Here is a 57,014-nt window from a genome sequence, read left to right on the forward strand (position 1 = left end):
GTGTACCCCGAAGGGCCTTACCGTTCGACTTGCATGTGTTAAGCACGCCGCCAGCGTTCGTCCTGAGCCAGGATCAAACTCTCCGTTGAAGACTCTTATCAACCCCACCCCAGAAAGAGCAGAGTCAATGAAAACTAGAGAGCCATATCCAGCAATAAAACTCACGCCAGCACAAAAAAATGTACTGACAAAACCGATCCTCCCCCGACGGGAAGAAGGAGAAGAACCGGCACCAAAAAAAATTTGGCACTGACATTCATCGACACACTGTTGAGTTCTCAAAGAACACACGCACACCATCACCAACCCACCACAGGTGAACCGGATCCGGGGCAACCGTTCCAGACTAACCACCACCCGACACCGCAGTCAAACCACACCGCCGGGAAGGCTTCGAACCAAAAGTTCTGGACTGTACGCTCAGCCTACACCACGTGCAGACGAACCTTTTCTGTCCGAATCAGGCGACCCCGTACTGCCTCGTTCACCCCAGCCCTTCGGCTCCGGGTCGGCGTCCGTGTCGCTCTGACTCGACAAAAGCTACGCACCCGAACCCCACAACGCAAATCGCCTGGTGCGGACGGTGCCGGGATGGCGTTCTCGCAGGTCGACCGCACTCGACGTGGCCTCCGGCGACCCGGCACGGCAGTGTTCGAAACTATGACGCCGGTCACCGAGGCGCGTGCACCGCCCCGGCCGCGTCCAGATCTGCGGCCGGCACCGGGGATCCGATGCGCTCCGTCACGGGGAGCACTCCGGCCCACACCCCCGGCCGCGACGTCCTCGTCGTCGTCGACGGGTCCGCCGGTGCGGGTCTTCATCGAGGCCTCGTACAGCGCAACCGCCAGAACTCTGGTCGCGGCCAACTCCTTTCGAGTGTTGGGTCGAAGCAGTGCCGCCCGGCCGGCAACAACCTTGTCCACGATGAGAGCCAACGCAGCATCCCGCGTCGAGCCGTGGAGGTACAGCGTGCCCTCCCGGTCGGGTCCGTCGAGGTCGTAGGCGAACGCCGTGGGTAACGACCAGCGGGGTGCCGTGGACCATCACCCCGAGGTGGCAGATCCGAGCCGCGTCGAGAACGTCGACCAGTGCGGACCTGTCTCGCTCGGACCGGGTTCGGTTCCGGCGCAGGGTGGTTCGCGCTGTCGGGGACAGGGGCGTCCCAGACGACTCCATGACGCCACCGACGCCTACGACTATCCGGACCCGGCCGGCCCCCTCGCGCTTCGACGCAGCATCTGCGCGCTGCTCGCCCGAGCACGGGGTATGACCGTCGGGCCGGAACGGGTCGTCGTCACCACGGGCGCCGTCCACGGCCTGACCCTGGCTCTGGCAGCGTTGCGTCGGTCCGGACCCGACCCGAAACCTGTTCTGGCCGTCGAGGATCCGGGCTATCGCGTGGCCGTGTCGGCGGCGCTGGCCGTCGGATGGGAGGTCCACGACATTCCTGTGGACCAGGGCGGCGTGGTGGTCGACGCACTGCGTGCCGCTCCCGACTCCACCCGCGCCGTCTACGTGACGCCGTCCCACCAGTACCCGACCGGCGGGATGCTGGACGTCGGACGCCGCGCCGCCCTCGTCGCCTACGCCCGTGACACCGACACCGTCGTGATCGAGGACGACTACGACTCCGAGTACCGGTACGACGTCGCGCCCCTGCCTGCCCTGGCACAGCTCGACGCCGACCGAGTCGTTCTTCTCGGCACCATCGCGAAGACTCTCGGCGCGGGTGTCCGGCTCGGCTGGATGGTGCTACCCGCACATCTGGTCGAGCCGGTTCTGTGCCACCGGTCGGCCGTCGGCGACTTCCCGTCGACACCCCTCTGCACGGCGACGGCGTCGTTGCTCGACGACGGCGAGTGGGACCGCCTGGTGCGCGCGGCCCGTCGTCGCTGTCGGGATCGTGCTGCGACAGTGCGGGATTCGTTGTCTAGGTTCGGAGAACTCCGCACTCGAAGTCCTGGCCGACGAACTTCGCCGTGGTGGCACCCGACGCGCGGCGCGGAAGCTACTGCACGCGCTCGATGTCTCCGCCGAGGGCCTGCAGCTGTTCGACGAATCGCGGATACCCGCGGTCGATGTGGTAGACGTCGTGCACCTCCGTGGTGCCGTCGGCGACCAACCCTGCGAGCACCAGACCGGCGCCGGCGCGAATGTCCGAGGACCACACCGGGGCACTCGACAACCGGGGCACCCCGCGGACCACGGCGTGGTGACCATCGGTGCGCGCGTCGGCCCCCAGCCTGATCATTTCCTCCACGAACCGGAACCGAGCCTCGAAGACGTTCTCGGTGATCATGGAGGTCCCGTTGGCGACGGAGGCGAGCCCGATGGCCATGGGCTGCAGATCCGTCGGGAAGCCGGGGAACGGCAACGTCGCGAAGTTCACGGCGGTCGGTCGTTCCGCCTGCGTCACCCGGAAGCCGTCCGGCAGCAGGTCCACCTCGGCACCGGCCGCGCCGAGCTTGGTGAGCACCAAGGACAGGTGCTTGGGATTCACCCCACGCACGGTCACGTCACCGCGTGTCATGGACGCCGCGATACCCCAGGTGGCGGCGACGATACGGTCACCGATCACCCGATGGTCGGTGGGGTGCAGCCGCTCGACACCGCGGATGGTCAGCGTCGAGGACCCCGCGCCCGACACCTTCGCGCCCATCTTGTTGAGCATCGCGCACAGGTCCGCGATGTCGGGTTCGCGAGCAGCGTTGTCGATGACCGTCTCGCCCTCCGCGAGGACCGCCGCCATGAGGATGTTCTCGGTGGCGCCGACCGACGGGAAGGCCAGCCGGATCGTGGCACCGTGCAGCTTCTCGGCCGTGGCGACGACGCAGCCGTGTTCGATCTCGCTGTGAGCACCGAGCAGACGCAGACCGGACTGGTGCATGTCGAGCGGTCGCGAGCCGATGGCGTCGCCGCCGGGCAGCGCCACCACCGCACGGCGACACCGCGCGACGAGAGGCCCGAGCACGCACACCGACGCGCGGAACTGACGGACGGCCGCGAAATCGGCGTGGTATTTCGGCTCGGCCGGCGTGGTGATGCGGACCGTGTCCTCGACCAGCTCCACCTCGCACCCGAGTCCCCGCAGCACGTCGGCCATGAGCGGAACGTCGAGAATGTCGGGGCAGTTCGCGATGGTGGTCGTTCCCTCAGCGAGCAACGCAGCGGCCATCAACTTCAGCACGCTGTTCTTCGCGCCACCGACGGAGACATCACCGGAAAGGCGACTACCGCCGGTCACCAGAAAACGTTCGCTCACGACCGCCAAGACTAGAGGCACCACAGTAGGGTCGAGAAATGGCGGTTCATCTGACCTCGATCTACACCCGGACGGGTGACGACGGCACCACCGGGCTCAGCAACTTCGAGCGAGTGAGCAAGAACGACCCGCGCGTCGTGGCCTACGCGGACTGCGACGAACTCAACGCCGCTCTGGGGCTGGTGCTCGCCCTCGGGTCGCCGCCCGAGCACCTGAGGCCCGTGCTCGGGCGCATCCAGAACGATCTCTTCGACGTCGGCGCGGACCTGGCGACGCCGGTCGAGGACAATCCGAAGCATCCGCCGCTGCGAGTGACGCAGGCCTACGTCGACCGGCTCGAGGCATGGTGCGACGAGTACAACGCCACGCTGGCGCCGCTGCGATCGTTCGTGCTCCCGGGCGGGACGGCGGGGTCCGCTCTCCTGCACCATGCTCGCACCGTGGCCCGACGGGCCGAGCGGGCCGCCTGGGCTGCCGTGGACGCTTTTCCGGACGTCACCAACAGGTTGCCCGCGCTCTATCTGAACCGGTTGTCGGACCTGTTGTTCGTCCTCGGGCGCATCACCAACCCCGACGGCGACGTCCTGTGGCGACCGGGCGGCGACGATCAGCCCTGAGCGATCACCCGGCAGGTCACCGCGCGCCCCCCGCGCCGGGACGGGGACGCCGGGATCGGCCCGACGGTCGTGATTCGACCCACGAGGTGAAGGCCGTGAACGCGCCTCGGTCGAACGCCACCTCGTAGCGCCGGTCGGCGTCGTAGAGCTCCACGATCGCGATGTCCTCGGTCATGATGTCGAACTCCGACTTCTCGGGTCGACGACGCTCGCCGAGATCGAGCGTCTGCCGCACCATGCGCCGGTCGGGGCCGGGGCGCAGGCTGGACAGTTTGTAGAACACGAGCACGTTCTCGCCGTAGCGGAAGATGCCGTGGCGCCATCCGGCGCCCGGCGCAGCGGGCAGCGACCGCAGAATGACGGCCGTCCCGCCTCGGCGCAGCGTGATCAGGCGATACAGAAAAGCCGCGGCGAGCCCGGCGAGAACGACCACCAGAACGACAAGAACTGTCATCCAGATCGTCATCATCACCGGGCCCGCCGCGGCTTCCGTGCGGTCTAGGCCCGCTCGACGGCGCGGACGCGCCCGCGTGCGATCGCGAGCGCCTCCTCGTCCTCGGAGCCCTCGGCCAGCAGCGACTTGGCTGCCTCCACGTCGATGTCCTCGGCGAACTCCGCGGACTCGGCGAGGATGGTCACCGTCTTGCCCGTCACGGAGAGGAATCCGCCGTGGACGGCCGCGACACGACGCTCACCGTCGGTCGTCGTGATGGCCACGGTGCCGCCCTCGATCAACTGACCGAGAACCGGCTCGTGGCCGGCCATGATGCCGATCTCACCCTCGGTGGTCTGAGCGCTGACGAGCGTAGCCGTACCCGACCACAGTCGCTCCTCGACCGCGACGAGTTCGACGTCCATCTCTGCCATGGCGGACTACTTTCCGGCGATCTTCTTGGCTGCGGCCTCGACGTCGTCGAGTCCACCGCAGCTGTTGAACGCCTGCTCGGGCAGGTGGTCGTACTCGCCCTTGGTGACCTTGTCGAACGCCTCGATGGTGTCGGACAGGGGCACGACGGAACCCTCTTCGCCGGTGAACTTCTCGGCGACGATGAAGTTCTGGCCGAGGAACTTCTCGAGACGACGGGCACGGGACACCGTGACCTTGTCCTCCTCGGAGAGCTCGTCCATACCGAGAATGGCGATGATGTCCTGCAGCTCCTTGTACTTCTGCAGGATGCGCTTGACCTCGTTGGCGACGCGGAAGTGCTCGTCACCGACGATCGACGCCTCCAGGATGCGCGAGGTCGACGTCAGCGGGTCCACAGCCGGGTAGATGCCCTTCTGCGAAATCGGACGCGAGAGCTCGGTGGTGGCATCGAGGTGCGCGAAGGTGGTGGCCGGCGCCGGGTCGGTGTAGTCGTCGGCGGGCACGTAGATCGCCTGCAGCGAGGTGATCGAGCGGCCACGGGTCGAGGTGATGCGCTCCTGGAGCTCACCCATCTCGTCGGCCAGCGTGGGCTGGTAGCCCACCGCGGACGGCATACGGCCGAGGAGCGTCGAGACCTCCGAGCCGGCCTGCGTGAACCGGAAGATGTTGTCGATGAAGAGCAACACGTCCTGGTTCTGCACATCGCGGAAATACTCGGCCATGGTGAGGGCCGAGAGGGCGACGCGCATGCGCGTGCCCGGCGGCTCGTCCATCTGACCGAACACCAGGGCGGTGTCCTGCAGAACGCCCATCTCCTCCATCTCGAGGTGGAGGTCGGTGCCCTCACGGGTGCGCTCGCCGACGCCGGCGAACACGGACGTACCGGAGAACTCACGGGCGATACGCGTGATCATCTCCTGGATGAGCACGGTCTTGCCCACGCCGGCGCCACCGAACAGGCCGATCTTGCCGCCCTTCACGTACGGGGTCAGCAGGTCGATGACCTTGATGCCGGTCTCGAGGATCTCGGTCTTGCCCTCGAGCTGATCGAAGGCCGGGGGCTTGCGGTGGATGCCCCACTGCTCGCCGTCGCGGCCGAGGCCGGGCGAATCGAGGCAGTCGCCGAGAGCGTTGAACACATGGCCCTTGACCACGTCACCCACCGGCACGGAGATCGGCTTGCCGGTGTCGCTCACCGGGGTGCCGCGGACCAGGCCGTCGGTCGGCTGCATGGAGATGGTGCGCACCAGGTTGTCACCGAGGTGCTGGGCGACCTCGAGCGTCAGCGTCTTGGCGACGGCCGACAGCTCGATTTCCGCGTGCAGAGCGTTGAACAGCTCGGGGATGGAGCCACGGGGGAACTCGATGTCGACGACGGGACCGATGACGCGCACGACGCGCCCGTTCTCGGACTTCGCGGCGCCGGTACCCGTGTTATCGGTTACTGCTGCGGTCATGTTCAGTCTCTTCCTGAGCTCGCTGCAAGCGCGTCGACGCCGCCGACGATCTCGCTGATTTCCTGGGTGATCTGGGCCTGACGCGCCTGGTTGGCCTGGCGGGACAGGGCGTTGACCAGATCGTTGGCGTTGTCCGTGGCGGCCTTCATCGCGGTACGACGGGCGGCCGACTCGGAGGCTGCCGCGTCGAGCAGTGCGGCGTAGATGCGGGTGCTGACGTACTTGGGCAGCAGCGCGGACAACAGCGTGTCCGCCTCCGGCTCGAAGTCGTACTGCGCGGTGACCTCGGTGGACGGCTTCGAGTCGGTGAGCATGTCGGCGCCGAGCTCGATCTCCTCGTCGTCGTAGTCCACCTCCAACGGGGCCATCCGTCGCACGGTCGGCTTGAGCGAGAGCATCGAGACGAACGTGGTGAACACGATGTGCAGCTCGTCGACACCCTCGACGGTGCCCTCACCGTTGGGGGCCTCGATCTCGTTGCCGGACCCGGCCATGAACAACTCGACGAGGTGCTTCGCCGCCTTGGCGGCGTCGGCGTACGTCGGCTGCTGCGAGAACCCGGTCCAGGCGCCCTTCACGTCCCGATCCCGGAACGTGTAGTACGTCAGGCCCTTGCGTCCGAGGACGTAGATGACCGGTTCCTTGCCCTCGGACTTCAGCAGCTGCTGAAGTTCCTCGGCCTCGCGCAGGATGTTCGAGTTGTAGCCGCCGCACTGACCCGAGTCACTGGTGACCACCAGCACCGCGGCCCGTTTGGGCTCGGGGCGCTCGGTGAGCAGCGGGTGATCGAGCGAGCCGGACGCGCTCGCCAACGCCGAGAGCACCTTGGTGATCTCGGTGGCGTACGGCTTGGACGCCTCGACCCGGGCCTGCGCCTTGGTGATGCGCGAGGTCGCGATCAGTTCCTGCGCCTTGGTGATCTTCTTGATCGAGTTCGTCGACCTGATCCGGGAGCGGAGCTCACGAATGCTGGGCACGGTTCACCTCACTCCCTGCTCGTCGCGGACCGATCATCACTTGCCGACGGTCTTGCGCGTGACGGTGACCTTCTCCTGGTCGACCTCGTCCTTGTCGAGCGCCTCGGCCTCGGCCTCGTTGACGATGCGCTCGCCCGAGGAGGTGAGGAAGCCCTGCTTGAAGTCGTCGGTCGCCTTCTTGATCGACTCGGCGGCGTCGTCCTTCAGGACCCCGCCACCGGCGATGGACTCGAACGCGTCCGAAGCGTTGCGATGCAGGTCTTCGAGCAACTCACGGTTGAAGCGACGGACGTCGTCGACCGGGACACTGTCGTAATAGCCGGCGTCGACGAGGTAGATCGAGACGATCTGGTCCTCGACGGAGACCGGGGTGTACTGGTCCTGCTTGAGCAGCTCCACCCAGCGGGCGCCGCGCTCGAGCTGCGCCTTGGACGCGGCGTCGAGGTCGGAGGCGAAGGCCGAGAACGCTTCGAGCTCGCGGAACTGCGCCATCTCGAGACGCAGCGAACCGGCGACCTTCTTCAGGCCCTTGGTCTGCGCGGCACCACCCACGCGGGACACCGAGGTACCGACGTTGATGGCGGGACGGACACCCTTGTTGAAGAGGTCCGACTCGAGGAACACCTGACCGTCGGTGATGGAGATGACGTTGGTCGGGATGAACGCCGAGATGTCGTTGGCCTTGGTCTCGATGAGGGGCAGGCCCGTCATCGAACCGCCGCCGAGCTCGTCGGACAGCTTCGCGCACCGCTCGAGCAGACGAGAGTGCAGGTAGAAGACGTCACCCGGGTACGCCTCGCGGCCCGGCGGACGACGCAGCAGCAGCGAGATGGTGCGGTAGGCCTCGGCCTGCTTGGTGAGGTCGTCGAACACGATGAGGACGTGCTTGCCCTGGTACATCCAGTGCTGGCCGAGGGCCGAGCCGGTGTAGGGGGCGAGCCACTTGAAGCCGGCGGAGTCCGACGCGGGAGCCGCGACGATGGTGGTGTACTCCATGGCGCCGTGCTCGTCCAGCGCGGACTTCACACCGGCGATGGTGGAGCCCTTCTGACCGATCGCGACGTAGATGCAGCGCACCTGCTTGTCGGGATCGCCGGTCTCCCAGTTCTTCTTCTGGTTGATGATCGCGTCGACGCAGACGGCGGTCTTGCCCGTCTTGCGGTCGCCGATCACCAGCTGGCGCTGACCGCGCCCGATGGCGGTGAGGGCGTCGATGGCGGTGATGCCGGTGGCGAGGGGCTCCTCGACGGGCTGGCGCTCGAGCACCGTGGCTGCCTGGAGCTCGAGGACACGCTGCTCGTCGGACTCGATGTCGCCGAGGCCGTCGATGGCCTTGCCCAGCGGGTCGATGACGCGGCCGAGGAAGTTGTCGCCGACCGGAACGGACAGGACCTCTCCGGTGCGCTTGACCTCCTGGCCTTCCTCGATGTTCTCGTAGTCACCGAGGATGACGGCGCCGATCTCGCGATCGTCGAGGTTCAGCGCGACGCCCAGGACGCCGCCGGGGAACTCGAGCAGCTCGTTCGCCATCGCGGACGGGAGCCCGGTCACGTGGGCGATGCCGTCGGACGTGTCCGACACCAGACCGACCTCTTCACGAGAGGACTCCGGTGCGTAGTTCGCGGTGTAGCTCTCGATTGCGCTACGGATCTCGTCGGAGGAGATCGTCAACTCCGCCATGTTTTCCTGCTCTCACTGTCTGTGGCCTCGGTGCGCCGGCCGCTCTGGGCCGAGTCACCGAAACGTGGGTGGGGACAAACTCTGGTCGTGCCTGCCGGTCGGGTGGGTGAACCGGTCACTTGAGCGACTTGCGCAGCTGCGCGAGACGCCCCGCACCACTGCCGTCGATCACCTCGTCACCGACGCGAACGACGAGACCGCTCAGCAGGTCGCGATCGACTTCCACGTGAACGGTCACGGACTTGCCGTAGATACCTTCCAGCGTAGACGTGAGGCGGTCGACCTGATCGGTGCTCAACTCGGTACTGCTGCGGACGTACGCGACTTCCTTGTTCCGCCGGGTCGCCGCCAGCGCGGAGAGCTCGCCGAACACCTCGGCCGGAGCCTCGGTCAGTCGTCCGACGGCCTGGACGGCGAGAGCCTCGGTGATGGCCGTGACCTTGCCGTACAGCAGCGTCTTCAGCAGCTGTCCGGACGCCTCGGCCGGCTTGGTCCGGTCCGAGAGCGCCTGCTCGAGAGCGGAGTCGCCCGCGATGATGCGACCGAGCCGGAACAGCTCGTCCTCGACCGTGCCCAGTTGGTCCTGGTCCTCCGCGGCGCGCAGCAGCGCTTCGCGGCCCAGCAGTACGAGCGAGTCGGTGAGGTCACGCGCCGAGGACCAGTTCTGCGCGACCGCGGCCTTCACCGTCTCCACCGCTTCCGACCCGACCTTGCCGTCGAACAGCCGCTCGGCGAGCTGACGACGGGAGTCGGCGGACGCGGACGCGTCGGCCAGGGCCGACCGGAGCGGACGCTGGGCGTCGAGCACCCGGACGACCGCGAACAGGTCGGAGCCGGCACCGGCCGCGGCGGACGTGGAGTCCGATGCGGCGTCGAGCGCGCCGGTCAGTGCGGTGCGGGCCTCGGCGAGAGCCTCACGACTCGCTGCGTACATGGTGTTCACTTCCCGCTGGTGGACTTTGCGCCGACAGAATCGAGTTCGTCGAGGAACCGATCGATCGTTCCGGCGCGCTTGACGTCGTCGGACAGCTGCTCACCGATGACCTTCTCGGCGAGCTCGACGGCGGTGCGGCCGAGTTCCGAGCGCAGTTCGGTGACGATCTGCTGACGCTGCGCGGCGAGCTGCTGGTGACCCGAGGCCACGATGCGATCGCTCTCCGCCTGCGCACTGGTCTTCATCTCCGCGAGGATCTGCTGACCCTGGGTGCGGGCGTCTTCGCGAATCTTGGCGGCCTCCTGGCGTGCGTCGGCCAGCTGGGCGCGATACTGCTCGAGCGCCTGCTTCGCCTCGGCCTGTGCCTCTTCGGCGCGCTTGATCCCGCCTTCGATCTGCTCGGACCGCTCCGACAGCACCTTCTGAAATCGCGGAAGCACGTACTTCCAGAAGAAGAAGCCGATGACGGCGATGCAGACCGCAGACCAGACGATGTCGTACGTCGCGGGAAGGAGAGGATTGACGTCCTCGCCCCCTTCCGCGGCTGCGAGGACTGCGATTGGCGTCGTCATGCCGGTGTCAGGCGAAGACGAAGCCGGCGACGAGGCCGATCAGCGCGAGAGCCTCGGTGAACGCGATACCGAGGAACATGTTGGTCCGGATCTGGCCGGCCAGCTCGGGCTGACGAGCGATGCCCTCGATGGCCTTACCGACCACGATGCCCACGCCGATGCCGGGGCCGATCGCCGCGAGGCCGTAGCCGATGGCGCCGTAGCCGGCACCGGTGATTTCCTGAGCTTCCTGCGCCAGGTAGGTGAGGCTCATGATGTTTGGTTCCCTTTCTGTTGCCCACGACCGGACGGCAGCGGGTCAGGTTTGTTACCGGTGGCTCGTCGAGCCGGGGTGGGTCAGTGCGAGTCGGCGTGCAACGCGAGGTCGATGTAGACCGCGGTGAGCAGGGCGAACACGTAGGCCTGCAGGAAGATGACCAGCATCTCGAACAGGGTGAAGCCGAAGCCCGCGGCCAGGGAGAAGATGCCGAACACCTTCATGCCGGCTGCGGCCTCGAAGAAGAAGAACTGCGTGGCGCTGAAGAACAGCACCAGCATGATGTGACCGGCAAGCATGTTGGCCATGAGACGCACGGTCAGCGTGAACGGCCGCAGGACGAAGGTCGAGATGAACTCGATCGGAATCAGCAGGAAGTGCATCGCGAGCGGCACACCCGGCACGACGATGCTGCTCTTCACGTACTTGAAGAAGCCGTACTTCTTGATGCCCACGTAGTTGAAGACGATGTACGCCAACGCGGCCAGCACGATCGGCATACCGACACGAGCGTTCGACGAGATGTTGATGAACGGGATGATGCCGGAGACGTTCAGGAACAGGACCGCGAAGAAGATCGTCGCGATGACCGGCAGGAACCGGCGACCCTGCTCCTTGCCCAGAACCTCGGTCGCGATCTGATCCTTGACGAACCCGAGTGCGATCTCCCCGACGTTCTGGATGCCGCGCGGCACGATCTTGGGGCTGCGCATGGCGAGGAAGAAGAACGCGAGCAGGACGACCGTCATGATGATGCGCACGAGCATCAGACGGTCGAGCTCGAACGGTGTGCCCTCGAACAGGATGGCCGGTGGGAAAAAGTCGGACAGTGACGGCGGATGGAACTCCGCGGCCAAGTTGGTGACGCTCAGCGGTCTCTCCCGTGGTCGGCCGCGTGCGTGGTACCCACGCGGTTCGATCGGACAAAGGGGCGGTCGGGCGGTTCGGTCGAGCGGTGCTGCGGCATGCCGGTCCACATTCTCACACGAGGTGTGGGCCGCGACACGTCGGCAGTGATGTCGATCACCGCGGAGGCGATCCCGCCGCGACGATTGTCCGTTACGCCGGGTAAGCCCACGCTTGCCGGGAACTTTATCAACACAACCGACCACACCGCGCCGGGGGTTCGTCCCCGCACCCGGACACTACTACAGAAAGTCGTACTACTTCCCGTCCGAGGGTGGGGTATCGACGTACGGCGCGCGCTGGCGCAGCACCCCGACGGTCTCCGCGCCCAGGACGATCAGCAGCGACGCCAGCAGAACGAGACCGAGCGCCGGACGCGAGTAGAAGTCCATCCCGCGCAGGATGCCGAGCACGACGATGGCCACCAGCATCTTCGCGAGCCATCCGCCGAGCAGCACGGCCCCGACCGTCGTCGGCGGGAGATTCGCCGACCACAGCACGGACGCGGCCGTCGCGAGGATGAACACGCCTCCGACGGCCGAGCCGATCAGCGCACCCCACAAGCCCGGCGTCCCGGCCACCAGGTAGGCGACGACGGCCGACACCACCGCGAGCACGATCAGCGCGATCACCCCGTAGCGGACGGCGGAGCGCAGCGGCGCGGTCGAGGAGGGCACGGGCGGGGGCGTGAACGTCACGCCTGGCAGGTTACCGGCCGCGAGAGACGCGACCCGACCGTCGCCACCGGCCCGACCCGGCCGGCCGTCGCGGGTCCCGCACGGACGGGACCGCGGTCACCACGAGAGCGAAGACGAGCCCGCCGGCGAACAGCAGGATCACGATTCGCCTGTCCACCAGGGCGGCACCGACCGCCCCGAAGGCGAGAACGCCGACCCACAGGTAGATCAACAGGACGACGCGGCGGTGCGAGTGACCGATCTGGAGCAACCGATGATGCAGGTGCATCTTGTCGGGGCTGAACGGACTGCGTCCGGCGCGGGTGCGGCGCACGATCGCGAGCAGGAGGTCGAGTATGGGGATGAACATGACGGCGCCGACCAGCAGCAGAGGCGACAACAGACCGAGTAGATCGCGCGTCCCGTAGAGGCTCGGACTGATCCGGCCGGAGGCGCTGGTGGCGACCGCGGCCAACATCAAGCCGATGACCATCGAGCCCGAATCGCCCATGAAGATGCGAGCCGGTTGGAAGTTGTGCGGCAGGAACCCGAGACACGCGCCCGCCAACGCGGCCGCGATCATCGCCGGCGGGTACGCACTCACGTCGCCGCCCTGTTCGTGCAGCAGGCCCACCGAGAAGAGACAGATGGCGACGGCGGCGATGGCCCCGACACCGGCCGCCAATCCGTCGAGCCCGTCGACGAAGTTCAGGGCGTTGATCATCACGACCGCGATCAGCACCGTCACCAGGCCGGCCTGCAGTTGATCGAGCACCAGCGTGGAACCTTCGCCCCACGGCAGATACAGGACTTGCCAGCTGACCCCCATGAGGACGAGCACGCCGGCCGCGGTGACCTGACCGGCGAACTTGGTGAGCGCGTCGAGACCCCACCGGTCGTCGACCATGCCGACGACCAGGAGAATGACCCCGGACACCAGCGAAGCCTGCACGTCCGAGGTGAACTCGAAGCCACGGGTCAACGCGGGCAGCGTCTGCGCGAACGACAGGGCGACCAGCAGACCCAGGTAGATCCCGATCCCGCCCCACCGCGGGGTGGGTCGCACGTGGACGTCGCGCTCCCGCGGGACGGCAACCGCCCCGACGCGCAGCGCGATCAGCCGGACCGCTCCGGTGACGAGGAACGTCACGACGGCGGCGGTCAGCAGGACGAGGAGCAGCTCGCGAATCGGGACGCCGGCTCCCCCACTGCCGCTCTGCGCGAGAACCCCCACGGTTCCCGGCAGGGCCGCATGATCGAGAGCCGTCACCGGTCAGGCGCTTCCGGCGACCAGCGACTCCGGAGCGACACCGAGCACCTCGGCGATGTCGGAGGTCGCCACCGCACCGACACGCAGGATGCGCGGGGCGTCCCCGGTGAGGTCGACGATGGTGGACGCCAGCGCGTGCTCCGCCGGGCCCCCGTCGAGATAGACCGCAGCGGAATCGCCGAGCTGCAGCTGCGCGTCGGCGGCCGTGACGGCCGGCGGCCGCCCGGAGACGTTGGCACTGGAGACCGCGAGCGGGCCGACCTCGCGCAGAAGTTCGATGGCGACCGGATGCAGGGGCATCCGCAGCATGACCGTGCCGCGCGCGTCACCGAGATCCCACGCCAGCGACGGCGCCTGATGGACGACGAGGCTGAGCGCACCCGGCCAGAAGGCACGAATGAGATCCCGAGCCGCCTGTGGAACGCCGAGCACCAGTCCATCGATCGTGTGCCAGGAGCCCACCAGCACGGGAACCGGCATGTCCCGGCCGCGCCCCTTGGCGCGCAGCAGTTCCGCGACGGCAGAACTGTCGAACGCGTCGGCGGCGATGCCGTAGACCGTGTCGGTGGGCATCACGACCAGGCGACCGGAAGACAGGGCGCGCCGTGCGGCGTCGAGTCCGGCCGCGCGAGACGCGGTGTCGGAGCAGTCGTAGACGGTGGGCACCCGGCCATCTTGCCACTCGGGGGTCGCTGCACCGCAGGGGTCACCGGGCCGCGCGGGTCACCCGTGTCGCGGAGACGTAGCGCGGCCGACCGGCGAGGTCGCGATGGGCGACGACGTCACCGAACACCGACCGACGACGGACGAGCGCCACGACGCCGTCGGCATGGGAGTCGTCGTGCTCGATCGCGAGGTGCCCGCCGACGCGCACCCACCGCGCGATCGACCCGAGCATCGGCTCGATGACGGCCAGTCCGTCGGGCCCGCCGAACAGCGCAGCGTGCGGATCGTGGTCGCGCACTTCGGGTTCGAGCTCGGCGTCGTCCGGAACGTACGGCGGATTGGCGAGGACGAGGTCGACGGAGCCGTCGAGAAACGGCAGCAGCGCGCGGTCGGTGACGTCGCCGTGATGCAGTCGTACCGGGGTGTCCCCCAGCTCCGCGCGCCGGTCGACGTTGCGACGCGCCCAGGCGAGCGCCGCGGGGTCCCGCTCGACGGCGTGCACCACGGCGTCCGGCCGTTCGGCGGCGACGGCGAGCGCGAGCGCACCGCTGCCGGTGCACAGATCCAGCACGACCGGGCGCGGGCGGGACTGCAGAACGCGCAGCGCGTACTCGAGCAGATGTTCGGTCTCGGGCCGCGGGGTGAACACTCCGGGGCCGACCAGCACGTCGATCGGACCGAACGCCGCGCTACCGACGATGTGCTGCAACGGAATTCGCTCGGCACGGCGGGCCACCAACGCTCGGAACCGCTCGGCCACCGCGGGGTCGACCAGCGGGGTCAACCCGAGGCGTCCGCGCGGGGTGTCCAGCACGTGGGCGGCGAGAAGCTCGGCGTCGACCGCGGGACTCGCCACGCCGGCCTCGGCGAGAACGCGGGTGGCCTCGACGATCTCGAGCCGCAGGGGAACGCGCTCCACGTCACTCCGCCTGCAGGCGGGCGGCGCGGTCCGCGGCGCCGAGAGCGTCGAGCAGAGCGTCCAGGTCACCGTCGAGCACCGCGTCGAGGTTGTGGGCCTTGAACCCGATGCGGTGGTCGGTGATGCGGTTCTCGGGGAAGTTGTAGGTGCGGATGCGTTCCGACCGGTCGACGGTGCGCACCTGACTGGCACGCCCGGCGGCGGCTTCCTTGTCCGCCGCTTCCTCGGCCGCCGCTTGCAGCCGCGCGGCCAGCACCTGCATCGCGCGAGCCTTGTTCTGCAACTGGGAACGTTCGTTCTGGCAGGTGACGACGATGCCCGTCGGCAGGTGCGTGATCCGGACGGCCGAGTCGGTGGTGTTCACGCCCTGCCCGCCCTTGCCGGACGACCGGTAGACGTCGATACGCAGGTCGCCCTCGTCGATGGCGACCTCCTCGACCTCGTCCGGCTCGGGGTAGATCAGCACGCCCGCGGCGGAGGTGTGCACGCGCCCCTGGGACTCGGTGACGGGCACGCGTTGGACACGGTGCACCCCGCCCTCGAACTTGAACCGCGACCAGACCCCGTCCGCGGAATCCGAGCGAGCCTTGATCGACAGCGTGGCGTCCTTGTAGCCGCCGAGGTCCGAGACCGTGACGTCGAGAATCTCCACCCGCCAGCCGCGCCGTTCGGCATACCGCACGTACATCCGGGCGAGATCGGCGGCGAACAGGGCGGATTCCTCGCCGCCCTCCCCCGACTTCACCTCGAGGACGACGTCGTCCGCGTCGTGCGGATCGCGGGGGGCCAGCAGGTCGGTGAGGGTGGCGTCGAGTTCCTCCACCGTGGCCTCGAGGGCCGGGATCTCGGCGGCGAACGACGGATCGTCGGCCGCGAGTTCGCGGGCGGCCTCGAGATCGTCCCGCGCGGCGACCAATCGGCCGTGCACGCTCATGATCGGCGCCAACTGCGCGAACCGCTTGCCGGCCCGTCTCGCCGCGGCAGGATCGTCGTGCAACGACGGATCGGAGAGCTCACGTTCGAGCCCGGCGTGCTCGGCGAGCACGTCGTCGATGGCGGACGGCGTCGCGCGCGGTGTCGGGGTGGACACGTCGAAGGCCCCTTTCGGGAGACACACGGTTCTGCTGGACCGCGGGGTGGTACACGAACCAGGCTGCAGAAACGACCGACGCCCGTTCCGAGAAAGATCTCGGAACGGGCGTCGGTGGACGAGCTAGCTGTCGGCGTCGGCCTTCTTGCCCGCGCGCTTGCCGTAGCGAGCCTCGAAGCGAGCGACGCGGCCGCCGGTGTCGAGGATCTTCTGCTTGCCCGTGTAGAACGGGTGGCACTGCGAGCAGACCTCGACGTTGATGCGCTCGGCGCTGTTGGTGCTCCGCGTCTCGAACGTGTGGCCGCAACCGCACACGACGGTGGTCGCCGTGTAGTCGGGGTGGATTCCTGCCTTCATGGTGTCCCTTTCGTGGTCGCCGGGTCGCCCTCGACTGTCGTGGGCGTGAACCGGAACCGGACTCGGCCGATCAGTATGCCAGAGCAGCTGTCCGCGCTGGTAATCGTCTCAACCCGGCCGGCGTCCGGATTGTTCCCGGCACGCACGACCCGGGTGTTTCGTCACGGGCGACGTCAGTCGTCCATGCCGCCCGGTGCCGTCTTGGAGACCGACATCAGGAACTCGATGTTGTTCTTGCTCTTCTTCAGACGGTCGATGAGCAGGTCGATGGCCTGGTGCGAGTCCAGGCCCGACAGCACCCGACGGAGCTTGTGCAGCACCGCGGCCTCGTCCGGACTCATGAGCAGCTCGTCCTTGCGGGTGCCGGACGGGTTGACGTCCACCGCCGGGAACACCCGACGCTCCGCGATCTTGCGATCGAGCTTGAGCTCGGCATTGCCCGTGCCCTTGAACTCCTCGAAGATGACCGTGTCGCCGGTCGAGCCGGTCTCGACCATCGCCGTGGCGATGATGGTCAGCGAGCCGCCGTTCTCGATGTTGCGGGCGGCACCGAGGAACCGCTTCGGCGGGTACAGGGCCGTCGAATCCACACCGCCGGAGAGGATGCGGCCCGACGCGGGCGAGCTGTTGTTGTACGCCCGGCCCAGACGGGTGATCGAGTCCAGCAGCACGACGACGTCGCGGCCGTCCTCCACCAGTCGCTTCGCGCGCTCGATGGCGAGCTCGGCGACCGAGGTGTGATCGCTCGGCGGCCGGTCGAAGGTGGAGGCGATGACCTCGCCCTTCACGGACCGCTGCATGTCCGTGACTTCCTCGGGACGCTCGTCCACCAGGACGACCATGAGGTAGCACTCGGGGTTGTTCGTCGCGATCGCGTTGGCGATCGACTGCAGCACCGACGTCTTGCCTGCCTTCGGCGGGCTCACGATCAGGGCGCGCTGCCCCTTGCCGATCGGCATCACCAGGTCGATGACGCGCGTGGTGAGGATGTTCGGCGTGGTCTCGAGACGCAGGCGCTGGTTCGGGTAGAGCGGCGTGAGCTTGTTGAACTCCGGGCGCTTGCGGTTGCCGTCCGGCGGAGCACCGTTGACGGTGTCCAGGCGGACCAGCGGGTTGAACTTCTGCCGCGAGTTGTTCTGCTCGCCCTCCCGCGCCACCCGGACGGCGCCGGTGAGCGCGTCGCCACGGCGCAGACCGTTGCGGCGCACCATGTTCATCGACACGTAGACGTCGTTGGGCCCGGCCAGGTAGCCCGAGGTCCGCACGAAGGCGTAGTTGTCGAGCACGTCGAGAATGCCCGCGACGGGCTGCAGGACGTCGTCGTCACGCAATTCGGGTTCGCGCTGGTCGTTCGACGAGCCGTCACGGTCACGTCCGCGGCGGCGCTCGCGGAAGCGACGCCCGCGCCGTCCCCGACCGTCGTTGTCGTCGTCCGAGGAGTCGTCGCGCGGGCCGTTGTTCCGGTTGTCGTTGCCCCGGTTGCCGCCGTCGTTGCGGTCGTTGCGGTTGCCGCCGTCGTTGCGGTCGCTGCGGTTGCCGCCCTCGTTGCGGTCGTTGCGGTTGCCGCCCTCGTTGCGGTTCTGGCGATCCCGGCGTGACCGGTCACCGCGGGAGCGCGGGGGGCGACCCTCGTCGCCCGCATCGCCGTCGGCGGCGTCCGCCTGTCCGTTCCGGCTCGGGGCGGCCTGCTCGGCGCCATCGCGACCGGCGGCCTGCTCGGCCCCGTCCCGACCGGCGGTCTGCGGCTCGGTGCCGTCCTGGCCGGCTGCGGTGGGCGCGGCATCGGCGGACGGGGCGGCGGCGTCACCGTCGGTGGCCGACTCGGCAGCACCGGCGCGACGGGAGGCACCGCGACGGTTGCGCGTGCGGCGCGGACCGCCGTCGGACGCGTTCTCGTCCGACCCGGACCCGTCGGAGACGGGCGAGACACCCGAGGACGTCGCGGCGGGTTCGGTGGAGGTCGCTGCGGGAGCGGCAGGTTCGGCGGCGGGGCGCTCGGCGCGGTCGGAGCCGCCGGTCGGCGCGGGGACGCGCTTCGACTCGATGGCCGCGACCAGGTCGCCCTTGCGCATCCCGGACACCCCCTTGATGCCCAGCTCGGCGGCGAGGCCGCGGAGTTCGGTGAGCACCATCCCGGAGAGGCCGTCGCCGCGACGCGCCGCACGGGCGCGGGCGGGGCGCTCCGGGGCGCCGGTGGCGGCGTCGTCGGCGATGGCGACCGGAGCAGCGGTCATGTCCGTATCGGTCACGGAGGTCCTTTCCTTCCCTCGCGCGCCTGGTGCGCAGATCGAGGGTTCGTGTCCGACGTTCGGAACTCGTACCGAACGCGGATGCCACGTACGTCGCGTCGAGAAGAGGGCTACCGGACGAGGGTCACGTCCGCGGCGGACTCCGGCGGCTCGATCGGAATCCGAGGTGACGGACCGAGGGACCGAGGAGCGGGGGTGCGACCGTGGAGAGACCAGAAGTCGGCGCGACTGCGCACGATGTACGGACGAGCCCCACAATAGCCAACACGCACGACACGAGCAACAACGCCCCGGTCGGCGCGTCGCACTGTCGCGCGGTCAGTCGACGACGAGCGACGATTCAACGGCGTCGGCGATGTCCAGTTCGAGCACGGTCATGCCGTCGTCCTCCGCCTGCGTGCGCAGGTCCGCCGACAGCGACTCCGTGCCGAGAACGAGCACCGTGGGTCCGGCGCCGGAGACGGTCGCGGCGTGTCCGTGGTCCCGGAGCGTGCGAACCCAGCGGGTGGTGGTCGGCAGGGCCTCGGCGCGATAGGGCTGGTGGAGACGGTCCTCGGTGGCGAGGTGCAGCAGGTCCGGCCGAGAGGTGAGCGCGACCACGGCCAACGCGGACCGACTGGCGGTGAACGCGGCGTCGCGATGGGGCACGAGGTCCGGCAACAGTCCGCGGGTGTGAGCCGTGGACGACTTCTCCCCCGGGATCAGCACGGTCGCTCCGAGATCGGGATGGACGTCCAGGCGGACGGCAGCGAAGTGCCGCGGCCCCTCGGGCGGGCCGACCTCGCGACTCCACGAGACGACGGCGCCGCCGAGGACGCTCGCCGACGCGTTGTCCGGATGACCTTCGAACTCGGACGCCAACTGCACGAGCGTGTCGGGGGCGAGGGTCAGCGACGGATCGACCGCCGCGACGAGAGCGTTGGCCGCCGAGAGACCACCCACGGCCGCGGAGGCCGACGAGCCGAGTCCACGGGAGTGCGGAATCCTGTTGTGGCACACGACCTCCAGGCCGTTCGCCCAGACTCCCGCCGCTTCGAGGCCGCGTTCGATGGCGCGGACCACCAGATGCGAAGGCCCCCAGGGGACCTCGCTCGCACCCTCGCCGTCGACCCGCACCGCGAGCCCCGACCGCACCGCGGTGACGGTGATCTCGTCGTACAACCCGAGGGCCAATCCTAGGGTGTCGAAGCCCGGTCCGAGATTGGCGCTGGACGCCGGCACGACGGCGCGCACGGTCGTACCCGTGATCAGCGCGGCGGTCACGGCGCCATCACTCCGACGTTCCCTCGAGCCGCAGCACACTGGTCACGGCGACGACGATGTCGAGGTTCGACAGGGCCGCGACGGTGGCGGCGAGCGCGGACTCCTTCGCCCGGTGGGTCACGACGACCAGGCGAGCGCCGTCGGCTGCCCCTTCCTGGCGCACCGTCGAGATGCTGACGTCGTTCTTGGCGAACTCCGCGGCGACGGCGGACAGGACGCCCGTGCGGTCGGCCACCTGCATGTTGACGTGGTACCGGGTGGGGGTGTCGCCCATCGGCGCGATGGGGAGCTCGGCGTACGTCGACTCGCCCGGGCCGCGTCCGCCGAAGAACTTGTTGCGCGCGGCCATCACCAGGTCGCCCATGACCGCCGACGCGGTGGGGCCGCCGCCGGCGCCCTGGCCGTAGAACATGAGCTGCCCGGCGGCCTCGGCCTCCACCACGACGGCGTTGAACGCGCCGGACACGCGGGCGAGGGGATGCGACAGCGGCAGCAGCGCCGGGTAGACCCGAACCGAGATGCGTTCGGTCCCGTCCTCCACCACCCGCTCGCAGAGGGCGAGCAGCTTGACGGTGCAGTCGAACGCCTTGGCCGTGGCCAGATCGTCGGCCGTGATCGACGAGATGCCTTCGCGGTGCACGTCGGCCGACGTCACCCGGGTGTGAAAAGCCAGCGACGCCAGGATGGCGGCCTTCGCGGCGGCGTCGTAGCCCTCGACGTCCGCGGTCGGGTCGGCCTCGGCGTACCCGAGACGGCCCGCCTCGGCGAGCGTCTCCGCGTAGTCCGCGCCGGTCTCGTCCATGGCGGACAGGATGAAGTTGGTGGTGCCGTTGACGATGCCGATCACGCGATCGACCCGGTCACCGGCGAGGGACTGCATGAGCGGACGCACCACGGGAATGGCTCCCGCGACGGCGGCCTCGAAGTAGAGGTCCGCACGGTGCCGCTCGGCGGACGCCGCCAACTCCCCGGTGTACTCGGCCAGCAGGGCCTTGTTGGCGGTGACGACCGACTTGCCGGCGTTCAGCGCCGACAGGATCAGCTCCCGTGCGGGCTCGATACCGCCGAGCACCTCGACCACCAGATCGACGTCGTCCCGCGCGACGAGACCGTGCACGTCGGTGGTGAGCAGGTCGGCGTCGATACCGCGGTCCTTCGACAGGTCGCGCACCGCGACCCCGCGCAGCACCAACGGCGCCCCGACCCGCGCGGCCAGATCGGCGGCGTGGTCCTGCAGGATGCGCACGACTTCGCTGCCGACGTTGCCCATCCCGAGCACCGCGACGCCGAGCGGCTTGTCGACGGGGCTGACGAACGCGGCCGGACGATCCTCGTCGCGGACGGTCTGAGCGGTCACCGGTCTACCTCCAAGCTGAGCAGGTCGTCGAACGTTTCACGGCGGAGCACCGTTCGGGCTTCGCCCCCGCGCACGGCGACGACGGCCGGTCGGGGCAAGAGGTTGTAGCGGGACGACATCGAATAGCAGTACGCGCCCGTCGCGGCCACGGCGAACAGGTCGCCGTCGTCCAGGTCGTTCGGCTGCCACGTATCGCGAATGACGATGTCGCCGCTCTCGCAATGCTTTCCGACGATGCGAGCCAGGACCGGATCGCCGTCGGACTCGCGCGAGACGAGGCGACCCACGTACTCCGCCTGGTAGAGCGAGGTCCGGATGTTGTCGCTCATACCGCCGTCGACGCTGATGTAGCGGCGCGTGCGGCCGGGCTCGACGGTGACGTCCTTGACCGTGCCCACCTCGTACAGCGTCACGGTGCCGGGGCCGGCGATGGCGCGACCGGGCTCCACGGCGAGCGTCGGCGGTTCGATGCCGATCGCCGCCGACTCCGACCGCACGATCTCGGTCAGCTTGGCGGCCAGATCGTCCACGGGGGGCGGGTTGTCCCCCGGCAGGTACCGGATTCCCATGCCGCCGCCGAGATCGACGACGTCGATCTGCGAGGTCTTCTCCACCCCGAACTCGGCGCGGATCTGCCCGAGCAGCCCGATGACCCGGTGGGCCGCGAGCTCGAAGCCGTCGACCTCGAAGATCTGCGACCCGATGTGCGAATGCAGGCCCACCAGACGGAGATTCGCGGCGTCGAACACTCGACGAACCGCCTGCATCGCACTGCCGTCGGACAGCGAGAAGCCGAACTTCTGGTCCTCGTGCGCGGTGGCGATGAACTCGTGCGTGTGCGCCTCGACGCCCACGGTGATGCGAATCAACACGTCCTGCACCGTGTTCGCGGCCGCGGCGATCTCGTCGAGTCGACCGATCTCCGCCATGGAATCCAGGACCACGTGCTCGACGCCGGCGCGCACACCGGCGGCCAGCTCCTCGCGGGACTTGTTGTTGCCGTGCATGGCGATCCGGTTCGCCGGGAAGCCCGCGTTCAAGGCCACGGCCAGCTCGCCGCCGGAGCAGACGTCGAGCGACAGGCCCTCGTCGGCGACCCAGCGCGCGATCTCACCGCACAGGAAAGCCTTGGAGGCGTAGTGAACTCGGGCCGGCGCCCCGAAGGCGGCCGCCATCTCGCGGCAGCGCGACCGGAAGTCGTCCTCGTCGATCACGAAGAGCGGTGTGCCGAACTCCCGAGCGAGGTCGGTGACCGGCACCCCGGCGAGGGTGACCACACCGTCCTCTCGCCGACGGGCGTTGCGCGGGAACACGGTCGGGTCGAGATCGGTCACCTCGGCGGCGGCCGTCGGACGATCGGGCATCGCGGGACCGGGCGACGCGGCATGCCGCGGGCCGGCAGGATGCGCGCTCACATCTTCTCCGGAGCGGAGACGCCCAGCAGGTCGAGGCCGTTGGCCAGGACCCGCCTCGTGGCGTTGCCGAGCGCGAGCCGAGCGGTGTGGACCGGCTCTGCTTCCTCGTCCCCTCGGGGAAGGACGCGGCAGGCGCCGTAGAAGCGGTGGTACGCGCCGGCCAGGTCCTCCAGGTAGCGAGCGATGCGGTGCGGCTCACGCAGACTCGCGGCGCTCTCGACGACGCGCGGGAAGTCGCCGAGAGTGCGGATCAGGTCACCCTCGTTCTCGTGCACCAGCAGGGAGAAGTCCGGTGACTCCGCCGAGACGCCCAGCTCTGCCGCACCGCGCGCGAGCGAGCACAGCCGCGCGTGCGCGTACTGCACGTAGTAGACGGGGTTGTCGTTGCTCTTGCTCGCCCACAGGGCGAGGTCGATGTCGATGGACTGATCGACCGAGCTACGGACCATCACGTACCGCGCGGCGTCGATGCCGATGGCCTCCACCAGGTCGTCGAGGCTGATGACGGTGCCGGCGCGCTTGCTCATCTTCACGGCGACGCCGTCGCGGACGAGGTTCACCATCTGCCCGATGAGGACCTCGACGGTCGCGGGATCGTCGCCGAAGGCCGCGGCCGCGGCCTTGAGCCGACCGATGTATCCGTGGTGATCGGCACCGAGCATGTAGATGCACAGGTCGAAGCCGCGGGCGCGCTTGTCCTGGAAGTAGGCGATGTCACCGGCGATGTAGGCCGCGTTGCCGTCGCTCTTGACCACGACGCGGTCCTTGTCGTCTCCGTACTCGGTGCTCCGGAGCCACCAGGCCCCGTCCTTCTCGTAGAGGTTGCCGGACGTCTTCAGGGTCTCCACGGCCCGCTCCACGGCACCGGACTCGAACAGCGAGTTCTCGTGGAAGTACACGTCGAAATCGGTTCCGAACTCGTGCAGGTCGGCCTTGATCTTGGTGAACATCGCGTCCACGCCGATCGACCGGAACGCTTCCTGACGCTCGTCCTCGGGCAGATCCAGCGCATCCGGCCGCTTCTCGAGCACGTGCGCGGCGATCTCGGCGATGTACTCGCCGGCGTAGCCGTCCTCGGGAGCCGGGAGGCCCTGCGCCGCTGCGACGAGCGAGCGGGCGAACCGATCGATCTGCGCGCCGTGATCGTTGAAGTAGTACTCGCGCGTCACCGCGGCGCCGCGCGAGGTGAGGATGCGCCCGAGCGCGTCACCGACGGCGGCCCACCGCGTCCCGCCCAGGTGCACGGGTCCGGTGGGGTTGGCCGAGACGAACTCCAGGTTGATCGACGTGCCGGCGAGCGAGTCCGATCGTCCATAGGCCTCGCCCTCGGTCAGCACCCTCTCGACGATGGCGCCCTGCGCCGACTTGGCCAGGCGAATGTTGAGGAAGCCGGGCCCGGCCACGTCGACCTCGTCGACGGCGGATTGCCCGGCGAGCGCCTCGGCGAGCCAGGTCGCGAGGTCACGCGGTGCGACACCGGCCTTCTTGGCGACCTGCATGGCGACGTTGGTCGCGTAGTCGCCGTGCTCGGGATTGCGCGGCCGGTCCACCGTCACGGCGGCCGGCAACACCGCGGCGTCGAGGCCGCGCTCGGTCAGGACGGTCGCAGCGGTGGCACGCAACAGTTCGGCGAGGTCGGCGGGAGTCACGAGGCCCTATCATATGGCCAGGACGCACACGCCCCGAACCGTGGTCGGTCCCGCCGCCCGGTCGGGGGCATGCAGCCATCAGCGCAGTCTCAGACTCGCTCCGTACAGTAGGGATGCCTCGCCGCCCGCGCCGGCAGCCTCGACACGCCCCGCCGACTCCGTCGGCCGCGCCTCGGCTGCCCGACGACGAGCGTCCGCGGCGACATGACCCACGACCGAAAGAGCACACCGACGATGCCCAGCGGTTCCGACAAGTCCGGATCGAAATCGGCCAAGGCCATCAAGGCGGCCGGCAAGAAGAGCAAGACCAAGGGCGGTGTCCCCGCCCGGAGCGGTGGCGCCCGCGGTCGTAACGTGCCGTGGCTGACCATCGGTGCCGCCGTGGTCGTGATCGGCCTCATCGCGGCCCTGGCGATCAACCTGATCCCGAAGTACCAGGATCGGGCCGAGGCGCAGCGCTTCGCGCCCAGCGAGTCCAACCAGGACCCGTCGACGGCCATCGAGGGCGTGCAGATCCAGCAGTACCCGGCTGCGCTCCACGTCACCGGGACGCAGCGCGTGGCGTACGACCAGTCGCCTCCGTTCGGCGGACCGCACGATCAGATCTGGGCCAACTGCATGGGCACCGTGTACCCGGACGGTCTGCGCACCGAGAACGCCGTGCACTCCCTCGAGCACGGTGCCGTGTGGATCGCGTACGACCCCGACGCGCTGTCCGAGGATCAGATCGCCACGCTCGCATCCAAGGTCGAGGGCCAGCAGTACATGCTCATGTCCGCCTACCCCGGACTGGACTCGCCCGTGTCGCTGCAGTCGTGGGGCCACCAGCTGAAGCTGGACAGCGTCGACGATCCGCGCATCGACCAGTTCATCACGGCGCTGCGCCTGAACCGGTTCCAGTACCCGGAGGTCGGAGCCAGCTGCTCGACCACGCCGCAGACCTTCGACCCGGACAACCCGCCGCCCTTCGACCCGACGCCGCCGGGAGCGGACGCCGTGCCGATGTCCGGTGAGGGCATCACGCCCGACAGCACCGAGCTGACCGATCCGATGCAGCTGCCGGCCGATCCGGCCCAGCCCGTCGTTCCGACGCCGTGAGCGGGGACGCTGCCGACGCCCGGACCGAGGGGCTCGAGTCCGCACCGCGACGTAGTCAGCGCGGCCCGCTGCTCGCGCTCGGCGTCGTGGCGCTCCTGCTCGTCGGGTTCGCGGTCGGCTTCCTCGCCCAGCTCCCGCTGCGCGACGACGCTCCGGCCCACCCGGCGCTGGACTCGGTGGACGTCGGCTTCGCGCAGGACATGACGGTGCACCACAACCAGGCCATCGAGATGGCCACGGTCGCACTGGGTTCGGCCACGGATCCGCTCGTGCGCAACCTCGCGTACGACATCCTCACCACCCAGCAGAACCAGGTCGGCCAGATGCAGGGGTGGCTCGCGCTGTGGGACGCTCCCCCGCTCCCGACCGGGGGGTACATGGGGTGGATGTCCGACGGCTCCGGTCATGGCGGTCACGGGATGGCCGACATGTCCACGAACGCCGGGTCCGGCGACGGCACCGTCGCGGCGATGCCCGGCATGGCCACGGCACAGGACATGACGAACCTGCGGGCCGCCACCGGCCCGGCGGCGGACGTGCTGTTCCTGCAGCTGATGCTGCGCCACCACCAGGGTGGACTGCCGATGATGGAGTACGGCGCGATGCACGCGAGCTCCGCCGTCGTACGTCAGCTCGCGCAGACGATGGTCGACACGCAGCAGTCGGAGTCGCAGCTGATGACCCAGATGCTGACCGAGAAGGGGGCTGCGCCGATCTGACGTTCGGCATGCGCTAGTCTGTGACAGCCCGATCGGCACACCGGTTCTCCGGTGCGCCCCCGTAGCTCAGGGGATAGAGCGTCCGCCTCCGGAGCGGAAGGCCGCAGGTTCGAATCCTGCCGGGGGCACTCCTTTTCACCCGTCTCGTCGCACCCACTCCCTCTCCACCGCGTCTGCAGTGAGGGCCGCCGTGGGCTTGCGGGTCGGGGCCAGATCGTGTCCCGCCCCCTCCACCGTGACCACGTGAACCGCGGCCGGAATCGTGCGCACCGCACCGGCCAGTACCTCGCTCGTCGCGAACGTGTCCTTGCAGCCGTGCACGAACACCGTCGGCACCGTGATCGCCGGGAAATGGTCGACCCGCAGCACGTCCGGCTTGCGAGGCGGGTGCAGCGGATAGCTCAGCAGAAGGAGCCCGTCGGCCACGGCCGGGTTCTCGGCCACCAGCATCGAGGCCTGCCGTCCACCGTAGGAGTGACCGCCGACGATCACCGGGGGACGACGGCGTTCCCGCGCCACCGCCCATGCGGCGACGGCGGCGATGCCGGCGCGATCCGCGGCTGCGCCCGCGCGGTTCGGCGGCCCCTTCGGACGCTCCTGCCGGAACGGCAGCGTCATCCGCACCACCCGCAGGCCGCGCTCCGCCAGAGCCGTCGCCACGGCGACGAGCACCGGCGCGTTCCTGTCGCTGCCTGCGCCGTGCGCGAGGATCACCAGAGCGGCCGGGTCCCCGTCCGGGTCGTGGACCGCGACGTCGATCCCCTGTCCCGCCCACTCCCCCGTCCACTCCGCTGCCTCACCCGCTGTCATGACACGGAGGGTAGGCCGCGAGGAGACCACAGCAGAACGGGCCCCGGCGTGATCACCGGGGCCCGTTCGCTCGAGGCGAGTGCGGTCAGGGGACCTGCGTCAGGCCCACCGTGGGGAAGAATGCGCAGGTCTTGCCGTCGTGCGTCACCTGGCCGAAGACCGCGGCGAGCACGGTGCCGGACCCGGTGGCCACGGGCGCGAGGCGCACGCCGGCGCTGGGGAAGGCACCGAGGTTGCGCTGCACCAGGTCACGGGCCGGACCCTGGAGCAACGGGGGCAGGCCGTCGATGACCTCGGCGGAGATGACGTCGGTGAGCCCGCCCATGTCGGCGAAGCCGCCCTTCAGCGTGTTGACGTTGAACCACGCGACCTGCATGCCGGACTTGTTCGCGGCGTCGTTCACGATGCCGCCGGGGGCGGGCACGAAGGCGTAGAGCGTCTCGCCGGGGTCGGCGATGCTGGTGTCGACATTGGGCAGGGTGGGCAGAGCGCCGACGCCGGGGACCTTCGGCGTATAGGGGCCGGGAGCCGCACCCGCGACCGCCGGCACGACGCCGAACGGCACGCCGGGGAGCGCCGAACAGTTCAACGCCGCGGTCGGGTAGAGGAACGGCGTGAGCCCGAAGCCCTGGAGCAGGCCGTTCGCGGCGTCCACGAGGGCGAGAGGGTTGCCGTTCGGCTCCGCTACGTCGACGGTGGGTGCGGCGCCCAGGACGGCGCGGGCGGCGTCCAGGGCGGTGTCGGTGGGGTCGGTGGGGTCGGTGCCCTCGGCCGATCCGGTGCCGTCACCGGATCCGGTGCCCTCGAGCAACGCGATGGCGTCGAGCAGGGGGTTCGACTCGGGGACCGACGGCACGGTCGGCGCGGCGGTGGCCACCGCGGGGACGGCGAGCGCTCCGGCGCACGCGAGGGCGAGGCCGGCGACGGTGCGCCGGAGTCGTCGGGATGTACGCATGGTCTCTCCTGGATGCGGGTCGGGCCGGTACGGAGTCCACGTGCGCGGCGTCGAGCCGACGACGCGGACTGCTCGGTACGAGTTCACCACGCGCCGCGCCGCATCACGGCTGCCGAGACCTCATTGATACCGAAGTGTCGCATGATGCTGATGTGACTGCTGTGAATCAAGGCGGTTCACACGCATCACACTGACCACGGGGCATCGTCGTGGAAGGATCGACCCATGCCCTCCGCACCGAAGCTCCCGCTCGACCCGATCGCCGAGGCCCATCGGCAATGGGTTCGGCACGGATGGACCGACGCCGCGGACGGCATGGCAGCGGTGACGTCGATCATGCGGGTGCAGCAGATCATGATGGCCCGCGTCGACGAGGTGCTCAAACCCACCGGACTCACGTTCGCCCGCTACGAACTGCTGACCCTGCTCACCTTCACCCGCACCGGGGCACTCCCCATGGCGAAAGCCAGTGCGCGCCTGCAGGTTCACCCGACGTCGGTGACCAATGCCGTCGACCGACTCGAAAAGGCCGGCCTGGTCACCCGAGTCCCCCACCCCACCGACCGACGGACGACCCTGGTCGAGATCACCGACAGCGGACGACGATTGGCCGTCTCCGCCACCGAGCAATTGAACGACCGTGTGTTCGGAGACCCCGGCGTGGCCGGCCGCGAACTCGACTCCCTGGTCGCGATTCTCGCCGGCGTCCGCCGTCGGGCCGGCGATTTCGACGACGAGGACGACTCCGGCTGGTGACCGACGCGGGGCCTCGGTCACCAGCCGGGCGCTCAGCGGTGGCGGAAATTCGGCGTGCGCTTCTCCACGAACGCCGACATGCCCTCGGCCCGATCCTCCGTCGCGAACGTAGCGTGGAAGACGCGGCGCTCGAAACGAACTCCCTCGGCGAGGGTGGACTCGAACGCCCGATTCACTGCTTCCTTGGCGAGCATCGCCACCGGCAACGACTGCGACGCGATGGTCTGCGCCGTCGTCATCGCCTCGGTCTCGAGGTCGGCCGCCGGGACGATGCGGGAGACGAGCCCGGCACGCTCGGCCTCCTCGGCGCCCATCCGACGACCCGTCAGACACATCTCCATGGCCTTGGCCTTACCGACTGCCCGCGTGAGCCGTTGCGAGCCCCCGATGCCGGGGATGGTGCCGAGCGTGATCTCCGGCTGACCGAACTGCGCCGTGTCCGCCGCGAGCAGGACGTCGCACATCATGGCCACCTCGCAGCCGCCGCCGAGGGCGTATCCGGCGACCGCGGCGAGGGTGGGCGTCCGCACCGCGGCGAACCGGTCCCACTCGGTGAAGAGGTCGCCGCCGTGGACGTCGGCGTACGTCTTCGATTGCATCTCCTTGATATCCGCGCCGGCGGCGAACGCCCGCTCGGACCCGAGAAGCACGATGCACCCGATCTCCGGGTCGGCGTCGAATCGCTCCGCCGCAGCGACCACCTCGTGCATGAGGGTGGAGTTCAACGCGTTCAGCGCCTTCGGCCGGTGCAGTCGGATCACGGCGACCCGACCCGTCACCGAGGTCTCGATGGTCTCGTGGCGGTCGGTCCCCGATGCCCCCGGTTCCGTGCTCACGCCGTCTCACCCGATCGCTCGCGGATGTCCTGGACGATGCCGGAGAAGTCGGTGCCTCCGTGCTCGCGGGCGTAGTCCTCGTACAGCTCGGCGGCGAGCAGGCCCATACGCGCCGGGACTCCCGTGGCGCGCACCGCATCCGCGGCCAGGCCCAGGTCCTTCCGCATGAGGGCGGCGGCGAAGCCGGGCGTGTAGTCGTTGTTGGCCGGTGACGTCGGAACCGGGCCCGGCACCGGACAATTGGTGGTCAGCGCCCAGCACTGGCCGGACGCGGTGGAGGCCACGTCGAACAGCGCCTGGTTGGTCAGCCCGAGCTTCTCGCCCAGCACGAACGCCTCGCTCACCGCGACCATGGAGATGCCCAGGATCATGTTGTTGCAGAGCTTCGCCGCCTGACCGTTGCCGCCCTGACCGCAGTGAACCACCTTGCGGCCCATGATCTCGAGGTACGGCGTGGCCGCGGCGACGTCCGCGTCGGGCCCGCCGACCATGAAGGTGAGCGTGCCGGCGGTGGCACCACCGACCCCGCCGGACACGGGGGCGTCGACGGCGCGATGTCCGGCCCCGGTGGCGGTCTCGGCGGCGGCGCGGGCGTCGGCAACGTCGATGGTGGACGAGTCCACGAACAGCGTGTCCGGCTCGGCCGCCGGCACGATCTCGGCGTAGCAGTCCAGGACGTGGCGGCCGCTCGGCAGCATCGTGACGACGACGGACGCTCCGGCCACCGCCAGGGCGGCGGAGGCGACGACCGTGACTCCGTTCGCGCGGGCGGCGTCCTGTGACGCGGGGACCGGATCGAAGCCTCGGACGTCGTGACCGGCGGCCACGAGGTTGGCGGCCATGGGTCCACCCATGTGGCCGAGGCCGAGGAAGGCGACAGTGCTCATGCGCGGGAACTTTCTGAGGAGAGGGGTTCGGTTCGGGTGGCGAGGCCGAGTTCGGCGTCCCCGAGCGGGGCGAAGAAGCGGTCGACGTCCGCGGCGGTCACCTCGCCGAGTGTCGCCGGCCGCCACGACGGCGAGCGGTCCTTGTCGACGACCTGCGCCCGGATGCCTTCGACCAGATCGGGCGAGTCGAGCGAGGCGATCGACACGCGGTATTCCTCGTCGAGCACCTCGTCGAGGGACGACGCGGCGGCAGCGCGGCGCAGCGACCGCAGCGTGACGACGACGGAGGTGGGCGATTTCGACTCGATGGCGTCCGCCGCGGCGACGGCCTCGTCGACCCCGGAACGTCGGAGTCGGGCGACGATCTCGGCGGCGTCGTCGCCGGCGTAGGCCTCGTCGATCCACGATCGCCGGTCCGCGAGCGGAGAGTCGGGCGCCGGGGAGGCGAGGGAGAGCGCGGTGTCGACTGTCCCCGTGTGCAGGGCCTCCACGAAGGCGTCGAGGTCGGCCGTCGGCACGTAGTGGTCGGCGAATCCGGCGGCGATGGCGTCGCCGGCCGACATCCGCGCCGTGGTGAGGGCGAGGTGCGTCCCGAGTTCGCCCGGCGTGCGCGCCAGCAGGTAGGTGCCGCCCACGTCGGGAACGAAACCGATGCCGACCTCCGGCATCGCTACCTTGGCGGTGTCGGTGACCACGCGCACCGATGCGTGCGCCGAGATGCCGACACCGCCGCCCATCACCGCGCCCGCCATGACGGCGACGACCGGCTTGGGGTAGCGATGGATGCGGGCGTTCATCGTGTACTCGTCGCGCCAGAACTGCGCCGTCGCCGAGCCGGTGGGCCAATTCTCGCCCGCCTTGGCCTTGGCGTCGTCGTGGATGGCGACGATGTCGCCGCCCGCGCACAGCCCGCGCTCGCCGTTGCCGGTGATCAGCACGACGCGCACCGCCGGGTCCGCCGCCCAGTCGATCAGGGCGGCGTCGATGGTGCGCACCATCGCGTGACTGAGCGCGTTGATCGCGCGCGGCCGGTTCAGGGTGATCGTCGCGACGCCCCGATCGACGCCGAGGAGGACCTCCGGTTCGGCGGTGCCGGTGTCGGTCATGCGGCGCCCACCACGGACCGCGCGATGACGAGTCGCATCACTTCGTTGGTTCCTTCCAGGATCTGGTGCACTCGGAGATCGCGCACGATCTTCTCGAGTCCGTACTCGCTGAGATAGCCGTAGCCGCCGAGCAACTGCAGCGCGTCGTTGGCGACGGCGAATCCGGTGTCCGTGGTGAACTTCTTCGCCATCGCGCAGAGGGAAACCTTGTCCGGGGCATCGGCGTCGAGGGCGGCCGCGGCCCGCAGCAGCAGGACGCGGGCGGCCTCGAGGTCGGTCCGCATGTCGGCGAGCCGGAACTGCAGGGCCTGGGCGTCGAGCAGACGGGCACCGAACGCACGGCGATCGGCGAGATACCGCACCGCCGTGTCGAACGCCGCGGCGGCACCGCCGAGCGAGCACGCCGCGATGTTGATGCGGCCGCCGTTGAGTCCGTTCATCGCGATGCGGAACCCGTTGCCCTCGCCGCCCAGGAGGTGATCGGCCGGAACGCGAACGCCGTCGAGAATCACCTGCCGGGTCGGTTGGGCGTTCCACCCCATCTTGATCTCGTTGGGGCCGAACGACAGTCCCGCCCTGTCCTTCTCGACGACGAACGCCGAGATGCCCGACGGCCCGGGGCCACCGGTCCGGGCCATGACGACGTAGACGCCCGACGTCCCGGCCCCGGAGATGAACTGCTTGACCCCGGTCAGCAGCCAGTCGTCACCGTCACGGACGGCCTTGGTGGTGAGGGCCGCCGCGTCCGAGCCGGCCCCGGGTTCGGTCAGGCAGTAGCTGCCGAGCTCGTCCATCGCACACAGGGACGGCAACCACCGGCGGCGCTGCTCGTCGTTGCCGTACGTGTCGATCATCCAGGCGACCATGTTGTGGATGGACAGGTAGGCCGCGACCGACGGGTCCCCACCGGCCAACTTCTCGAAGATGCGGACGGCGTCGACACGGCGCAGACCCGAGCCGCCGACGTCCTCGGCGACGTAGATCCCACCCATGCCGAGCGCCGCCGCCTTGCGGAGGACGTCGACCGGGAAGTGCTTCTCCCGGTCCCACTCCACCGCGTGCGGGGCGAGGAACTCCGCGGCGAACTCCGCGGCGGTGTCGGCGATCGCGCGCTCGTCCTCGTCGAGCGCGAACAGATCCGAGGTCACTCGCTCAGTCCATCGTCGGGATGACGAAGTGGTTCTGCGTGACGGCTTCCTTGCGACCGCTCGGCCACCGCTGCGTCACCGTCTTGGTCTTGGTGTAGAAGCGCACCGAATCCGGCCCGTGCTGATTGAGGTCGCCGAAACCGGACCGCTTCCACCCGCCGAACGTGTGGTACGCGATCGGCACCGGGATCGGCACGTTGACGCCGACCATGCCGACGTTCACCCGCGCCGTGAAGTCGCGGGCGGTGTCGCCGTCGCGAGTGAAGATGGCGACGCCGTTGCCGTACTCGTGAGCCGACGGCAAGCGCAACGCCTCCTCGTAGTCCGCCGCCCGCACGATCTGCAGGACCGGTCCGAAGATCTCCTCGCGGTAGATGCGCATCTCCGGCGTCACGTGGTCGAAGAGGGTTGCGCCGGTGAAGAACCCGTCCTCGTGACCGGCCAGCGAGAAGCCCCGACCGTCGACCACGAGGTCGGCGCCTTCCTCGACACCGATCCCGACGTAGCTGTTCACGCGCTCGACAGCGTCGGCCGACACCAGCGGCCCGAAGTCGCTGGCGGCGTCGTCGCTGCGTCCGACGCTGAGCTTCTCGACGCGCTCGACGAGCTTGGCGCGCAACGCCTCCGCCGTCTCCTCACCGACGGGCACGGCGACCGAGATGGCCATGCAGCGCTCGCCCGCGCTGCCGTAGCCGGCGCCGATGAGGGCGTCCGCCACCTCGTCCAGATCCGCGTCGGGCATCACGATGGCGTGGTTCTTGGCTCCGCCGAAGCACTGGGCCCGCTTGCCGTGGGCCGCGGCGGTCTCGTAGATGTACTGCGCGATCGGGGTGGACCCGACGAAGCCGACGGCACGAATGCGCTCGTCCGTCAGCAGCGCGTCGACCGCCTCCTTGTCGCCGTTGACGACCTGGAAGATTCCGGGCGGGCCGCCGGCCTCGAGGAACAGCTCGGCCAGACGCAGCGGCACCGACGGGTCACGCTCGGACGGCTTGAGCACGAAGGCGTTGCCGCACGCGATGGCGGGCGCGGCCTTCCAGAGGGGGATCATCGCGGGGAAGTTGAAGGGCGTGATTCCGGCGACCACGCCGAGCGGCTGACGCATCGAGTACACGTCGATGCCGGTTCCGGCGCTCTCGGTGAACTCGCCCTTGAGCAGGTGCGGAATGCCGGTCGCGAACTCGACGACCTCGAGGCCGCGCTGGATGTCGCCCTTGGCGTCCGCCACCGTCTTGCCGTGCTCGGAGGACAACAGATGCGCCAGCGAGTCCATCTCGGCCTGCACCAACGCGAGGAACCGCATGAGGACGCGGGCACGCTTCTGCGGATTCTGCAGCGCCCAGTCACGCTGCGCCGCTTCGGAATCAGCGATAGCCTCCGACACCTCGTCGACCGACGCCAGAGGAACGCGGGCCTGCACCGCACCGGTGTTCGGGTCGAAGACGTCGGCGAATCGCCCCGAGCGGCCGGGGACGTGCTTGCCGCCGACGAAATGCGTCAATTCGCGGGGTGCGGCGTCGGACGGGGACTGATCGAGAGCCATGGAACCACCTTCGTCGTAGATACGGGTCATCCTATGGTTGGACGTCCACGTATGTCTACGCCTCTACCGGAATCCGCCCAGACGCCGGTACAGGCCCCGCAGCTCCTCGGCGCCGGCACGCACCGCCGCCTCCCCCACCGCAGCCCCTCCCACCTCGGCGGTCCGCAGTGCGGTGAGCAAGTGGCCGTCCTCGAGGTCGTCGGGTGCCGCCACGAACGGCACCTCCGGCAGGGCGGGCAACACGGTGGCGTCCCCGAAGTGATCCGTCGGATCGACGAGGGACACGCCGTCGTCCTCGGTGTCACCGACCAGGGCGTCGACCGACAGCCCCCGCAGCACCAGCAGCCGTGTCGGATCGGCATCGATCCGCTCCGCGGTCAGGTAGGTCAGCGCCGCCGCATGCTTGCAGGGCGAGCCGTGATCCGGACACGAGCAGTCGTAGCGCAGGTCGGACGCGCTCGACGGGAGCAGCCACCGGCCCAATTCCTGCGGCAACGCACCCGAGGCGAGCGCCGTCAGCATGCCCGGCGACCGGCGCACGGTCTCGACGACCTCGTCGGTGTCGAACGGATCGAGGGTGGCCACGGTGACGGTGGCCGAGAAGGGCTCGACCTGACTGCCCTGGACGTCGCCCTCGATGCGGCCGGGCAGGACCGCGAGCGAGATCACCTGTCCGTCCCGCGCGTACGTCCGGCCGCGAGCGAGTCGGCCGTCCTCGGCCAACCCTTCCATGGTCTCGACGAATCGTCGCCCCCACCACGTGGATCCGAACTTGCCGCGCGCGGTGGTCGCCCGCACCCCGTCCTTCACCTTCCGCCGCGGCCCGTACCCGTCCGGCCACGCCATCACTCGCCCACCGCCTCGTCCGACAGGGACAGCAGGGACCGGAGCTCCCCGGTCGACATCTCGGTGAGCCAGTTCTCCCCGGCGCCCACGGCCAGATCGGCGAGTCCGGCCTTGTTCGTGAGGATCTCGTCGATCCGCTCCTCGAGCGTGCCGACGCAGACGAGCTTGCGCACCTGGACGTCTCGGCGTTGACCGATGCGGAACGCCCGGTCGGTGGCCTGGTTCTCCACGGCCGGGTTCCACCACCGATCGAGGTGGACGACGTGGTTCGCCGCCGTGAGCGTCAGCCCGGTGCCGCCCGCCTTCACGGTGGCCAGCAGGATCGGCGGCCCGTCGCTCGACTGGAACCGTGCGACCATCTCGTCCCGGCCGCGCTTGCTCACCCCGCCGTGCAGGAACGGCACCTCGACGTCGAACCGCTCCGCCAGGTACGGCGCAACCATCCGGCCGAAGGCGGCGAACTGCGTGAACACCAACGCCTTCTCCCCGTCGCCGAGTACGGAATCGAGAATGTCCTCGACCAGTGCCACCTTCCCGGATCGATGCCGGCCCCGTCGCAGCACCGTCGACCCGTCCGCCAGGAAATGCGCCGGGTGGTTGCACACCTGCTTGAGCCGGGTCAGCGCCGCCAGGACGGCACCCTTGCGTTCCATGCCCTCCGCCTCGTCGATCTGGCGCATCGTCTCGTCCACCACGGCCTGGTAGAGACTCGCCTGCTCGGCCGTGAGGTTGGTGCGCACGGTCATCTCGAACTTGTCCGGCAGATCCGCGATGACCGCCTTGTCCGTCTTCACCCGCCGCAGCACGAACGGCGCGGTGAGAGAACGCAATCGAGCCAAGGCATGCTGATCGCCCTCGCGCTCGATCGGCACCGCGAACCGAGCCCGGAACACCGCCGCGCCGCCCAGCAACCCCGGATTGCAGAAGTCGACGATCGACCGCAACTCCTCGAGCCGGTTCTCCACCGGTGTTCCGGTCAGCGCGATGCGGTGCTCGGCCGGAACGGCGCGCGCCGCGCGCGCCTGAGCCGTCCCGCTGTTCTTGACGTGCTGCGCCTCGTCGAGCACCACACGCCGCCACCGCGCCGCCGACAACGCGGCGACGTCGCGGGCGAGCAGCGCGTAGGTGGTGACCACCAGGTCGGACGCGACGATCACCGCCTGCAGATCGTCCCCGGTGACGCGTCCCGCGCCGTGGTGGACGTGGACGGCGAGGTCCGGCACGAACGTCGCCGCTTCGCGAGCCCAGTTGCCCACCACCGACATCGGGGCCACCACGAGCGTCGGCCGACGGTCCTCCGGCGGCGTGGCCTCGCGTTCCGAGGCCAGCAGCACCAGGATCTGCACGGTCTTCCCCAGCCCCATGTCGTCGGCGAGGATCGCCCCCAGTCCGAGCGAACTCATGAACGCGAGCCACTGCACGCCCCGCTCCTGGTACGGCCGCAGCGTCGCCCGCACGGACGGCGGGACGACGACCGGCTCGGGACGGCGATCACCGTCGAGCAGAGCGGCGACCCAACCGGTCGCGGCGACGTCCGTGACCGGCGCCGGCGGCGGTTCGGCGGCGGCGAGCTGTCCGAGCGCCGACGCCAGCGGCACCGATCCCGGCGCACGATGCCGCTCGACGTAGTCGATGGCCCGAGCCAGCACGGCGCCGTCGGCGTGCACCCACTTGCCGCGCACCCGCACCAGATCGGCCTTCGACGACGCGAGGCGGGACATCTCCTGCGGCGTCAACACCATGTCGCCGACGGCCACCTGCCAGTCGTACTCGACCAACCGGTCGAGACCCACCGCCGAGTCCTTCGTGGTGGGCGACGGCGGGGCGTCGATGGCCAGACGCATCGAGGTGTCGACGCGCGCCCATTCCCGCGGCAGCAGAACGTCGACACCGACGCTCTGCACGGCGCGAACACCGGACACGACGAAATCCAGCACCTTCTCGGTGGGCAGCAGCAGATCCAGCGAGCCCGGCGCGGTGACGACCGACGCGAGCGGCGGGTAGGCACCCACCGCCTCGGCCAGCGCCCGCACCGCACCGCGGAACCGGGTGGCGTCGGCGACACCGGCGCCCGGCCGGAGCGAGACCGGTTGCGGCGCTTCACCGTCGGGCCGGACGAGGACCTCGAGCCGCCACAGGGCGGACGCACCGTCCCCGATGTCGAGATCGGCGTCCTGATCGAGATCGTCCGGTTCCACGAGCCGCAGGACCAGAGCGGCATCCTCGCCCTGCAGACTCTCCCGCCACCGGTCGAGAGCCTGCTCGGATCGCGTCGACCCGTCGTCGTACGGCTCCTCCTCGACGAGCGCCACGAGCAGCGGATGCGCCGCGTCCGGCCGGCCGAGGACGTGGCGCACCACCGGATCGGTGAGTTCGCCGATCAGATCGTCGAGCACCGCGGCAGGATCACCTTCGGCTCGTTGAACCGGCGGCATGGCCGAGAGCAGTTCGGCCCGCCAGCCCCGCTGGTGCTCGTCGCCGAGCAGCCGCCAGCGCAGCCACCATCGGTTCTCGAGTCGCACCTGGTGCGGCACCACCCGACCCGCACGCGTCCACCGTTCGAGGCCGCGGGTGACCGCGGCCAGATACCGCAGGTCGCCGGACAGCGCGGGATGCACGAGCGGTACCCGGCGCAGCAGATCGGCCGCTTCCATCGGAGCGAGGGCGGCCGCCGGCATCGACTCCACCCGATCCGCCGCGCCGCCGTCCGGCGGCATGGTCACCGAGGCGGTGTGGCGCAGGCGGCGCGCCATGACGCGGGCGAGGAACGGGGGCAGATCCTCGTGCCCCTCACCCCCGTCGGTGCCGTCCCCGTCGGTGCCGTTTTCTGGTGAGCCCGAAACGTCCTGCCACAGCAGCAGCCCCGAGCCGGGGGTCCAGAGTCCGTGGAGCACGAGTCCATGAAAGCACCGAGGTCCGACACCGGCACCGGCCACACCGCGACCGACGAGCCTGTCGGTGGCGGCGGGCATACTGCGCACCGTGTTCACGCCGCCCCGCCGCCCGTTCTCCGGCCCGTCGTTCGCAGCGGTGGCGGTACTCGCGGTACTCGTGTCCGTTCTGGCGGGGTGCTCGCTGATCGCGCCGGTGGAGCCGGCGCCCGGCAGTCCGCCCGCGTCCGCGCTCGACGACCTGTTGGCCCGCGTCGCGGTGGTGCCCGAGCGCCCGGACGTGCCGGGGTACCAACGCAGTTGCAAGCAGGGCGACGGGTGCGTGTTCGGGCCGGCGTGGACCGACGATCACGACGGCCCCGGCGGTCACGACGGGTGCGGCACTCGGGACAACGTCCTGGCGCTCTCGCTGACGGACGTGCAGTTCCGCCCGGGCACCAACGACTGCGTGGTGGTCGCGGGCACGCTGGCCGATCCCTACAGCGGGGAGGTGCTGCCCTTCACCAAGCAGAACGCGAACGAGGTGCAGATCGACCACGTCTACCCGCTCGCGGCGGCGTGGGACATGGGCGCGGCCGCGTGGCCGCTCGAGACCAGGATCCGCTTCGCGAACGATCTCGACGTCAACCTCATGGCCGTGTCCGGAGCGGAGAACCAGGCCAAGAGCGACAAGACGCCGGCGGACTGGCTGCCGCCCGATCCCGCGTACCACTGCTTCTACGTGGGGCGGTACCTGACGGCGGCGGTGTCCTACGGGCTGCCCGTCACGGCGGCGGATCGGGACGCGATGGCGGCGGTGTCGGAGGGGTGCCCCTGAGCGTTAGGGTTGCCGACCATGTCGCGGATGCTCACCAAGGACACTCGGCTCTGCATGTCCCTGTCCGGTCGCCCGAGCAACATCGGTACCCGGTTCCACAACTACCTCTACGACGAGCTCGATCTCGACTACGTCTACAAGGCGTTCACCACCGACGATCTGCCGGCCGCCATCGCGGGGATCCGCGCGCTCGGGATCCGCGGCTGCGGCGTGTCCATGCCGTTCAAGGAGGCGTGCATCGACCACGTCGACGTCATGCACCGGTCGGCGTCCGCCATCGACTCCGTGAACACCATCGTCAACGAGGACGGAGTCCTGCACGCCCACAACACCGACTACTCGGCGGTGGCCGACCTGGTCGGCGCGGCGAACGTGGACCGGGCCAGGCCGGTGACCGTCACCGGGAGCGGCGGAATGGCGAAAGCCGTCGTCGCCGCCCTTCGCGACAGCGGGTACACCGACGGGATCGTGGCCGCGCGCAACGAGCGCACGGGCTCGGCGCTGGCCGACGCCTACGGGTACCGGTGGCAGCCCGTTCCCGATCCCGCGCCCGGGTCGTTCCTGGTGAACGTCACGCCGGTCGGGATGGCCGGGGGTCCCGACGCCGACGCCCTGCCCTTCGGGTCCGAGGCCGTCGCCGCGGCGACGGCGGTGATGGACGTTGTGGCGATGCCCAGCGAGACGCCCCTGATCCGGGCCGCACGGGCGGCCGGCACGCCGGTGATCACCGGCGCGGAGGTCATCGCGCTGCAGGCCGCGTCGCAGTTCACGCTCTACACCGGCGTGACCCTGCGGCCGGAGCAGATCCAGCGGGCGTCGGAGTTCTCGCGGCGCTGACGGCTCACCAGCCCTGCCACGACGGCTTGTGCGCTGCGGCGTAGCGGTAGTAGTCGGCCAACTGCAGCCCCGCCGCGGCGGCCTCGTCGATCACCACCGTGACCCGCGGGTGCAGTTGGATCACCGAGGCCGGGCAGAAGGCCGAGACCGGTCCCTCCACGGCGGCGGCCACCGCGTCGGCCTTGCCGTCGCCGAGCGCCAGGAGCACCAGATGCCGGGCCTCGCCGATGGTTCCGAGCCCTTGCGTCATCACGTGGTGCGGCACGTCCTCGGCGGAGTCGAAGAATCGAGCATTGTCCCGACGGGTCTGCTCGGTCAGGGTCTTCACCCGCGTGCGGGACACCAGCGACGACCCGGGCTCGTTGAACCCGATGTGCCCGTCGGTGCCGATACCGAGCAACTGCACGTCGATGCCGCCGGCGTCGGCGATCGCCCGGTCGTACCGCGCCGATTCGGCGGGGACGTCCTCGGCCTCGCCGTCGGGGCCTTCGATCGCGGTGGGGTCGATGTCGACCAGCGCCGCGAACTCGTCGCGGATCACCGAGCGGTAGGACTGGGGGTGCGCCGTCGGCAGCCCGACGTACTCGTCCAGCAGAAACGCCCGCGCCCGCGCGAAGGACAGGCCCTCCTCCCGGTGACGCCGACCGAGCTCGCGGTACACCCCCAACGGGGTCGACCCCGTCGCGAGGCCGAGCACCGGGCCGCCGGGATGGTCGCCCGCACGCACGCACCGCTCGACGATGTCGGCCGCCAGTGCATGCACGGCCGCCGCGTCGTCACGAATGACGATCTCCACTCAGTCCACGTCCTCTCCTGCTCGCACCACACCGATGGGCGCGAGGCGGTCGTCGGTGATCACCAGATCGGCGCGCAGTCCCGCCTCGAGCCGACCGAGCGTGTTCTCCAGGCCGAGGAACCTCGCCGGCGTCGCCGACCCCATCCGCACCGCGGACACCAGATCGACGCCGGACTCGTCGACGGCGCGACGGACGATGTCGAGCACCGTCGACGTGCCTCCCGCGATGGCACCGCCGGTCGTCAGCCGGGCCACTCCGTCGGTGACGGTGACGTCGAGAGCGCCCAACCGATACGGCCCGTCCGCGACGCCCGCCGCGGCCATCGCGTCGGAGACGAACGCGACGCGGTCCGGTCCCACCAGATCGACCACCGCGCGGACCGTCTCGGGGTCGAGATGAACGCCGTCCCCAATCAGTTCGAGCATCATCTCCCCGCGCGCGGCCGCCGCGAGGCAGGCCGCGACGGGACCGGGGGCGCGGTGGTGGAACGGCGGCATGCCGTTGAAGAGGTGCGTCGCGGACACCGGTCCGGTCAGGCGACGGGCGACGTCGGTGACGGTCCGCGCGTCGGTGTCGGTGTGGCCGAGGGATCCTCGGACGTCGTGACGAGCCAGCACGTCGATCAGGTGGTCGACGCCGTCCGTCTCGGGCGCGAACGTCATCGACCGCACGGCTCCCTGGCCGGCGGTGAGAACCCGGTCCAGCATCTCGACGTCGACGGGGACGATCGACGCCGGATCCTGTGCGCCGCAGCGACTCACGGCGAGGAAGGGCCCCTCGAGGTGCACTCCGGCGATGTCGCCGGAGTGCCACAGCGTCGCCAGGGCGGACGTCTGACGCACGAGCACGTCCGCCGGTGCGGAGACGAGCGAGGCGAGCATCGTCGTCGTTCCGCGTCGACGGTGGAAGCGCACCGCCGTCGGCGCGGAATCCGCTGTCGCATCGGGAAATCCGACACCGCCACCGCCGTGGCAGTGCACGTCGACCATGCCCGGCAGCAGGGTGAGCGGCGTCGCCGGCCCCCCGTCGGACCGGTCCGACTCGATCCCGCCGCCGGACCGGTCCGACTCGATCCCACTGTCGAACCGGTCCGACGCCGGTCCCACCCACTCAATTCGCTCGCCGCGGGTGATCACCACGCCGTCGTCGATCACCGCGTCGGCGGTGACGACGCGTCCGCGGAAGAGGCGCTCGGTCACGCCTTTCCGGACGCGTCGTCGAGCACCGCGTCGTCCTCCCGACCGGGGGTGCGGAGGTTCCACTTCTTGATCACGACGCTGAAGAGCACGTAGTAGATCACCGCGTAGACCAACCCGATCGGAATCAGCATCCAGGCCTTGGTGGCGATGCCGAAGTTGAGCAGGTAGTCGATACCGCCCGCGGAGAAGAAGAACCCGTCGTGGATACCGAGGGCGTTGGTCAGCGCCATCGACGTACCGGTGAGTACGGCATGCACGACGTAGAGGGGCCACGCGACGAACATGAACGAGTACTCGAGCGGCTCGGTGATGCCGGTGACGAAGGCGGTGAGACCGGTGGAGAGCATGATGCCGCCCACGACCTTCTTCTGCGAGGGCTTGGCGTTCCGGTAGATCGCGAACGCGGCCGCGGGAAGAGCGAACATCATGATGGGAAAGAAGCCGGTCATGAAGACGCCGGCCGACGGGTCGCCGGCGAAGAACCGGTTGAGGTCACCGCGGACGATCTGCCCGCTGGCGTCCGTGTAGTCACCGACGAGGAACCAGACGACGGAGTTCAGGATGTGGTGCAGGCCCGTGGGGATGAGCATGCGGTTCGCGAAGCCGTATATGCCGCTGCCGACCACGGAGTGATCCGCGACGGTGGTGCCGACCCAGTTCAGGGCGCTGTAGAAGAGCGGGTAGAGGAACGACATGAGGACCGCGACGATCAGACCCGTCACGGCGGTGAAGATGGGAACCAACCGACGACCGCTGAAGAACCCCAGGTAGTCCGGCAGCTTCTGCCGGTAGAAGCGCTGCCAGAGAACGGCGGAGAACAGACCGATGACGATGCCGGCCAGGACGCCGTAGTCGATGGTCGCGGGATCGCCGTTGGCGTCCACCTCACCGGCGAGCACCACGGGTGACATCGCCTCGAAGACGCCGTTCATCACCATGTAGCCGACGACGGCGGCGAGAGCGGTGGATCCGTCGGCCTTCCGTGCCCACCCGATGGCGATGCCGACGGCGAAGATGAGGGGCAGCCAGGTGAAGACCGACTGACCGGCCGCGGAGATGACGGACGCCGCCGTCTCCAGCGGTGCGAACCGGCCGAGCAGGTCGGGCTGCCCCAGGCGGAGCAGGATGCCGGCCGAGGGCAGCACGGCGATGGGCAACATCAGCGACCGGCCGAAGCGCTGCAGTCCGGCCAACGACCGGGACTCCTTCTTGACCGTCGAATCCGCGTCCGACGCGGGCGTTCCTGTGGAACCGTCGATGGGGGCAGCCATGGGGACCTTCTTCTCGAAGACTGTTGTGGACCGGCGTCTCCCACGGGTACTGTCCGGTCATAACCAGTTGTAGTTTGGCCAGGTCGGACGTCGATGTCAACCGGCTTCTGTGACCGCGACTACACCGACAGCGAGAGGAACCCACCATGGGCAAGGCGGAGCAGATCGTGGCCGGCCTCGGCGGCGCGGACAACATCGTCGAGGTCGAAGCGTGCATCACCCGGCTGCGCACGGAGGTGCGCGACGGGTCGCTCGTGAACGAAGCGACGCTGAAATCCGCGGGGGCGCACGGCGTCTTCGCCAAGGGCACCGCGGTGCAGGTCATCGTCGGTCCGGAAGCGGACACGCTCGCCGAGGACATCGAGGACATTCTGTGACGACGGTCGCGGCACCCTTGGCCGGCACGGTCGTCGCTCTCGCCGACGTGCCGGACCCGGTCTTCTCCGCGCAGATGGTGGGTTCCGGCGTCGCGATCCGGCCGTCGACGCGGACGGGCCGGGTCGACGTCGTGGCCCCGGTCGAAGGCCGGCTGCTGAAGCTGCATCACCACGCCTTCGTCGTCCTCACAGACGACAAGAAGGGCGTCCTGGTGCACGTCGGCATCGACACGGTGCAGATGAAGGGCGACGGCTTCGAGCTCGTCGCCACCGAGGGCGCCACGGTGGCCGCCGGCGACGTGGTGGTGCGCTACTCCCCCGACGCCGTCGTCGCCGCAGGGTACGACGACGTGTGTCCGGTGGTGCTGATGGACTCGGCGGCCGACTCGGTGGACGCGTCGCGCGTCGGTCGGGACGTCGTCCCCGGCGACACCGTGTTCGAAATCTGATCCCGCACAACGGGATTCGGGCAGATCAGGGCCGCCGACCCGGGCGTCGCTGGCCCTGCACCTCCATCGACAGCTGGTACCGATCGCAGCGGTACCAGCTCTCGCAGTGCTCGATCGGCTGATCGCCGTGGAAGGACACGCGGTCGAAGTACAGCACGGGGGCACCGCGCTTCGTTCCCAGCAGCGTCGCGATCTCGGTGTCCGCCGCGGTGGCACTGACGGTCTGCTCGGCGCGGTCGATGGTCCGGTCGTAGTGCACCGAGACCGCGTCGTAGATCGACGCGCTGAGATCGTGCTCGATCAACCCGGGCAGGACCGACGCGTCGTACCAGCCGTCGTCGACACTGACCGGCTCGCCGTCGGCGAGGCGAAGCCGCTTGATGTGGTACGCCTTTCGGCCGTCGTCGATCCCCAGCGCGGCGACCGTCGCCGCGGACGGTTCCTCGAGTCGCGCGAACAGCACCACCGTGGTGGGCCGGAGCCCCTGCGCTCGCATCTCCTCCGAGAACGACGCCAGGTGCAGACGCGACTGCACCGGTCGGCTGGCGACGAACGTCCCCTTGCCGCGCACCCGCACCAGATGGCCTTCGTTGACCAGCTGGCCGATCGCCTCGCGGACCGTGATGCGGCTGACGCCGTAGTCCTCCATCAGCCGCCGCTCGCTGGGCATGAGGTCGCCGGGCTGCAGTTCCTTGGTGCATCGATGCAGCAGAATGGCGCGCAGCTGTTCGTGTTTGGGAACGGCACTGTCCCGAAGATGGACGGGCATCACCACGAGCGTCTCCGGGGGTCTCGGCCGAGCAGGGCGGGGCGACGGGGTCCATTCCGCCGGGGCGGTACGGACTGGTCCCGACCGATCCTAGTCCTGACGACGTTCCTGCGCGCGCGCTTTCGGCCCGTCCCGCCGGCCGACCACCCCGGGCAGGCCGGAGGCCGGTCGCAAGATTCCCCGGGCAGGCCGGAGGCCGGTTGCATTGTTCCGACGTGTGGCATCCTCCTGTGCCATGACCACTGCTCCCGCCGCCGCCGACTTCCCCGTGCTGTGGCCGGTGCCGACCCGGTGGGCGGACAACGACCACTACGGCCACGTCAACAACGTCGCCTACTACTCGTTCTTCGACACCGCGGTCAACGGCTGGCTCATGTCGGCCACGGGTACCGACATTCGCGAGCTGGACGCCGTCGGGGTCGTCGCGGAGACCTCGTGCCGCTTCCTCGCCCAGCTCAGCTTCCCGGACGAGCTGCGTGTCGGCATCGCCGTCGAGAAACTGGGAACGTCGTCGATCGTGTACTCCCTGGCCGTGTTCCGGGTGGCGGGCAGGCCGGAGGCCGGTCGGGGTGGGGCGGGCAGGCCGGAGGCCGGTCGGGACGACAGCAGGGACGAGCTCGTGGCGGCGGCGTCGGGGCGGTTCGTCCACGTCTACGTCGACTCCGCGACCCGCCGACCGGTTCCGATTCCCCCCGAGATTCGCGCCGTCGTCGAGCCGCTCACGGCATGACGGCGCCCGAGGCGCGCGCGGTGAGCCTCGCGGTGCCGATCGGCGCCGGGGTGGTCACCGCGCTGGTGGGGTTCACGTCGTCGTTCGCGGTGGTGCTCACGGGCCTGCGCGCGGCCGGTGCTACGGAGGCGCAGGCGGCGTCCGGTCTGTTCGCGCTGAGCCTGATCATGGGCTTCGGCATCGTGGGTCTCGCTCTGCGCTACCGCATTCCGCTGACCCTGGCGTGGTCCACACCCGGCGCCGCGCTGCTCGCTGGCACCGGGGCCGTCGTCGGCGGGTGGCCGGCGGCCGTCGGGGCGTTCGTCGTGGTGGGCCTGGCGATCGTGCTGACCGGTGCGTGGCCGCGCCTGGGGGCGCTCGTCGCCTCGATTCCGGTCTCCCTCGCGCAGGCGATGCTGGCGGGCGTCATCCTGCCGCTGTGCCTCGAACCGGTCCGTGCGCTGGCGGCGTCGCCGGTGGCCGTGGCCCCGGTTGTCGTGACCTGGCTGGTGCTGCAACGCTTCTCGCCCCGCTGGGCCGTCCCCGCGGCGTTCGGCGTCGCCGCCGTGGTCATCGGGGTCGCCCTGCTGCGTTCCGGTACGGCCGTCCCCACGGACGGGCTGGTGCCGACGCTGTCCCCCGTCGCTCCGGTCTGGACCTGGCAGGCCGCCGTCGGGGTTGCCCTCCCGCTCTACATCGTGACCATGGCATCGCAGAACATCCCGGGTACCGCCGTCATGGCGTCGTACGGCTACACCGTCCCGTGGCGTGCGTCTATGACGGTCACCGGGGCCGCGACCGCCGCCGCGGCTCCGGTCGGCGCATTCGCCGTCAACCTCGCGGCCATCAGCGCGGCCCTCGCCGCCTCCCCCGACGCCGAACCGGACCGGGATCGCCGCTGGATCGCCGCCGTGACCGCCGGCGTCGCGTATCTCGTTCTCGCCGTGGGCTCGGCTGCCCTGGCCACCCTGGTCGCCCTCGCACCCGCCGGCATCGTCGAGACCGTGGCGGGCCTGGCGCTGCTCGGCACCCTCGCGTCTGCGCTCGCGGCGAGCACGCAGCACCCGTCGGACCGGGTGCCCGCCGCGATCACGTTCGTCGTCGCGGCGTCCGGCGTGGCCGTCGTCGGCATCGGCTCGGCCTTCTGGGCCCTCGTCGCCGGTCTCGTGGTGCGCGCCGTGACCGCGGACCGGGGCTAGAGAATCCCGGCGTCCTCCGCGGTGGCGACGGCGCGCGCGACGATGCCGTCGATGAGCGACGTCGTCGGGCCGCCGTCCCGAGCGCGGTTGCGTTCGTCCGCCATCGCCCGTCGGAGCACACCCTCGGCGATGATCGACAGCTTCCACAACGCCAGGGCATGCCAGTACGGCACCGTCGCGGTGTCGCGGCCCGTCGACCGGGCGTAGGTCTCGACGAGCTCGTCCCGGCCGGGGAAACCCGGCAGCGTCGACACCTGGAAGAAACCGGGGGTGTCGTCCGACGCCTCGGACCAATAGGCCAGCAGGGCACCGACGTCCGCGAGGGGGTCGCCGAGCGTGCACAGTTCCCAGTCGACGACGGCGACGATGGTGCCGTCGCCTCCGGTGATGACGTTGCTCAGATGGAAATCGCCGTGCACCAACGACAGCTCGGTCTGCTCCGGAGCGTGCTCCGTCAGGGCCGCGGCCAGCCGCTCGAGTACAGGGACCTCGCGCGTCTTCGACTGTTCCCACTGGGCGGACCAGCGCTTGATCTGGCGCGCCGCGTACTGCTTGTGGCTCGCCAGGTCGATCAACCCCGTCGCCTCGAGATCGACGGCGTGGATGCGGCCGAGGGTGGTCGGCATCTCCACCCCGACGGTACGACGACGGTCCTCCGGCACGTCCGCCGCCACCGACGGGTCGTCGAGGACGACGCCGTCGACGTGACTCATGAGCACCAGCGGCGCATCGGTGACCGCGGGATCGTCGGTCAGGGCGATCGTGCGTGGGACCGGAACGGCGGTGTTCTGCAACGCCGACAGGATGCGGAACTCGCGGGCGACGTCGTGTGCGGAGGCCAGCAACGTCCCCAGCGGAGGGCGGCGCAGCACCCACCGGCGGCCGGCGTCGTCCGACACCAGGTAGGTCAGATTGGACTTGCCGTTGCCGATGCGCTCGTACGCGAGATCGCCCTGCGCGCCGATGTTCAACCCCGCGATCCACGCGGCGATACCGTCCGTGTTCAGGCCGGCGGGGGTCGCGTCGGTCACGGGGTGACCTTCCGGTACGGCGCGAGCTCGGTCCGCGCGATGGTGCGCTTGTGCACCTCGTCGGGGCCGTCGGCGAGCCGCAGGGTCCGCAGGTGGGCGTACATCGACGCGAGCGGGAAATCGTCGGACACCCCACCGCCACCGTGCACCTGGATGGCGCGATCGACGATCTTCAGCGCCATGGCCGGAGCGGCGACCTTGATGGCGGCGATCTCCACGCGGGCTTCCTTGTTGGAGAATTCGTCCATCATCCAGGCGGCCTTGAGCGTGAGCAGCCGGGCCATCTCGATCTCGATGCGGGCCTCGGCGATCCAGTCCTGGATGTTCGCCTGCGCGGCAATGGGTTTGCCGAACGCCACGCGCGAGGACGCCCGCTCGCACATCAGCTCGAGCGCCCGCTCGGCCATTCCGATCGCGCGCATGCAGTGGTGGATGCGACCCGGGCCGAGACGGGCCTGGCCGATCATGAATCCGGCACCCGGGCCGGCGAGAACGTCCTTGCCGGGAACGCGCACGTTCTCGAACAGCACCTCGGCGTGGCCCTCGCGATCCTGGTAGCCGAACACCGGCAGCCCGCGGAGCACCGTGACGCCGGGGGCGTCCATCGGCACCACCATCATCGACTGCTGCTCGTACGTCGCCGCCTCGGGCGCGGTCTTGCCCATCACGATCATGACCCGGCAGTTCGCGTGCAGCGCGTTGGAGGTCCACCACTTGCGCCCGTTCAGGATCCAGTCGTCCCCGTCGGCCGTCATCGACATGGCGATGTTGGTGGCGTCCGAGCTCGCGACGGCGGGTTCGGTCATGGCGAACGCCGACCGGATCTCCCCGTTCAGCAGCGGGGTGAGCCAGGTCTGCTTGTGCTCGTCGGAGCCGAATCGCGTGAACACCTCCATGTTTCCGGTGTCCGGCGCCGAGCAGTTGCAGGCTTCCGGCGCGATGGCCGGGCTACGGCCCATGATCTCCGCGAGGGGCGCGTACTCGGCGTTGGTCAGACCGGGACCGTACTCGGAGTCCGGGTGGAAGAGGTTCCACAGTCCGCGGGCCCGGGCCTCGGACTTGAGCTCCTCGAGCACGGCGGGTTGATGATGCGGGTCACCGGATTCGCGAATCTGCCGCTCGTACACCGCTTCCGCGGGATAGACGTGCTCGTCCATGAAGGCGAGCAGCCGCTCGCGGTAGTCGAGACAACGGTCGTTGAAGGAGAAATCCATACGGGTCAGCCCTGTCTGGTGTCGGCGGCGGAGTCGAGCGTGCTGCGTTCGAGAGTGCTGTGGTCGGGAGTGCTGTGGCCGGGAGCGCTGCGCTCCAGGCTGCTGCGGTAACGGCGCATGCCGGCGATCCACCGGTCGTAGTCGGCACTCTTGTGGGAGTACATCGTCAGCACCTGTGGGTGCGGCAGGATCAGGAAGCGCTCGGCCTCCATTGCCTCGAGCGTCGTGCGCGCCACGTCGTCGGGTTCGAGGACGTCACCGGCGCTCGTCACCGCGGCGGCGGCCACGGACGCGCCCTCCCGGTCGCTGTCGAAGCCGGAGTTCAGCAGTGCCGTGTTCACGCCCATGGGGCACAGGCAGCTGACAGCGACGCCGCGATCGCCGTAGGTGACCGACAGCCACTCGGCGAACCCGACCGCCGCGTGCTTGGAGACCGAGTAGGTGGCAGAGCCGATCTGGGTGAGCAGGCCCGCCGCCGACGCCGTCGTCAGGAAGTATCCGGGCGTCCCGCGCTCCAGCCACCGCGGAATCACCAGGCGGGCCGCGCGCACGTGGGCGAGCACGTTGACGTTCAGCGCCGTCGACCACGCCGCGTCCGTGCTGTCGAGTCCCATCCCGGCGGTGGTGCCCGCGTTGGCGACGAACACGTCGAGCGGCCCGAAGGTCGACTCCGCCAGATCCACCGCCGCAGCGATGACGGCGTCGTCGGCCACGTCGCCACCGAGGGCGCGCGCCCGATCACCCAGCCGATCCGCGACCGCCTGCGCTGCACCGCCGTCGAGATCGACGACCACCACCCGATTACCCGCGTCGACCAGCGCCGACGCCAGCGCGGCACCGATGCCGGCGCCACCTCCGGTGACGACCGCGACCCTGTCCGTCATTCGCATCGTTCCGATAGTAGGCACGGGTGAGCCAGGTCACGACAGTGGGCTCGGCGGGGCTCGGTGGGGCGGAGTCTCACCGGGCCTAGAACGAGGTGCGCTTCTTCTCCTGCTCGAGCACGTCGTCGAGATCCTTCAGCCGATCCATCGAACTGACGGCGCGGCGGGTGCGCATGTTCGATGACAGCAGGTCGCGATGACGATGGGTGAAGGCCCAGTACCCGGCGGTGAAGGGACACGCGTCCTCGCCGAGCCGCTTCTTCGGGTCGTACGCACATCCCTTGCAGTAGTCCGTCATTCGGTCGATGTAGGCACCGCCGGAGGCATACGGCTTGGTGGCGATGATGCCGCCGTCGGCGTGCTGGCTCATGCCGACGACGTTGACCGGCATGACCCACTCGTACCCGTCGACGAAGTGTTCGGTGAACCATCGCGTGAGCGCCCGCGGATCGTAACCCTGTTGCAGCGCATGGTTTCCCAGGATCATCAAGCGCGGGATGTGGTGCACCCACCCGCGGTCGTGGACGCCCGCGAGCGCGTCCGAGAGGCAGGCCGCGGTGACCTCCTCGGCGTCGAGGCTGGCAAACCACGGCGGGAGCGGCGTGTCCGCCCCCATCTCGTTCTTGTCGATGTAGCTCTCGTCGAGATGCCAGTAGAGGTGCCAGACGTACTCGCGCCAGCCCAGGATCTGGCGGACGAATCCCTCGACGCTCGCGAGCGGGGCGTCGCCGTCCCGGTAGGCCTTCTCCGCCGCGCGCGCCGCGTCGAGCGGGTGCAGGACCCCCAGGTTGAACGGCACGCTGAGGAGGGAATGCGACATCGTCCAGTCCGCGGCCATGACGGCGTCCTCGTACGGGCCGAACGTCGACAGCCGGGTGTCGACGAACGTCGTCAGCGCCTGCTGCGCTTCGTCCGCCGTCACGGCGAACCGACGCGGGCCGTCGGTGCCGGACCACTGCACGTCCATCCCGTCGAGATCGCGTCGCACCTGCTCGTCGATCTCGTCCTCGGTGGGCCACCACGGTTCCGGGACGCCCAGCGTCTCCTGCTTCTTCGGCGGCTTCTCCCGGTTCTCGGCGTCCAGATTCCAGGTCCCGCCCTCGGGATCCTTGCCGTCCATGAGCACCTCGAACCGCCGCCGTTGGTCGCGGTAGAAGTTCTCCATCACGAACGACGTGCGATTGCCCGCCCACTCGGCGAAGTCCTCCCGCGACAGCGCGAAGGTCGGCGTGGGCAGTACCTCCGCCACCAGTCCCTCCTCCGCCATGGCGGCGACGAAGGCCTCCGCGCGACGCGACGTCGGCTGATGCACCACGACGGGACGTCCGACCTTCTCGAGCGCCTCGCGGTAGGTGTCGGTCTTCAGGTGGGTCGCGCGGTCCCCGAGTTCGTCCGCGAGATGCCGCATCCCCGACAGCAGCAGGTGCGCCTTCTGGCGATGCCCGCGCCGACGGCCCAGCGCGCGAGCGGATTCGACGATCACCACCTCGCGGTCCTTCGTCTCGTCGGACGAGTGCACGTGGGGTCCGAGCTGGTCCGCGAAGACCCAGAGCGGTGCGGGGGTGGCCATGGGTGATCATTCCCCGCCGCGTCCCTCCCCAATCGAGGCCCGATCGCGGCCCGACCGAGCCGGTGAAACGAGAGCGGAGGGGGTACGTACCAGCCATGACGTACAAAAAGGGCACCAAGGTTCAGTGGAAATGGGGCGACAACACCGCCGAGGGCAAGGTGGTCGAAGTCCACAAGGAGAAGGTGAGCAAGAAGATCAAGGGTTCGGAGATCACCCGCAACGGCACCGACGACAACCCGGCCTACCTGCTCGAGCAGGAGGACGGTACCCAACTGCTCAAACTGGACAGCGAGCTGGAGAAGGACTGACCGTGCACGGTGGCCGGTCGGCACAGTTGCCAGCCGGCGCCACAGCGCATTCTGCGCATTCGACGAAGTTCCTCTTGCGCATACGGCTACGGGGGGCATGCTGTGAAGCACGCCACAGGCGGCGCGACCACAGCATGACCCGGCCGTTCACGAGACGGCTCGGGCCGGCGCAGGAGGGACACGATCATGACCCCGTCGCACGAGCGACTCCTCGACTCGGTCGGTGAGTCCCCGACACCGCACGACCGCCACCCACGACCGGTGGACCGCATCACCCACCCCGTCCAATTGGTGCAACCCGACGGGCGGCGCGTTCACGATCGCGAGTACTGGGGCCTCGTCGCCGACGTGACCGGCGCCGACCTGCTGGCCCTCTACACCGACATGGTGGTGGCCCGGCGCATCGACACCGAGGCCACCGCCCTCCAGCGGCAGGGCGAGTTGGGGTTGTGGGCACCGCTCCTCGGACAGGAAGCCGCGCAGGTCGGCTCCGCGCGCGCCCTCGACCGCGCGGACTACGTCTTCACCAGCTATCGCGAGCACGCCGTCGCCTACTGCCGCGGCGTTCCCGTCGAGAAGCTGACGGCCCTCTGGCGAGGAACCGCCCACGCGGGCTGGGATCCCACCGAGTACGGCATCACCAACCCGGCGATCATCGTCGGCGCGCAGGGCCTCCACGCCACCGGATACGCGATGGGCACCCGGTTCGACGGCGTCGACGCCGCCACCGTCGCCTACTTCGGCGACGGCGCGACCAGCGAGGGCGACATCTCCGAGGCGTTGTCGTTCTCGGTCGCCTTCAGCGCGGGGGTCGTCTTCTTCTGCCAGAACAACCACTGGGCCATCAGCGAGCCCGTCTCGCTGCAGACGCCCGTCCCGCTGGCCACCCGCGCGGCCGGCTTCGGTATGCCGGCGATCCGCGTCGACGGCAACGACGTGCTCGCCGTGCTCGCCGTGACCCGGGCGGCGGCGCACCGCGCCCGCACCGGCGGTGGGCCGACGTTCGTCGAGGCCATGACCTACCGCATGGGCCCGCACACGACGTCGGACGATCCCACCCGGTACCGCCCCGGCGCCGAACGGGACGTCTGGTCCGCCCGCGACCCCTTGCTCCGCCTGGAACGGCTTCTCGAGCGGGAGAGCGTTCTCACCGACGAGACCAGGGCCCGCGTGGCCGCGACCGCGGACGACGTCGCCGCACGCCTCCGGGCGGCCACGGTCGGTGCTCCCGATCCGGATCCCGCCACCCTGCTCGACCACGTCTACGCCGAGCCCCACTCGCTCGTCGACAGCCAGAAGGAGGCACTGCGATGACCACCGCTACTCCCCTCCGTCCCGAGGGACCCGCCTCCGACCGACCGGAGGACCGCGTCACCGGCACCCTGGGCGGTGCGATCAACGCCGGACTGCGGGCAGCGTTGGACGCCGATCCGAAGGTCGTCCTCATGGGCCTCGACATCGGCAAGCTCGGCGGTGTCTTCCGTATCACCGACGGCCTGCAGAAGGACTTCGGCGATCACCGCGTGCTGGACATGCCCCTCGCCGAGTCGGGCATGGTCGGCACCGCCTTCGGACTGGCACTCCGGGGCTACCGCCCGGTGGTGGAGATCCAGTTCGACGGCTTCGTCTACCCGGCCTTCGACCAGATCGTCTCGCAGGTGGCCAAGATCCGGTACCGCACCGCGGGCCGGGTCGGTGCCCCGATGGTCATCCGCATCCCCTACGGCGGCGGAATCGGTGCCGTCGAACACCATTCGGAGTCGCCGGAGGCGTACTTCGCGCACACGGCCGGGCTGCGCGTGGTCGCGCCCAGCACGCCCCACGACGCCTATTGGATGATCCAACAGGCCGTCGCCTCCGACGATCCGGTGATCTTCTTCGAGCCCAAACGCCGCTACTGGGACAAGGGTGCCTGGTCCCCGTCCGCACCGGATCTGCCGCTCGACCGGGCCCGCATCATGCGCATGGGCACCGACGCGACCGTCGTCACCTACGGGTCCACCGTGGGCACCGCCGTGCTCGCGGCGGAGGTCGCCGAGCAGGAGGGCCGCAGCCTCGAGGTGGTCGATCTGCGGTCGCTGTCCCCGCTCGACATGGACACGGTCTGCCGGTCGGTGCGGCGCACGGGACGTCTGGTGGTGGCGCACGAGGACACCGGGTTCCTGGGCATGGCGTCCGAGATCGCCGCGCAGGTGTCGCGCGAGTGCTTCTACTCGCTCGAGGCGCCGGTGGAGCGGGTCACGGGCTTCCACGTTCCCTACCCGGCCGCCCGCCTCGAACGCCACCACCTGCCCGACGTCGACCGCATTCTGGCGGGAGTGGACACCGTGCTCCGCTGACTCCGCCCGGCCGAGCGGCAGGGGGTCGCGGGTGTGAGGGAGGCCTCACAGACGACTCCCAGAATCCTGGCGCATCATGGTGTGCCGTGAGCACGTCGACCACCGAGCAGATCGTCCTGTCCGTCCAGCGATCCACGCCGCGGTTGTGGCTGGCCGCGGCCGTCGGTGCGGTGACCCTCGTGGTTCTCTACGCCGCACTGCCCCTGGCCGGCGTCGCCTATCCGGCGGCCCGGCCGATCCTCGAACCGGTGGCCGGCGGCGCCGCCCGGCTGTTGTCGGCGATCGACATCACCACCGTGCTGGTGGTGGTGGCGGCACTGACGGTCGTCTCGATCGCGCGGGCCCTCCCCTACGGCATCGGGGCGGTGCTGATGCTCTGCCCGGGCGCGCCGCTGACGGCCGCAGCCGCGCGGTCCTGGCTGCCCGAGTCCGTGCTCGCCTCCGCGCATCCCGACGGCCGGATCGTGGCGGTCGCCTCGCTCGTCGCCGCGGCATCGCTGGTGGTCCCGTCCCGCGTCCGCCCGGCGGTTCTCGGCCTCGGCCTCGCCGCGACGGTCGCGGTGTCCCTCGCTGCCGTCGTCACCGCGGCCGCGTCGTTCGTCGGCGTGCTTGGCGCTCTGGCGATCACCGGGACGTGGTGGGCGCTGGCCGCCGTCGTCATGGCGCATTCACCGATCGCTGCGCGCCGGGAGCGCAAGAACCCCCTCGACACCGCAGCCCTGAAGCTTCGCCGCTGAGGGCGAGTTCCAGGGCCGCGGACGGTCGGGAGGCTCGAGGTCAGAGCGCCTTGAGCTCCTCGATGACCGAGTTGACGGACTTCTTCGCGTCCCCGAAGAGCATCGAGGTGCGGTCGGCGGTGAACAACGGGTTGTCGATGCCCGCGTAGCCGGAGCTCATCGACCGCTTGAGCACGATCACCGACCGCGACTCGTCGACGTTGAGAATCGGCATCCCGTGGATGGGCGAGCTCGGATCGTTGCGGGCCGCGGGGTTGGTGACGTCGTTCGCGCCGATGACGAGGGTGACGTCGGTCCGGGAGAACTCCCCGTTGATGTCGTCCATCTCCTTCATCGAGTCGTACTCCACGTCCGCCTCGGCGAGCAGCACGTTCATGTGCCCGGGCATGCGGCCGGCCACCGGGTGGATGGCGTACTTCACCTCGACGCCCTTCGACTCGAGAATCGACGCCATGTCCTTGACCGCGTGCTGCGCCTGGGCGACGGCGAGGCCGTAGCCCGGCACCACGATGACCTGGGAGGCGTAGGCCATCTGGATGGCCGCGTCCGCCGCGGAGGTGGACTTGACCGTCCCCCCGCCCTCGCCGGCGCCGCCGGCCGCGGCCGCGGCGCCTCCACCGAACGATCCGAAGACGATGGCCGGGATGGACCGGTTCATGGCCGTCGCCATGAGGTTGGTGAGGATGGTGCCGGACGCGCCGACGATCATGCCGGCGACGATCATCGCGGTGTTGTTCAGCGCCAGACCCGCGGCGGCGGCCGACAGACCGGTCAGCGCGTTGAGCAGCGAGATGACCACCGGCATGTCCGCGCCGCCGATCGGGAACACCACGAACAGGCCCATCAGACCCGCCGCGACCAGAACGATCACGATCCACCACACCGCCGTGCCCTCACCCGGGGTGGCGTGGACGCCGATCCACACCGACGCGGCCACCGCCACGAGCAGCAGCACCATGTTCAGCAGCTGGAACGTGCGAGCGTTGGAGACGAACGCCTTCTCCACCTTCTTGTTCAGCAGCTCCTGCAGCTTGGCGAACGCCACCAGCGAACCCCAGAAGGACACCGAACCGATCACGGCGGCGAACAGCGACCCGACCACGATGTGGACCGTCGGCTCCTCCCCGTGCTGGAACGCCGAGAAGCCGTCGGTCTCGAGGAACTCCGACCAGGCGATCAGCGCGACCGTGCCACCGCCGACGCCGTTGAACAGCGCGACCAGCTGCGGCATCGCCGTCATCTTCGTGCGCTTGGCCGGCGGCACACCGAGGATCACACCGATCGCCAGACCGGCGGCGATGAGGATCCAGTTGATCGCGGCGGTGTCGCGCACCTCGATCAGCGTGGCCACCACGGCCACCCCCATACCGACGGCGGCGATCCAGTTGCCGCGCACGGCGGTCTTGGGACCGGTCAGGCCCATCAGGCCGTAGATGAACAGCGCGAAGGCGGCGATGTAGAGCACCGCGACGAGGTTGTTCACTTCTCGGCTCCCTCACGCGCGACGGGCTTCGACTTGAACATGCCCAGCATGCGGTCGGTGACGAGGAAGCCACCGACGACGTTGAGGGTGCCGAAGATCAGCGCGACGAACGCGATGATTCGCACGCCCCACGACGCGTCCTCGGGCAACCGGCCCAGGACGATCAGGGCGCCGAGCACGACGATGCCGTGGATGGCGTTGGTGCCCGACATCAGCGGCGTGTGCAGCGTGTTGGGCACCTTGGAGATCACGGCGAACCCCACGAACCCGGCGAGAACCAGGATCGCGATGTTCGCGAGCAAGGACAGGTACATCAGGCGTCCGCCTTTTCGGTGGTGGGGACGTTCCGGGTCACGCAGGACTTCTCGAGAACCTCGTCGGAGAAGTCGGGTGCGAACGCCCCGGACTCGTCGAGCATCAGTTCGAGCAACGCGGACACGTTCTTCGAGTACAGCTCGCTGGCGTGCTCGGGCATCGTGGCCGGCAGGTTCAGCGGCGAGCAGATGGTGACGTCGTTCTTCACCACGGTGCGACCGGGCTCCGTGAGCTCGCAGTTGCCGCCCGTCTCCCCCGCGAGGTCGACGATGACGCTGCCCGGCTTCATCGCCGATGCGGCCGCCGCCGTGACCAGACGCGGCGCGGGCCGACCCGGCACGAGCGCGGTGGTGATGACGACGTCGAACGTCGCGATCGCCTTCTCGAGCGCCGCCTGCTGCTGCGCGCGTTCGTCCTCGGTGAGCTCGCGGGCGTACCCGCCCTCACCCGCGGCGTCGATCCCGAGATCGAGCCACTGGGCACCGACCGACCGGACCTGATCGGCCACCTCCGGACGGACGTCGTACCCGGTGGGCCGCGCACCGAGACGCTTGGCGGTGGCGAGGGCCTGCAACCCGGCGACACCGACACCGAGCACCAGCACGGTCGCCGGCTTCACCGTGCCGGCGGCCGTGGTGAGCATGGGGAAGAAGCGCGTCGACTCCGACGCGGC

The 57,014-nt window shown here is 69.7% G+C and carries 55 protein-coding genes, 1 tRNA gene, 1 rRNA gene and 1 pseudogene (1 of these 58 running past the window's edge); 16 read left to right on the forward strand and 42 right to left on the reverse strand.

Annotated features, from left to right (window positions below; all coding sequences use genetic code 11):
- A 16S ribosomal RNA gene (locus BMZ18_RS13845) occupies window positions 1-89 on the reverse strand; the annotation flags it as partial.
- A gap of 964 nt (window positions 90-1,053) precedes the next feature.
- On the opposite strand from BMZ18_RS13845, the pseudogene BMZ18_RS19170 reads away from it, so the two are divergent.
- A pseudogene (locus tag BMZ18_RS19170) lies at window positions 1,054-1,923 on the forward strand (aminotransferase-like domain-containing protein); the annotation flags it as partial.
- Window positions 1,924-2,008: 85 nt separating this feature from the next.
- On the opposite strand, the gene murA reads toward BMZ18_RS19170, so the two are convergent.
- Entirely contained in the window at window positions 2,009-3,262 is a 1,254-nt protein-coding gene (gene murA / locus BMZ18_RS13860; protein WP_068365554.1) for a UDP-N-acetylglucosamine 1-carboxyvinyltransferase, read from the reverse strand.
- Between the two features lie 38 nt (window positions 3,263-3,300).
- Between murA and BMZ18_RS13865 the strand changes: the two genes are divergently transcribed.
- Window positions 3,301-3,879 (forward strand): cob(I)yrinic acid a,c-diamide adenosyltransferase, encoded by a 579-nt coding sequence (locus BMZ18_RS13865; protein ID WP_068099890.1) that lies wholly within the window; start codon window positions 3,301-3,303, stop codon window positions 3,877-3,879.
- Between the two features lie 16 nt (window positions 3,880-3,895).
- Here the strand turns inward: BMZ18_RS13865 and BMZ18_RS13870 are convergent, their stop codons facing one another.
- The 20 genes from BMZ18_RS13870 to argS all read right to left on the reverse strand — a co-directional run bounded on the left by BMZ18_RS13870 (window position 3,896) and on the right by argS (window position 24,441).
- On the reverse strand, window positions 3,896-4,333 hold the full coding sequence (locus BMZ18_RS13870; protein WP_235606437.1) for a DUF2550 domain-containing protein: 438 nt from the start codon (window positions 4,331-4,333) through the stop codon (window positions 3,896-3,898).
- A gap of 44 nt (window positions 4,334-4,377) precedes the next feature.
- Window positions 4,378-4,746 carry a F0F1 ATP synthase subunit epsilon gene (locus BMZ18_RS13875; RefSeq protein ID WP_068099889.1) on the reverse strand — a complete coding sequence of 123 codons (369 nt, stop codon included), beginning with the start codon at window positions 4,744-4,746 and terminating at the stop codon, window positions 4,378-4,380.
- Window positions 4,747-4,752: 6 nt separating this feature from the next.
- Window positions 4,753-6,204: a F0F1 ATP synthase subunit beta gene (gene atpD, locus BMZ18_RS13880; protein WP_068099888.1), complete on the reverse strand. Its 1,452-nt coding sequence runs from the start codon at window positions 6,202-6,204 to the stop codon at window positions 4,753-4,755.
- A gap of 2 nt (window positions 6,205-6,206) precedes the next feature.
- A complete protein-coding gene (locus tag BMZ18_RS13885) occupies window positions 6,207-7,181 on the reverse strand; it encodes a F0F1 ATP synthase subunit gamma (RefSeq protein ID WP_068099887.1) in 975 nt (324 codons plus the stop codon).
- Window positions 7,182-7,217: 36 nt separating this feature from the next.
- Window positions 7,218-8,861 carry a F0F1 ATP synthase subunit alpha gene (gene atpA, locus BMZ18_RS13890; protein WP_068365555.1) on the reverse strand — a complete coding sequence of 548 codons (1,644 nt, stop codon included), beginning with the start codon at window positions 8,859-8,861 and terminating at the stop codon, window positions 7,218-7,220.
- Between the two features lie 115 nt (window positions 8,862-8,976).
- Entirely contained in the window at window positions 8,977-9,795 is an 819-nt protein-coding gene (locus BMZ18_RS13895) for a F0F1 ATP synthase subunit delta (RefSeq protein WP_068152136.1), read from the reverse strand.
- 5 nt (window positions 9,796-9,800) lie between these two features.
- The gene (locus BMZ18_RS13900; protein WP_068365556.1) at window positions 9,801-10,367 is read right to left on the reverse strand and encodes a F0F1 ATP synthase subunit B; all 567 of its coding nucleotides are present in this window, start codon (window positions 10,365-10,367) and stop codon (window positions 9,801-9,803) included.
- A gap of 7 nt (window positions 10,368-10,374) precedes the next feature.
- Window positions 10,375-10,620 (reverse strand): ATP synthase F0 subunit C, encoded by a 246-nt coding sequence (locus BMZ18_RS13905; RefSeq protein WP_068365557.1) that lies wholly within the window; start codon window positions 10,618-10,620, stop codon window positions 10,375-10,377.
- An 83-nt stretch (window positions 10,621-10,703) separates the two neighbouring features.
- Window positions 10,704-11,480 carry a F0F1 ATP synthase subunit A gene (gene atpB, locus BMZ18_RS13910; protein WP_170851493.1) on the reverse strand — a complete coding sequence of 259 codons (777 nt, stop codon included), beginning with the start codon at window positions 11,478-11,480 and terminating at the stop codon, window positions 10,704-10,706.
- A gap of 306 nt (window positions 11,481-11,786) precedes the next feature.
- Window positions 11,787-12,227 carry a Cg1360 family ATP-synthase-associated protein gene (locus BMZ18_RS13915; protein ID WP_068099883.1) on the reverse strand — a complete coding sequence of 147 codons (441 nt, stop codon included), beginning with the start codon at window positions 12,225-12,227 and terminating at the stop codon, window positions 11,787-11,789.
- Window positions 12,228-12,237: 10 nt separating this feature from the next.
- Window positions 12,238-13,476, reverse strand: a complete 1,239-nt coding sequence (locus BMZ18_RS13920) for an MraY family glycosyltransferase (RefSeq protein ID WP_068365558.1) — start codon at window positions 13,474-13,476, stop codon at window positions 12,238-12,240.
- Window positions 13,477-13,479: 3 nt separating this feature from the next.
- Window positions 13,480-14,142, reverse strand: coding sequence for an L-threonylcarbamoyladenylate synthase (locus BMZ18_RS13925; protein WP_068099881.1), 663 nt, complete (start codon window positions 14,140-14,142; stop codon window positions 13,480-13,482).
- 40 nt (window positions 14,143-14,182) lie between these two features.
- Window positions 14,183-15,061: a peptide chain release factor N(5)-glutamine methyltransferase gene (gene prmC, locus BMZ18_RS13930; protein WP_068365577.1), complete on the reverse strand. Its 879-nt coding sequence runs from the start codon at window positions 15,059-15,061 to the stop codon at window positions 14,183-14,185.
- Window position 15,062: 1 nt separating this feature from the next.
- Window positions 15,063-16,151: a peptide chain release factor 1 gene (gene prfA, locus BMZ18_RS13935; RefSeq protein WP_068365559.1), complete on the reverse strand. Its 1,089-nt coding sequence runs from the start codon at window positions 16,149-16,151 to the stop codon at window positions 15,063-15,065.
- Window positions 16,152-16,274: 123 nt separating this feature from the next.
- A complete protein-coding gene (gene rpmE, locus BMZ18_RS13940; protein ID WP_027507227.1) occupies window positions 16,275-16,508 on the reverse strand; it encodes a 50S ribosomal protein L31 in 234 nt (77 codons plus the stop codon).
- A 173-nt stretch (window positions 16,509-16,681) separates the two neighbouring features.
- Window positions 16,682-18,757, reverse strand: a complete 2,076-nt coding sequence (gene rho, locus BMZ18_RS13945; RefSeq protein ID WP_068365560.1) for a transcription termination factor Rho — start codon at window positions 18,755-18,757, stop codon at window positions 16,682-16,684.
- A gap of 318 nt (window positions 18,758-19,075) precedes the next feature.
- A complete protein-coding gene (gene thrB, locus BMZ18_RS13950; protein WP_068365561.1) occupies window positions 19,076-20,020 on the reverse strand; it encodes a homoserine kinase in 945 nt (314 codons plus the stop codon).
- Window positions 20,021-20,027: 7 nt separating this feature from the next.
- Window positions 20,028-21,377: a homoserine dehydrogenase gene (locus tag BMZ18_RS13955; RefSeq protein WP_074922258.1), complete on the reverse strand. Its 1,350-nt coding sequence runs from the start codon at window positions 21,375-21,377 to the stop codon at window positions 20,028-20,030.
- A complete protein-coding gene (gene lysA, locus BMZ18_RS13960; RefSeq protein ID WP_068099876.1) occupies window positions 21,374-22,792 on the reverse strand; it encodes a diaminopimelate decarboxylase in 1,419 nt (472 codons plus the stop codon). The genes BMZ18_RS13955 and lysA overlap by 4 nt, the downstream gene beginning before the upstream one ends.
- Window positions 22,789-24,441 carry an arginine--tRNA ligase gene (gene argS / locus BMZ18_RS13965; protein ID WP_068365562.1) on the reverse strand — a complete coding sequence of 551 codons (1,653 nt, stop codon included), beginning with the start codon at window positions 24,439-24,441 and terminating at the stop codon, window positions 22,789-22,791. The genes lysA and argS overlap by 4 nt, the downstream gene beginning before the upstream one ends.
- 234 nt (window positions 24,442-24,675) lie before the next feature.
- Between argS and BMZ18_RS13970 the strand changes: the two genes are divergently transcribed.
- The 3 genes from BMZ18_RS13970 to BMZ18_RS13980 all read left to right on the forward strand — a co-directional run bounded on the left by BMZ18_RS13970 (window position 24,676) and on the right by BMZ18_RS13980 (window position 26,386).
- Complete coding sequence (locus tag BMZ18_RS13970; protein WP_068105150.1) at window positions 24,676-25,539, forward strand: thioredoxin-like domain-containing protein; 864 nt, start codon at window positions 24,676-24,678, stop codon at window positions 25,537-25,539.
- Complete coding sequence (locus tag BMZ18_RS13975; protein ID WP_068365563.1) at window positions 25,536-26,258, forward strand: DUF305 domain-containing protein; 723 nt, start codon at window positions 25,536-25,538, stop codon at window positions 26,256-26,258. Before BMZ18_RS13970 ends, BMZ18_RS13975 begins: the two co-directional genes overlap by 4 nt.
- Before the next feature lie 55 nt (window positions 26,259-26,313).
- Window positions 26,314-26,386 (forward strand) — tRNA-Arg (locus BMZ18_RS13980).
- A gap of 7 nt (window positions 26,387-26,393) precedes the next feature.
- On the opposite strand, the gene BMZ18_RS13985 is transcribed toward BMZ18_RS13980, so the two are convergent.
- Window positions 26,394-27,068 carry an alpha/beta hydrolase family protein gene (locus BMZ18_RS13985; RefSeq protein ID WP_139203977.1) on the reverse strand — a complete coding sequence of 225 codons (675 nt, stop codon included), beginning with the start codon at window positions 27,066-27,068 and terminating at the stop codon, window positions 26,394-26,396.
- 85 nt (window positions 27,069-27,153) lie between these two features.
- A complete protein-coding gene (locus BMZ18_RS13990; protein WP_068365564.1) occupies window positions 27,154-28,023 on the reverse strand; it encodes a hypothetical protein in 870 nt (289 codons plus the stop codon).
- A gap of 225 nt (window positions 28,024-28,248) precedes the next feature.
- Between BMZ18_RS13990 and BMZ18_RS13995 the strand changes: the two genes are divergently transcribed.
- Window positions 28,249-28,779: a MarR family winged helix-turn-helix transcriptional regulator gene (locus BMZ18_RS13995; RefSeq protein WP_068099871.1), complete on the forward strand. Its 531-nt coding sequence runs from the start codon at window positions 28,249-28,251 to the stop codon at window positions 28,777-28,779.
- Window positions 28,780-28,811: 32 nt separating this feature from the next.
- Here BMZ18_RS13995 and BMZ18_RS14000 read toward each other — a convergent pair whose 3' ends face one another.
- The 7 genes from BMZ18_RS14000 to BMZ18_RS14030 form a co-directional block, all read right to left on the reverse strand.
- Window positions 28,812-29,615 (reverse strand): enoyl-CoA hydratase, encoded by an 804-nt coding sequence (locus BMZ18_RS14000; protein WP_068365565.1) that lies wholly within the window; start codon window positions 29,613-29,615, stop codon window positions 28,812-28,814.
- Window positions 29,612-30,502 carry a 3-hydroxyisobutyrate dehydrogenase gene (gene mmsB, locus BMZ18_RS14005; RefSeq protein WP_068365566.1) on the reverse strand — a complete coding sequence of 297 codons (891 nt, stop codon included), beginning with the start codon at window positions 30,500-30,502 and terminating at the stop codon, window positions 29,612-29,614. Before mmsB ends, BMZ18_RS14000 begins: the two co-directional genes overlap by 4 nt.
- Window positions 30,499-31,608 (reverse strand): enoyl-CoA hydratase/isomerase family protein, encoded by a 1,110-nt coding sequence (locus tag BMZ18_RS14010; protein WP_068365567.1) that lies wholly within the window; start codon window positions 31,606-31,608, stop codon window positions 30,499-30,501. Before BMZ18_RS14010 ends, mmsB begins: the two co-directional genes overlap by 4 nt.
- Entirely contained in the window at window positions 31,605-32,744 is a 1,140-nt protein-coding gene (locus BMZ18_RS14015; RefSeq protein ID WP_068365580.1) for an acyl-CoA dehydrogenase family protein, read from the reverse strand. The genes BMZ18_RS14010 and BMZ18_RS14015 overlap by 4 nt, the downstream gene beginning before the upstream one ends.
- Window positions 32,745-32,760: 16 nt before the next feature.
- Window positions 32,761-34,299, reverse strand: coding sequence for a CoA-acylating methylmalonate-semialdehyde dehydrogenase (locus BMZ18_RS14020; RefSeq protein ID WP_068365581.1), 1,539 nt, complete (start codon window positions 34,297-34,299; stop codon window positions 32,761-32,763).
- A gap of 63 nt (window positions 34,300-34,362) precedes the next feature.
- A complete protein-coding gene (locus BMZ18_RS14025; RefSeq protein ID WP_068365568.1) occupies window positions 34,363-35,145 on the reverse strand; it encodes an SWIM zinc finger family protein in 783 nt (260 codons plus the stop codon).
- The gene (locus tag BMZ18_RS14030; RefSeq protein WP_068365569.1) at window positions 35,145-38,039 is read right to left on the reverse strand and encodes a DEAD/DEAH box helicase; all 2,895 of its coding nucleotides are present in this window, start codon (window positions 38,037-38,039) and stop codon (window positions 35,145-35,147) included. Before BMZ18_RS14030 ends, BMZ18_RS14025 begins: the two co-directional genes overlap by 1 nt.
- 136 nt (window positions 38,040-38,175) lie before the next feature.
- On the opposite strand from BMZ18_RS14030, the gene BMZ18_RS14035 reads away from it, so the two are divergent.
- Together BMZ18_RS14035 and BMZ18_RS14040 are read left to right on the forward strand one after the other, a co-directional pair.
- The gene (locus BMZ18_RS14035; protein WP_068365582.1) at window positions 38,176-38,853 is read left to right on the forward strand and encodes an HNH endonuclease family protein; all 678 of its coding nucleotides are present in this window, start codon (window positions 38,176-38,178) and stop codon (window positions 38,851-38,853) included.
- Between the two features lie 18 nt (window positions 38,854-38,871).
- Window positions 38,872-39,690, forward strand: a complete 819-nt coding sequence (locus BMZ18_RS14040) for a shikimate 5-dehydrogenase (RefSeq protein WP_068365570.1) — start codon at window positions 38,872-38,874, stop codon at window positions 39,688-39,690.
- Between the two features lie 4 nt (window positions 39,691-39,694).
- On the opposite strand, the gene nagB is transcribed toward BMZ18_RS14040, so the two are convergent.
- From nagB to BMZ18_RS14055, 3 genes are read right to left on the reverse strand one after another with little or no spacing between them, the layout of a single operon-like run.
- On the reverse strand, window positions 39,695-40,486 hold the full coding sequence (nagB, locus tag BMZ18_RS14045) for a glucosamine-6-phosphate deaminase (protein ID WP_068365571.1): 792 nt from the start codon (window positions 40,484-40,486) through the stop codon (window positions 39,695-39,697).
- Window positions 40,487-41,686 (reverse strand): N-acetylglucosamine-6-phosphate deacetylase, encoded by a 1,200-nt coding sequence (locus tag BMZ18_RS14050; protein ID WP_068365572.1) that lies wholly within the window; start codon window positions 41,684-41,686, stop codon window positions 40,487-40,489.
- Window positions 41,683-42,846 (reverse strand): PTS transporter subunit EIIC, encoded by a 1,164-nt coding sequence (locus tag BMZ18_RS14055; RefSeq protein WP_082895184.1) that lies wholly within the window; start codon window positions 42,844-42,846, stop codon window positions 41,683-41,685. Before BMZ18_RS14055 ends, BMZ18_RS14050 begins: the two co-directional genes overlap by 4 nt.
- A gap of 257 nt (window positions 42,847-43,103) precedes the next feature.
- Between BMZ18_RS14055 and BMZ18_RS14060 the strand changes: the two genes are divergently transcribed.
- Together BMZ18_RS14060 and BMZ18_RS14065 are read left to right on the forward strand one after the other, a co-directional pair.
- The gene (locus tag BMZ18_RS14060) at window positions 43,104-43,334 is read left to right on the forward strand and encodes a PTS sugar transporter subunit IIB (RefSeq protein ID WP_068365574.1); all 231 of its coding nucleotides are present in this window, start codon (window positions 43,104-43,106) and stop codon (window positions 43,332-43,334) included.
- Window positions 43,331-43,783 (forward strand): PTS sugar transporter subunit IIA, encoded by a 453-nt coding sequence (locus tag BMZ18_RS14065; RefSeq protein WP_068365575.1) that lies wholly within the window; start codon window positions 43,331-43,333, stop codon window positions 43,781-43,783. The genes BMZ18_RS14060 and BMZ18_RS14065 overlap by 4 nt, the downstream gene beginning before the upstream one ends.
- A gap of 25 nt (window positions 43,784-43,808) precedes the next feature.
- On the opposite strand, the gene BMZ18_RS14070 is transcribed toward BMZ18_RS14065, so the two are convergent.
- Window positions 43,809-44,555 carry a GntR family transcriptional regulator gene (locus tag BMZ18_RS14070; RefSeq protein ID WP_068145652.1) on the reverse strand — a complete coding sequence of 249 codons (747 nt, stop codon included), beginning with the start codon at window positions 44,553-44,555 and terminating at the stop codon, window positions 43,809-43,811.
- A gap of 232 nt (window positions 44,556-44,787) precedes the next feature.
- On the opposite strand from BMZ18_RS14070, the gene BMZ18_RS14075 reads away from it, so the two are divergent.
- Both BMZ18_RS14075 and BMZ18_RS14080 read left to right on the forward strand, forming a co-directional pair.
- Window positions 44,788-45,282, forward strand: a complete 495-nt coding sequence (locus tag BMZ18_RS14075) for an acyl-CoA thioesterase (RefSeq protein ID WP_074922259.1) — start codon at window positions 44,788-44,790, stop codon at window positions 45,280-45,282.
- Window positions 45,279-46,460 (forward strand): benzoate/H(+) symporter BenE family transporter, encoded by a 1,182-nt coding sequence (locus BMZ18_RS14080; RefSeq protein WP_068361042.1) that lies wholly within the window; start codon window positions 45,279-45,281, stop codon window positions 46,458-46,460. The genes BMZ18_RS14075 and BMZ18_RS14080 overlap by 4 nt, the downstream gene beginning before the upstream one ends.
- Here BMZ18_RS14080 and BMZ18_RS14085 read toward each other — a convergent pair.
- From BMZ18_RS14085 to BMZ18_RS14100, 4 genes are all read right to left on the reverse strand, one after another.
- Entirely contained in the window at window positions 46,457-47,491 is a 1,035-nt protein-coding gene (locus BMZ18_RS14085) for a phosphotransferase family protein (protein ID WP_068361040.1), read from the reverse strand. The genes BMZ18_RS14080 and BMZ18_RS14085 overlap by 4 nt on opposite strands.
- Window positions 47,488-48,705, reverse strand: coding sequence for an acyl-CoA dehydrogenase family protein (locus BMZ18_RS14090; protein WP_068361037.1), 1,218 nt, complete (start codon window positions 48,703-48,705; stop codon window positions 47,488-47,490). Before BMZ18_RS14090 ends, BMZ18_RS14085 begins: the two co-directional genes overlap by 4 nt.
- 5 nt (window positions 48,706-48,710) lie before the next feature.
- The gene (locus tag BMZ18_RS14095) at window positions 48,711-49,595 is read right to left on the reverse strand and encodes an SDR family oxidoreductase (RefSeq protein ID WP_082894897.1); all 885 of its coding nucleotides are present in this window, start codon (window positions 49,593-49,595) and stop codon (window positions 48,711-48,713) included.
- Between the two features lie 79 nt (window positions 49,596-49,674).
- Window positions 49,675-51,159: a cryptochrome/photolyase family protein gene (locus BMZ18_RS14100; RefSeq protein WP_068099856.1), complete on the reverse strand. Its 1,485-nt coding sequence runs from the start codon at window positions 51,157-51,159 to the stop codon at window positions 49,675-49,677.
- 95 nt (window positions 51,160-51,254) lie between these two features.
- Between BMZ18_RS14100 and BMZ18_RS14105 the strand changes: the two genes are divergently transcribed.
- From BMZ18_RS14105 to BMZ18_RS14120, 4 genes are all read left to right on the forward strand, one after another.
- Complete coding sequence (locus tag BMZ18_RS14105; protein ID WP_068361031.1) at window positions 51,255-51,467, forward strand: hypervirulence associated TUDOR domain-containing protein; 213 nt, start codon at window positions 51,255-51,257, stop codon at window positions 51,465-51,467.
- 186 nt (window positions 51,468-51,653) lie between these two features.
- Window positions 51,654-52,781: a pyruvate dehydrogenase (acetyl-transferring) E1 component subunit alpha gene (pdhA, locus tag BMZ18_RS14110; protein ID WP_082894896.1), complete on the forward strand. Its 1,128-nt coding sequence runs from the start codon at window positions 51,654-51,656 to the stop codon at window positions 52,779-52,781.
- Window positions 52,778-53,806, forward strand: a complete 1,029-nt coding sequence (locus tag BMZ18_RS14115; protein WP_082894895.1) for an alpha-ketoacid dehydrogenase subunit beta — start codon at window positions 52,778-52,780, stop codon at window positions 53,804-53,806. The genes pdhA and BMZ18_RS14115 overlap by 4 nt, the downstream gene beginning before the upstream one ends.
- Window positions 53,807-53,892: 86 nt before the next feature.
- A complete protein-coding gene (locus BMZ18_RS14120; RefSeq protein ID WP_068361028.1) occupies window positions 53,893-54,543 on the forward strand; it encodes a hypothetical protein in 651 nt (216 codons plus the stop codon).
- A gap of 40 nt (window positions 54,544-54,583) precedes the next feature.
- Here BMZ18_RS14120 and BMZ18_RS14125 read toward each other — a convergent pair whose 3' ends face one another.
- The 3 genes in view from BMZ18_RS14125 to BMZ18_RS14135 are tightly spaced (each overlapping or abutting the next) and all read right to left on the reverse strand, a layout consistent with a single transcriptional unit that may run on beyond the window.
- Entirely contained in the window at window positions 54,584-56,026 is a 1,443-nt protein-coding gene (locus BMZ18_RS14125) for an NAD(P)(+) transhydrogenase (Re/Si-specific) subunit beta (RefSeq protein WP_068361025.1), read from the reverse strand.
- Window positions 56,023-56,340, reverse strand: a complete 318-nt coding sequence (locus BMZ18_RS14130; protein ID WP_068099852.1) for an NAD(P) transhydrogenase subunit alpha part 2 — start codon at window positions 56,338-56,340, stop codon at window positions 56,023-56,025. Before BMZ18_RS14130 ends, BMZ18_RS14125 begins: the two co-directional genes overlap by 4 nt.
- Window positions 56,340-57,014, reverse strand: partial view of a Re/Si-specific NAD(P)(+) transhydrogenase subunit alpha gene (locus BMZ18_RS14135; RefSeq protein WP_068099851.1) — the 3' portion only. It continues 447 nt past the right edge of the window; the window shows 675 of its 1,122 coding nt (coding positions 448-1,122); its start codon lies beyond the right edge, outside the window; the stop codon is at window positions 56,340-56,342. The genes BMZ18_RS14130 and BMZ18_RS14135 overlap by 1 nt, the downstream gene beginning before the upstream one ends.

Origin of the sequence: Rhodococcoides kroppenstedtii (genome assembly GCF_900111805.1) — a bacterium.
GTDB classification, from domain to species: domain Bacteria; phylum Actinomycetota; class Actinomycetes; order Mycobacteriales; family Mycobacteriaceae; genus Rhodococcoides; species Rhodococcoides kroppenstedtii.

Coding starts and splice junctions, on each gene's coding strand:
- BMZ18_RS13865 (WP_068099890.1), top strand. CDS start 3,301: ATGGCGGTTCATCTGACCTCGATCTACACCCGGACGGGTGACGACGGC.
- BMZ18_RS13870 (WP_235606437.1), bottom strand. CDS start 4,333: ATGACAGTTCTTGTCGTTCTGGTGGTCGTTCTCGCCGGGCTCGCCGCG.
- BMZ18_RS13875 (WP_068099889.1), bottom strand. CDS start 4,746: ATGGCAGAGATGGACGTCGAACTCGTCGCGGTCGAGGAGCGACTGTGG.
- atpD (WP_068099888.1), bottom strand. CDS start 6,204: ATGACCGCAGCAGTAACCGATAACACGGGTACCGGCGCCGCGAAGTCC.
- atpA (WP_068365555.1), bottom strand. CDS start 8,861: ATGGCGGAGTTGACGATCTCCTCCGACGAGATCCGTAGCGCAATCGAG.
- BMZ18_RS13895 (WP_068152136.1), bottom strand. CDS start 9,795: ATGTACGCAGCGAGTCGTGAGGCTCTCGCCGAGGCCCGCACCGCACTG.
- BMZ18_RS13900 (WP_068365556.1), bottom strand. CDS start 10,367: ATGACGACGCCAATCGCAGTCCTCGCAGCCGCGGAAGGGGGCGAGGAC.
- BMZ18_RS13905 (WP_068365557.1), bottom strand. CDS start 10,620: ATGAGCCTCACCTACCTGGCGCAGGAAGCTCAGGAAATCACCGGTGCC.
- rpmE (WP_027507227.1), bottom strand. CDS start 16,508: ATGAAGGCAGGAATCCACCCCGACTACACGGCGACCACCGTCGTGTGC.
- BMZ18_RS13970 (WP_068105150.1), top strand. CDS start 24,676: ATGCCCAGCGGTTCCGACAAGTCCGGATCGAAATCGGCCAAGGCCATC.
- BMZ18_RS13985 (WP_139203977.1), bottom strand. CDS start 27,068: ATGACAGCGGGTGAGGCAGCGGAGTGGACGGGGGAGTGGGCGGGACAG.
- BMZ18_RS13990 (WP_068365564.1), bottom strand. CDS start 28,023: ATGCGTACATCCCGACGACTCCGGCGCACCGTCGCCGGCCTCGCCCTC.
- BMZ18_RS13995 (WP_068099871.1), top strand. CDS start 28,249: ATGCCCTCCGCACCGAAGCTCCCGCTCGACCCGATCGCCGAGGCCCAT.
- mmsB (WP_068365566.1), bottom strand. CDS start 30,502: ATGAGCACTGTCGCCTTCCTCGGCCTCGGCCACATGGGTGGACCCATG.
- BMZ18_RS14010 (WP_068365567.1), bottom strand. CDS start 31,608: ATGACCGACACCGGCACCGCCGAACCGGAGGTCCTCCTCGGCGTCGAT.
- BMZ18_RS14020 (WP_068365581.1), bottom strand. CDS start 34,299: ATGGCTCTCGATCAGTCCCCGTCCGACGCCGCACCCCGCGAATTGACG.
- BMZ18_RS14025 (WP_068365568.1), bottom strand. CDS start 35,145: ATGGCGTGGCCGGACGGGTACGGGCCGCGGCGGAAGGTGAAGGACGGG.
- BMZ18_RS14040 (WP_068365570.1), top strand. CDS start 38,872: ATGTCGCGGATGCTCACCAAGGACACTCGGCTCTGCATGTCCCTGTCC.
- BMZ18_RS14055 (WP_082895184.1), bottom strand. CDS start 42,846: ATGTTGCCCATCGCCGTGCTGCCCTCGGCCGGCATCCTGCTCCGCCTG.
- BMZ18_RS14060 (WP_068365574.1), top strand. CDS start 43,104: ATGGGCAAGGCGGAGCAGATCGTGGCCGGCCTCGGCGGCGCGGACAAC.
- BMZ18_RS14075 (WP_074922259.1), top strand. CDS start 44,788: ATGACCACTGCTCCCGCCGCCGCCGACTTCCCCGTGCTGTGGCCGGTG.
- BMZ18_RS14080 (WP_068361042.1), top strand. CDS start 45,279: ATGACGGCGCCCGAGGCGCGCGCGGTGAGCCTCGCGGTGCCGATCGGC.
- BMZ18_RS14090 (WP_068361037.1), bottom strand. CDS start 48,705: ATGGATTTCTCCTTCAACGACCGTTGTCTCGACTACCGCGAGCGGCTG.
- BMZ18_RS14095 (WP_082894897.1), bottom strand. CDS start 49,595: ATGCGAATGACGGACAGGGTCGCGGTCGTCACCGGAGGTGGCGCCGGC.
- BMZ18_RS14100 (WP_068099856.1), bottom strand. CDS start 51,159: ATGGCCACCCCCGCACCGCTCTGGGTCTTCGCGGACCAGCTCGGACCC.
- BMZ18_RS14105 (WP_068361031.1), top strand. CDS start 51,255: ATGACGTACAAAAAGGGCACCAAGGTTCAGTGGAAATGGGGCGACAAC.
- pdhA (WP_082894896.1), top strand. CDS start 51,654: ATGACCCCGTCGCACGAGCGACTCCTCGACTCGGTCGGTGAGTCCCCG.
- BMZ18_RS14115 (WP_082894895.1), top strand. CDS start 52,778: ATGACCACCGCTACTCCCCTCCGTCCCGAGGGACCCGCCTCCGACCGA.
- BMZ18_RS14130 (WP_068099852.1), bottom strand. CDS start 56,340: ATGTACCTGTCCTTGCTCGCGAACATCGCGATCCTGGTTCTCGCCGGG.